General features: G+C 73.8%; 52 protein-coding genes and 6 pseudogenes (1 of these 58 only partly in view). 27 read left to right on the top strand and 31 right to left on the bottom strand.

Annotated features, from left to right (window positions below):
- Both AB0D10_RS31265 and AB0D10_RS31260 read right to left on the bottom strand, forming a co-directional pair.
- Window positions 1–8, bottom strand: the start of a protein-coding gene (locus AB0D10_RS31265; RefSeq protein ID WP_360262317.1) for a dsRBD fold-containing protein. 271 nt of this gene lie to the left of the window's left edge; the window shows 8 of its 279 coding nt (coding positions 1–8); the start codon lies at window positions 6–8; the stop codon falls past the left edge of the window.
- A 57-nt stretch (window positions 9–65) separates the two neighbouring features.
- Entirely contained in the window at window positions 66–557 is a 492-nt protein-coding gene (locus AB0D10_RS31260) for an Hsp20/alpha crystallin family protein (RefSeq protein WP_360262316.1), read from the bottom strand.
- 617 nt (window positions 558–1,174) lie between these two features.
- On the opposite strand from AB0D10_RS31260, the gene AB0D10_RS31255 reads away from it, so the two are divergent.
- From AB0D10_RS31255 to AB0D10_RS31230, 6 genes are all read left to right on the top strand, one after another.
- Window positions 1,175–2,155: a hypothetical protein gene (locus tag AB0D10_RS31255; RefSeq protein ID WP_360262315.1), complete on the top strand. Its 981-nt coding sequence runs from the start codon at window positions 1,175–1,177 to the stop codon at window positions 2,153–2,155.
- 452 nt (window positions 2,156–2,607) lie between these two features.
- Entirely contained in the window at window positions 2,608–3,753 is a 1,146-nt protein-coding gene (locus AB0D10_RS31250; protein WP_360262314.1) for a 4Fe-4S dicluster domain-containing protein, read from the top strand.
- The gene (locus AB0D10_RS31245) at window positions 3,753–4,559 is read left to right on the top strand and encodes an FAD/NAD(P)-binding protein (RefSeq protein WP_360262313.1); all 807 of its coding nucleotides are present in this window, start codon (window positions 3,753–3,755) and stop codon (window positions 4,557–4,559) included. The genes AB0D10_RS31250 and AB0D10_RS31245 overlap by 1 nt, the downstream gene beginning before the upstream one ends.
- Complete coding sequence (locus AB0D10_RS31240; protein WP_360262312.1) at window positions 4,556–5,350, top strand: oxidoreductase; 795 nt, start codon at window positions 4,556–4,558, stop codon at window positions 5,348–5,350. Before AB0D10_RS31245 ends, AB0D10_RS31240 begins: the two co-directional genes overlap by 4 nt.
- Window positions 5,347–6,642: a Ni/Fe hydrogenase subunit alpha gene (locus AB0D10_RS31235; RefSeq protein ID WP_360262311.1), complete on the top strand. Its 1,296-nt coding sequence runs from the start codon at window positions 5,347–5,349 to the stop codon at window positions 6,640–6,642. Before AB0D10_RS31240 ends, AB0D10_RS31235 begins: the two co-directional genes overlap by 4 nt.
- Window positions 6,639–7,160, top strand: a complete 522-nt coding sequence (locus AB0D10_RS31230) for a hydrogenase maturation protease (RefSeq protein ID WP_360262310.1) — start codon at window positions 6,639–6,641, stop codon at window positions 7,158–7,160. Before AB0D10_RS31235 ends, AB0D10_RS31230 begins: the two co-directional genes overlap by 4 nt.
- Window positions 7,161–7,230: 70 nt before the next feature.
- On the opposite strand, the gene AB0D10_RS31225 is transcribed toward AB0D10_RS31230, so the two are convergent.
- The 5 genes and pseudogenes from AB0D10_RS31225 to AB0D10_RS31205 all read right to left on the bottom strand — a co-directional run bounded on the left by AB0D10_RS31225 (window position 7,231) and on the right by AB0D10_RS31205 (window position 14,906).
- Complete coding sequence (locus AB0D10_RS31225; protein WP_360262309.1) at window positions 7,231–7,737, bottom strand: universal stress protein; 507 nt, start codon at window positions 7,735–7,737, stop codon at window positions 7,231–7,233.
- A 147-nt stretch (window positions 7,738–7,884) separates the two neighbouring features.
- A complete protein-coding gene (gene ppsA, locus AB0D10_RS31220) occupies window positions 7,885–10,248 on the bottom strand; it encodes a phosphoenolpyruvate synthase (RefSeq protein WP_360262308.1) in 2,364 nt (787 codons plus the stop codon).
- A 265-nt stretch (window positions 10,249–10,513) separates the two neighbouring features.
- Window positions 10,514–10,660 (bottom strand): annotated as a pseudogene (locus tag AB0D10_RS31215) (cation-translocating P-type ATPase C-terminal domain-containing protein); the annotation flags it as partial.
- A gap of 5 nt (window positions 10,661–10,665) precedes the next feature.
- Window positions 10,666–11,133, bottom strand: a complete 468-nt coding sequence (locus AB0D10_RS31210) for a cation-transporting P-type ATPase (protein WP_360262307.1) — start codon at window positions 11,131–11,133, stop codon at window positions 10,666–10,668.
- A gap of 197 nt (window positions 11,134–11,330) precedes the next feature.
- Window positions 11,331–14,906, bottom strand: coding sequence for a hydantoinase B/oxoprolinase family protein (locus AB0D10_RS31205; protein ID WP_360262306.1), 3,576 nt, complete (start codon window positions 14,904–14,906; stop codon window positions 11,331–11,333).
- A gap of 127 nt (window positions 14,907–15,033) precedes the next feature.
- On the opposite strand from AB0D10_RS31205, the gene AB0D10_RS31200 reads away from it, so the two are divergent.
- Complete coding sequence (locus tag AB0D10_RS31200) at window positions 15,034–16,188, top strand: NAD(P) transhydrogenase subunit alpha (RefSeq protein ID WP_360262305.1); 1,155 nt, start codon at window positions 15,034–15,036, stop codon at window positions 16,186–16,188.
- 4 nt (window positions 16,189–16,192) lie between these two features.
- On the opposite strand, the gene AB0D10_RS31195 is transcribed toward AB0D10_RS31200, so the two are convergent.
- The 6 genes from AB0D10_RS31195 to AB0D10_RS31170 form a co-directional block, all read right to left on the bottom strand.
- Window positions 16,193–16,819: a hypothetical protein gene (locus AB0D10_RS31195; RefSeq protein WP_360262304.1), complete on the bottom strand. Its 627-nt coding sequence runs from the start codon at window positions 16,817–16,819 to the stop codon at window positions 16,193–16,195.
- A gap of 397 nt (window positions 16,820–17,216) precedes the next feature.
- Window positions 17,217–17,750: a flavodoxin domain-containing protein gene (locus AB0D10_RS31190; protein WP_360262303.1), complete on the bottom strand. Its 534-nt coding sequence runs from the start codon at window positions 17,748–17,750 to the stop codon at window positions 17,217–17,219.
- A 91-nt stretch (window positions 17,751–17,841) separates the two neighbouring features.
- Window positions 17,842–18,714 (bottom strand): universal stress protein, encoded by an 873-nt coding sequence (locus tag AB0D10_RS31185; RefSeq protein ID WP_360262302.1) that lies wholly within the window; start codon window positions 18,712–18,714, stop codon window positions 17,842–17,844.
- Between the two features lie 81 nt (window positions 18,715–18,795).
- The gene (locus AB0D10_RS31180; RefSeq protein WP_360262301.1) at window positions 18,796–21,357 is read right to left on the bottom strand and encodes a cation-translocating P-type ATPase; all 2,562 of its coding nucleotides are present in this window, start codon (window positions 21,355–21,357) and stop codon (window positions 18,796–18,798) included.
- Between the two features lie 12 nt (window positions 21,358–21,369).
- Window positions 21,370–21,612: a DUF1918 domain-containing protein gene (locus tag AB0D10_RS31175; RefSeq protein ID WP_360262300.1), complete on the bottom strand. Its 243-nt coding sequence runs from the start codon at window positions 21,610–21,612 to the stop codon at window positions 21,370–21,372.
- A 334-nt stretch (window positions 21,613–21,946) separates the two neighbouring features.
- Window positions 21,947–23,536, bottom strand: coding sequence for an oleate hydratase (locus AB0D10_RS31170; protein WP_360262299.1), 1,590 nt, complete (start codon window positions 23,534–23,536; stop codon window positions 21,947–21,949).
- Between the two features lie 201 nt (window positions 23,537–23,737).
- On the opposite strand from AB0D10_RS31170, the pseudogene AB0D10_RS31165 reads away from it, so the two are divergent.
- Window positions 23,738–24,403 (top strand): annotated as a pseudogene (locus AB0D10_RS31165) (phosphoketolase); the annotation flags it as partial.
- A gap of 17 nt (window positions 24,404–24,420) precedes the next feature.
- Here the strand turns inward: AB0D10_RS31165 and AB0D10_RS31160 are convergent.
- Together AB0D10_RS31160 and AB0D10_RS31155 are read right to left on the bottom strand one after the other, a co-directional pair.
- Complete coding sequence (locus AB0D10_RS31160; protein ID WP_360262298.1) at window positions 24,421–24,558, bottom strand: hypothetical protein; 138 nt, start codon at window positions 24,556–24,558, stop codon at window positions 24,421–24,423.
- A 28-nt stretch (window positions 24,559–24,586) separates the two neighbouring features.
- Window positions 24,587–24,880, bottom strand: a pseudogene (locus tag AB0D10_RS31155) (MBL fold metallo-hydrolase); the annotation flags it as partial.
- A gap of 126 nt (window positions 24,881–25,006) precedes the next feature.
- Here AB0D10_RS31155 and AB0D10_RS31150 point away from each other — a divergent pair.
- From AB0D10_RS31150 to AB0D10_RS31110, 9 genes and pseudogenes are all read left to right on the top strand, one after another.
- Window positions 25,007–25,702 (top strand): CBS domain-containing protein, encoded by a 696-nt coding sequence (locus AB0D10_RS31150; protein ID WP_360262297.1) that lies wholly within the window; start codon window positions 25,007–25,009, stop codon window positions 25,700–25,702.
- A gap of 9 nt (window positions 25,703–25,711) precedes the next feature.
- On the top strand, window positions 25,712–26,314 hold the full coding sequence (locus AB0D10_RS31145; RefSeq protein WP_360262296.1) for a CBS domain-containing protein: 603 nt from the start codon (window positions 25,712–25,714) through the stop codon (window positions 26,312–26,314).
- Window positions 26,315–26,328: 14 nt separating this feature from the next.
- Window positions 26,329–26,727 (top strand): universal stress protein, encoded by a 399-nt coding sequence (locus AB0D10_RS31140; RefSeq protein ID WP_360262295.1) that lies wholly within the window; start codon window positions 26,329–26,331, stop codon window positions 26,725–26,727.
- A 132-nt stretch (window positions 26,728–26,859) separates the two neighbouring features.
- Window positions 26,860–27,234 (top strand): annotated as a pseudogene (locus AB0D10_RS31135) (AAA family ATPase); the annotation flags it as partial.
- A 346-nt stretch (window positions 27,235–27,580) separates the two neighbouring features.
- Complete coding sequence (locus tag AB0D10_RS31130; protein WP_360262294.1) at window positions 27,581–27,769, top strand: hypothetical protein; 189 nt, start codon at window positions 27,581–27,583, stop codon at window positions 27,767–27,769.
- Window positions 27,766–28,428, top strand: coding sequence for a cytochrome b N-terminal domain-containing protein (locus AB0D10_RS31125; RefSeq protein WP_360262293.1), 663 nt, complete (start codon window positions 27,766–27,768; stop codon window positions 28,426–28,428). The genes AB0D10_RS31130 and AB0D10_RS31125 overlap by 4 nt, the downstream gene beginning before the upstream one ends.
- A complete protein-coding gene (locus AB0D10_RS31120; protein ID WP_360262292.1) occupies window positions 28,425–29,390 on the top strand; it encodes a hypothetical protein in 966 nt (321 codons plus the stop codon). Before AB0D10_RS31125 ends, AB0D10_RS31120 begins: the two co-directional genes overlap by 4 nt.
- A gap of 117 nt (window positions 29,391–29,507) precedes the next feature.
- Window positions 29,508–30,190, top strand: a pseudogene (locus tag AB0D10_RS31115) (transposase); the annotation flags it as partial.
- Window positions 30,191–30,307: 117 nt separating this feature from the next.
- Window positions 30,308–30,475 carry a hypothetical protein gene (locus AB0D10_RS31110; RefSeq protein WP_360262291.1) on the top strand — a complete coding sequence of 56 codons (168 nt, stop codon included), beginning with the start codon at window positions 30,308–30,310 and terminating at the stop codon, window positions 30,473–30,475.
- Here the strand turns inward: AB0D10_RS31110 and AB0D10_RS31105 are convergent.
- From AB0D10_RS31105 to AB0D10_RS31095, 3 genes are all read right to left on the bottom strand, one after another.
- Window positions 30,459–33,407 (bottom strand): BTAD domain-containing putative transcriptional regulator, encoded by a 2,949-nt coding sequence (locus tag AB0D10_RS31105; RefSeq protein WP_360262290.1) that lies wholly within the window; start codon window positions 33,405–33,407, stop codon window positions 30,459–30,461. The two genes, AB0D10_RS31110 and AB0D10_RS31105, sit on opposite strands and share 17 nt — an antisense overlap.
- Window positions 33,408–33,559: 152 nt before the next feature.
- Complete coding sequence (locus AB0D10_RS31100) at window positions 33,560–34,516, bottom strand: WYL domain-containing protein (RefSeq protein WP_360262289.1); 957 nt, start codon at window positions 34,514–34,516, stop codon at window positions 33,560–33,562.
- Window positions 34,517–34,736: 220 nt separating this feature from the next.
- Window positions 34,737–35,270, bottom strand: coding sequence for a pyridoxamine 5'-phosphate oxidase family protein (locus AB0D10_RS31095; protein ID WP_360262288.1), 534 nt, complete (start codon window positions 35,268–35,270; stop codon window positions 34,737–34,739).
- A gap of 311 nt (window positions 35,271–35,581) precedes the next feature.
- On the opposite strand from AB0D10_RS31095, the gene AB0D10_RS31090 reads away from it, so the two are divergent.
- Window positions 35,582–36,325 (top strand): DUF4232 domain-containing protein, encoded by a 744-nt coding sequence (locus tag AB0D10_RS31090; protein WP_360262287.1) that lies wholly within the window; start codon window positions 35,582–35,584, stop codon window positions 36,323–36,325.
- A gap of 114 nt (window positions 36,326–36,439) precedes the next feature.
- Here AB0D10_RS31090 and AB0D10_RS31085 read toward each other — a convergent pair whose 3' ends face one another.
- The 3 genes from AB0D10_RS31085 to AB0D10_RS31075 all read right to left on the bottom strand — a co-directional run bounded on the left by AB0D10_RS31085 (window position 36,440) and on the right by AB0D10_RS31075 (window position 38,354).
- Window positions 36,440–36,937 carry a DUF5959 family protein gene (locus AB0D10_RS31085; RefSeq protein WP_360262286.1) on the bottom strand — a complete coding sequence of 166 codons (498 nt, stop codon included), beginning with the start codon at window positions 36,935–36,937 and terminating at the stop codon, window positions 36,440–36,442.
- A gap of 121 nt (window positions 36,938–37,058) precedes the next feature.
- Window positions 37,059–37,628, bottom strand: coding sequence for a S41 family peptidase (locus AB0D10_RS31080; RefSeq protein WP_360262285.1), 570 nt, complete (start codon window positions 37,626–37,628; stop codon window positions 37,059–37,061).
- 81 nt (window positions 37,629–37,709) lie between these two features.
- On the bottom strand, window positions 37,710–38,354 hold the full coding sequence (locus AB0D10_RS31075; protein WP_360262284.1) for a dihydrofolate reductase family protein: 645 nt from the start codon (window positions 38,352–38,354) through the stop codon (window positions 37,710–37,712).
- Between the two features lie 613 nt (window positions 38,355–38,967).
- On the opposite strand from AB0D10_RS31075, the gene AB0D10_RS31070 reads away from it, so the two are divergent.
- The 3 genes from AB0D10_RS31070 to AB0D10_RS31060 are packed head-to-tail and all read left to right on the top strand — an operon-like array spanning window position 38,968 to window position 42,441.
- Complete coding sequence (locus AB0D10_RS31070) at window positions 38,968–39,324, top strand: hypothetical protein (RefSeq protein WP_360262283.1); 357 nt, start codon at window positions 38,968–38,970, stop codon at window positions 39,322–39,324.
- Between the two features lie 24 nt (window positions 39,325–39,348).
- Complete coding sequence (locus AB0D10_RS31065; protein ID WP_360262282.1) at window positions 39,349–41,802, top strand: helix-turn-helix transcriptional regulator; 2,454 nt, start codon at window positions 39,349–39,351, stop codon at window positions 41,800–41,802.
- Between the two features lie 57 nt (window positions 41,803–41,859).
- Complete coding sequence (locus tag AB0D10_RS31060) at window positions 41,860–42,441, top strand: XRE family transcriptional regulator (RefSeq protein WP_360262281.1); 582 nt, start codon at window positions 41,860–41,862, stop codon at window positions 42,439–42,441.
- 80 nt (window positions 42,442–42,521) lie between these two features.
- Here AB0D10_RS31060 and AB0D10_RS31055 read toward each other — a convergent pair whose 3' ends face one another.
- A complete protein-coding gene (locus tag AB0D10_RS31055; RefSeq protein WP_360262280.1) occupies window positions 42,522–42,665 on the bottom strand; it encodes a hypothetical protein in 144 nt (47 codons plus the stop codon).
- A gap of 512 nt (window positions 42,666–43,177) precedes the next feature.
- Between AB0D10_RS31055 and AB0D10_RS31050 the strand changes: the two genes are divergently transcribed.
- On the top strand, window positions 43,178–43,738 hold the full coding sequence (locus AB0D10_RS31050; protein ID WP_360262279.1) for a hypothetical protein: 561 nt from the start codon (window positions 43,178–43,180) through the stop codon (window positions 43,736–43,738).
- A 53-nt stretch (window positions 43,739–43,791) separates the two neighbouring features.
- Here AB0D10_RS31050 and AB0D10_RS31045 read toward each other — a convergent pair whose 3' ends face one another.
- A complete protein-coding gene (locus tag AB0D10_RS31045; protein WP_360262278.1) occupies window positions 43,792–44,493 on the bottom strand; it encodes an alpha/beta fold hydrolase in 702 nt (233 codons plus the stop codon).
- 256 nt (window positions 44,494–44,749) lie between these two features.
- Between AB0D10_RS31045 and AB0D10_RS31040 the strand changes: the two genes are divergently transcribed.
- Window positions 44,750–45,151 (top strand): hypothetical protein, encoded by a 402-nt coding sequence (locus AB0D10_RS31040; RefSeq protein WP_360262277.1) that lies wholly within the window; start codon window positions 44,750–44,752, stop codon window positions 45,149–45,151.
- A gap of 109 nt (window positions 45,152–45,260) precedes the next feature.
- Here AB0D10_RS31040 and AB0D10_RS31035 read toward each other — a convergent pair whose 3' ends face one another.
- The gene (locus AB0D10_RS31035) at window positions 45,261–45,530 is read right to left on the bottom strand and encodes a hypothetical protein (protein WP_360262276.1); all 270 of its coding nucleotides are present in this window, start codon (window positions 45,528–45,530) and stop codon (window positions 45,261–45,263) included.
- Window positions 45,531–45,553: 23 nt separating this feature from the next.
- Window positions 45,554–46,171, bottom strand: a complete 618-nt coding sequence (locus tag AB0D10_RS31030) for a helix-turn-helix domain-containing protein (RefSeq protein WP_360262275.1) — start codon at window positions 46,169–46,171, stop codon at window positions 45,554–45,556.
- Window positions 46,172–46,326: 155 nt separating this feature from the next.
- Between AB0D10_RS31030 and AB0D10_RS31025 the strand changes: the two genes are divergently transcribed.
- The gene (locus AB0D10_RS31025) at window positions 46,327–47,778 is read left to right on the top strand and encodes an amidase (RefSeq protein ID WP_360262274.1); all 1,452 of its coding nucleotides are present in this window, start codon (window positions 46,327–46,329) and stop codon (window positions 47,776–47,778) included.
- Window positions 47,779–47,966: 188 nt separating this feature from the next.
- Here AB0D10_RS31025 and AB0D10_RS31020 read toward each other — a convergent pair whose 3' ends face one another.
- The 3 genes from AB0D10_RS31020 to AB0D10_RS31010 form a co-directional block, all read right to left on the bottom strand.
- Window positions 47,967–49,238, bottom strand: coding sequence for a GNAT family N-acetyltransferase (locus AB0D10_RS31020; protein WP_360262273.1), 1,272 nt, complete (start codon window positions 49,236–49,238; stop codon window positions 47,967–47,969).
- A 211-nt stretch (window positions 49,239–49,449) separates the two neighbouring features.
- Window positions 49,450–49,590, bottom strand: coding sequence for a hypothetical protein (locus AB0D10_RS31015; RefSeq protein WP_360262272.1), 141 nt, complete (start codon window positions 49,588–49,590; stop codon window positions 49,450–49,452).
- Window positions 49,560–49,796 (bottom strand): hypothetical protein, encoded by a 237-nt coding sequence (locus AB0D10_RS31010; RefSeq protein WP_360262271.1) that lies wholly within the window; start codon window positions 49,794–49,796, stop codon window positions 49,560–49,562. The genes AB0D10_RS31015 and AB0D10_RS31010 overlap by 31 nt, the downstream gene beginning before the upstream one ends.
- A gap of 272 nt (window positions 49,797–50,068) precedes the next feature.
- Between AB0D10_RS31010 and AB0D10_RS31005 the strand changes: the two genes are divergently transcribed.
- Window positions 50,069–51,049: an SDR family NAD(P)-dependent oxidoreductase gene (locus AB0D10_RS31005; RefSeq protein WP_360262270.1), complete on the top strand. Its 981-nt coding sequence runs from the start codon at window positions 50,069–50,071 to the stop codon at window positions 51,047–51,049.
- A 92-nt stretch (window positions 51,050–51,141) separates the two neighbouring features.
- On the opposite strand, the gene AB0D10_RS31000 is transcribed toward AB0D10_RS31005, so the two are convergent.
- The 3 genes from AB0D10_RS31000 to AB0D10_RS30990 all read right to left on the bottom strand — a co-directional run bounded on the left by AB0D10_RS31000 (window position 51,142) and on the right by AB0D10_RS30990 (window position 53,494).
- A complete protein-coding gene (locus AB0D10_RS31000) occupies window positions 51,142–51,624 on the bottom strand; it encodes a DUF6232 family protein (RefSeq protein WP_360262269.1) in 483 nt (160 codons plus the stop codon).
- A 375-nt stretch (window positions 51,625–51,999) separates the two neighbouring features.
- Entirely contained in the window at window positions 52,000–52,539 is a 540-nt protein-coding gene (locus AB0D10_RS30995; protein ID WP_360262268.1) for an MMPL family transporter, read from the bottom strand.
- Between the two features lie 379 nt (window positions 52,540–52,918).
- Entirely contained in the window at window positions 52,919–53,494 is a 576-nt protein-coding gene (locus tag AB0D10_RS30990) for a helix-turn-helix domain-containing protein (RefSeq protein ID WP_360262354.1), read from the bottom strand.
- A gap of 162 nt (window positions 53,495–53,656) precedes the next feature.
- Between AB0D10_RS30990 and AB0D10_RS30985 the strand changes: the two genes are divergently transcribed.
- Both AB0D10_RS30985 and AB0D10_RS30980 read left to right on the top strand, forming a co-directional pair.
- Window positions 53,657–54,946, top strand: coding sequence for an NAD(P)/FAD-dependent oxidoreductase (locus tag AB0D10_RS30985; protein ID WP_360262267.1), 1,290 nt, complete (start codon window positions 53,657–53,659; stop codon window positions 54,944–54,946).
- 14 nt (window positions 54,947–54,960) lie between these two features.
- Window positions 54,961–55,077, top strand: a pseudogene (locus AB0D10_RS30980) (MaoC family dehydratase); the annotation flags it as partial.

The following is a 55,077-nucleotide window of genomic DNA, read 5'->3' as shown; positions in this document are numbered from 1 at the left end:
GTGCTCATCGTCGGGCCTCCTGGGGGCGCCGGGCCGAGGCGGTGCTCCGGTCCGGGAGACGGGGATCAGCTGCCCCGGTTGATCTCGATCTTGCGTGCGGGCTTCGTGGCCTCACCCACGGGTGCGCGGACGGTCAGGACACCCTGGTCGTACGAGGCGGTGACGTCCTCGTCCCGGACGCCCGCAGGGAGGCGGACGCTGCGGGTGAAGGCGCCGTAGCGGAACTCGGAGCGCTGCAGGGCCAGGGTGTGCGACGGGATGCCCGAGGCGGACAGGTTTCCCCCCGCCGGATCGATCTCGATCCGCCCGGGTCGCGACGCGTGCGGGTGCTCGAACCCGGCGGGCCGGCGCAGCAACATCCCGGCGGGGTGCGGGGCCTCCGCCGCGGTGAGGAAGATCCAGACCTGGTCGCCCTCGTATGGCTCGCGGGCCGTGGCCGACACGATGCGACCGGTGCCCGGCAGGACGTCCGGAGCGTGGCGGGTCACCGAGAGGGTTTGCCCGGCGGTGATGCGCACCGGCCGCTGGACGGTGCTGCGGGAATCGTCGGTCAGCACGGTCGTGCCTCCGGAACTCAGGGCCCGGCCACATGGTTCGGGCCTCCACTACCAACAGACCACCTCCGGGCGCGGGGCAGCAGGGTCGTTCGGCCCTCCGCCGGGCCCCGGCGGCCAGCCGACCGGGACTCCCGGGGCCGGGCCGGCGCGGGCCCGGGGCGCCCGGGCAGCGCCGGGCGGGGGAGGCCGTGCGCGAGGGCCCTGCGCCTCCCGGTGGCGCTGCACCCTGTGCAGTGCTGTGGGGGCATCAGGAGGAGGAAGGGCGGGTTCGGTGACCATCTGGAAGAGGGCGGAGTTCCACATCGGTGACCGCGCTCGCGGCTACCGCGAACCGGTCCACGGCACGATCGGGAGTGTCGTGGTCGTGACTGCTCAGCCGGCCGCAGCCTGCGACTGGAGATCACCGGCGATCACCGCAACTACCTTGGACAGCGGCGCATCGGACTTCCGTCCCGAGCTGTCCACCGATACCCGTGTCCTCCGTGCACCAGGCCGCACGGCCGGTGAGTCCGGGGCCGATGGGCCCTCGTCGAGCGTCGCCGACGCGGCGGATCCTTGACTCACCGGCGTTCCCCGCCGGGAGCAGGGAGGGGGCCCGAAGCAGGGAGTGAATCGCCATGTCCACCGAAACCGCCCTCACCGCCGCCGACCTGCACCTGCTGGCGGAAGCCGGAGGCCGGGCACCCTCGCTGCACAACAGCCAGCCCTGGCGCTTCCGCCCCACCCCCGACATGCTCGGCCTGGAGGTCCACGCGGACCACAGCCGGGCCGTCCCGGCCGCCGACCCCGACGGCAGGGCGCTGCACATCTCGATCGGCGCAGCCGTGTTCAACCTGCGGGTGGCCGCCGCCCACCTCGGCCGCGAGGCCACCGTTCGGCTGCTGCCTGCGGGGGAAGGCGCGCAGCCGCGCGCCGTGCTCGACCTCTCCGCCCCGGCCCGCTCACCGCGACCCTTCGGCACCGACCTCTATCCGGCCATCGTCAAGCGCCACTCCAGTCGTCATGCGTTCACCAACCGTGACGTTCCCGAGGCGGTCGTCGCCGACCTGATCACGGCGGCCCGGGACGAAGGCGTCACGCTCACGGCGCTGGAGGAGCACGGTGTGCGGCAGGTGCTCGCGCTCACCTCCGAGGCTGAGGCCCGGATCGCCGCCGACGTCACCCGCGAGGCCGAGACGCGCCGCTGGCTGCGCCTCGAACCCTCCTGCGACGGCATCCCGCTCGCGGCCCTCGGCTCGCATGACCGCGACGCCCGTGTCCCGATGCGCAGCTTCACGGGCCACCCGCCGCACCACGTCACCCCGGCCGACCGGTTCGAGGCCCTGCCCCAACTCGCCACCCTCACCACCCGCTTCGACGGTCAGACCGACTGGCTGCGGACCGGGCAGGCGATGGAACGCGTCTGGCTGCTCGCCACCGTCCACGGCCTGCGCGCCTCTGTCCTGCACCAGGCCGTCGAGATCCCCGACACCCGCTGGCGTCTGCGCGACCCCGCCGAGGGCCCCGCCCACGTCCAGCTGGTCCTGCGCCTCGGCTACGGCACACCCGGAGCCGCCAGCCCGCGCCGCCCGGTGGAGGACGTCTTGGACCAGGGCTGACGGGGCCGTTCGGCGTGGCCCGCCGCGTTCGGCCGGGCCCCGGTGCCGTGGTGATCGTGCGAGGCCGCTGACCTCCTGTCTTCGCGACCGGGTCCCCGAAGCCCTCGGGAGGACAGCGGTTCGTGCGTGCGGCGGGCGCCGCGGGCCGGAGGTCGGGATCGGCTCCCTGGTCGGGCATTTCCCCGACTCCCTGAAGCAGGGAGCGGGCAGTCCGGCCGAGGGCCTGGATCCGGGCCTCCGGCATCCCGACGCGTTCGACCGTGCTCTCGACGTCGCCTCCACGGGGGTGAAGCAGCCGGCGAACGGAGAGCTGCCGGACCGTGGACCCGAGCCGGATGGCCCCCGGCCCGGGGCCGCCCGGCCCGTGCGGGATCCCGTGACCCGGCGGACAGTGGAACGTAGCGTGCCGCCCACCCTCGGGCGGTGCCGGAGACCTGCCCGAGGACGGCCCGATGGACACCACCACCGCACCCCTCGCGGAACTGGACGAACAGGGCCTCGCCGCGCTCGTCGACGTCCTGCGACAACGCGGGTACACCGTGGTCGGACCCACCGCGCGGGACGGCGCGATCGTGCTCGCCGAGCTTGCCTCGGCCGCGGAGCTGCCGCACGGCTGGGGCGTCGAGGCCGAGGCCGGCACCTACCGGCTGCGCCCGCGCGCGGACCGGGCGGCCTTCGCCCATTCGGCCGGGCCGCAGTCCTGGAAGACCTTCCTGCACCCGCCCCGGGCCCGGCTCTGGCAGGCCGACCGGTCCGAGGACGGAACCGTCACCGTCCGTGAGGGCGACGACCCGCCGCCCCGATACGCCTTCCTCGGCGTGCGCCCCTGCGACCTGCGCGCGATCGCCGTCCAGGACCGGGTGCTGACCGGCGGCGCGTACGTCGACCCGGTGTACGGACCGCGGCGGGCCGGCGCCTTCATCGTCGTGGCCGAGTGCACCGAGCCGAGCGCGGTCTGCTTCTGCGCCTCGATGGGCACCGGCCCGGGCCTGCCCGGGGGATCGTCGTACGATCTGGCGCTCACCGAGACGGCCGAAGCGGACGGGCTCCGCTACACGGTGCGCGCCGGCAGCCCCGAGGGCGAGGAGGTCCTCGGTGAACTCCCCACCCGCCCCACCGACGGGGAGCGCGCCCGTACGGCCGTCGCCGAGGCCGCCGGGCGGATGGGCCGCAGCATGGACCCCACCGACCTGCGCGCGCTGATGGCCGGCACGATGACCGCCGAGCGCTGGGACCAGGTCGCGAACCGCTGCCTGACCTGCGGCAACTGCACCATGGTCTGCCCCACCTGCTTCTGCACCACCACCGAGGAGGTCACCGACCTCACCGGCGACCACGCCGAGCGGTGGCGCCGCTGGGACTCCTGCTTCGACCTCGACTTCTCCCACCTGCACGGCACCGGACCGGTCCGCACCTCCGCCCGGAGCCGCTACCGCCAGTGGCTGACCCACAAACTCGGCACCTGGCACGACCAGTTCGGCTCCTCGGGCTGCGTCGGCTGCGGCCGTTGCATCGCCTGGTGCCCGGTCGGCATCGACATCACCGAGGAGGTCACCGCGCTGCGCGCCGAGGCCGCGTCCTCCGAGGAAGCACCGTGATGCACGCGACCACCCCCGTCCCGTACCGGGTCCTGGCCCGGAGACGCGAGAGCGCCGACACCGTCACCCTCGACCTCGCCCCGGTGGGCGCCCCGCTGCAACCGTTCCGGCCCGGGCAGTACGCCATGCTGTACGCCTTCGGCACCGGCGAGATCCCGCTCTCCACCAGCCGGATCGACGGAACCGCACTCGGTCACACCGTCCGCGCCGTCGGCAAGGTCAGCGAGGCGCTCTGCCGGGCCGAGGCCGGCGACTGGATCGGCACCAGAGGCCCGTACGGCACGGCCTGGCGGACCCCGCCGGCCGGCAGCGACGTGCTGATCGTCGCCGGCGGCATCGGGCTCGCCCCGCTGCGCCCGCTGATCGAGGAGGTCCTCGCCCGGGCCGAGGCGTACGGGAGGGTCTCGGTTCTCACCGGCTACCGCAACCCCGGCGATCAGCTGTTCCTCGACGACCTGCCGCGCTGGTGCTCCCTCGCGGACGTCCGGACCACGGTGGACCGGCCCGAGCCCGGCTGGCGCGGAGCCGTCGGACTCGTCACGGGCCTGCTGGACGGCACCGACTTCCGGCCCGGGCGCTGCGCCGCGTACCTGTGCGGCCCCGAGGTGATGATGCGCGCCACCGCCCGGGAACTGCTGTGCCGGGGCGTGCCCGCCGAGCGGATCCGGGTCTCGCTGGAACGCAACATGCGCTGTGCGACCGCCTGGTGCGGGCACTGCCAGCTCGGCCCCGTCCTCGTCTGCCGGGACGGCCCGGTCTTCGCGTGGGACCACGCCGACGACCTGCTGTCCCTCCCCGAGCGGTGAGCGCCGTGGCCCGCACCCCGCGCCTGGCGGTCTGGAAGTTCTCCTCCTGCGACGGCTGCCAGCTCACCCTCCTCGACTGCGAGGACGAACTCCTCGCGCTCGCCGGGCAGGTGGAGATCGGCTACTTCCTGGAGGCCTCCAGCCGCGAACTGCCGCCCCCCTACGACCTCTCCCTCGTCGAGGGCTCCATCGCCACCGCCGCCGACCTGGAACGCATCCGGCGGGTCCGCGAGCAGTCCCACCACCTGGTGACCATCGGCGCCTGCGCCACTGCGGGCGGCGTCCAGGCGCTGCGCAACCTGGCCGGCCTGCCCGAGTACCAGGCCGTCGTCTACGCCCGCCCCGAGTACATCGACAGCCTCGACCGCTCCACCCCGGTCTCCGCCCACGTGCCGGTCGACCTGGAACTGCGCGGCTGCCCGATCGACAAGCGGCAGCTGCTGGAGGTCGTCACCGCCTACCTGGCCGACCGCAAGCCGGACGTCCCCACCCACAGCGTCTGCTTCGAGTGCAAGCTGCGCGGCACCACCTGCGTCACCGTCGCCCACGGCACCCCGTGCCTGGGCCCCGTCACCCAGGCGGGTTGCGGCGCCATCTGTCCGGCGTACGGGCGCGGCTGCTACGGCTGCTTCGGCCCCATGGAGACGCCCAACACTCGCGCCCTGCTACCGCTGCTGCGCCGCGACGGAGTGACGGAGGCGGACGCCGCCCGGCTCTACCGCACCTTCAACGCCGAGGCCCCCGACTTTGCGGACGCGGCCCGGCAGGCAACCGAGGAGGAGGCCGGATGACCCACCGCACCGAGCGGCTGCTCACCGTCGGCGCGTTGGCCCGGGTCGAGGGCGAGGGTGCGCTGCACGTCTCCGTCCGCGACGGCGAGGTCGAGGACGTCAGGCTGCGGATCTACGAGCCCCCGCGCTACTTCGAGGCGCTGCTGCGCGGCCGCCGGTACACCGAACCGCCCGACCTCACCTCCCGGATCTGCGGGATCTGCCCGGTGGCGTACCAGATGAGCGCCTGCCGGGCGGTGGAGGACGCCTGCGGGGTCGCGGTGGACGGCCAACTCGGCAAGTTGAGAAGGCTGTTGTACTGCGGGGAGTGGATCGAGAGCCACACCCTGCACATCTACCTGCTGCACGCCCCCGACTTCCTGAACCTGCCGGACGTCCTTGCGCTGGCCCGCACCGACGCGGCCCTGCTCCAACGCGGGCTGCGGCTGAAGAAGGCGGGCAACGAGATCGTGGAGGTCCTCGGCGGGCGGGCGATCCACCCGGTGAACGTCCGGGTCGGTGGCTTCCACCGGCTGCCCACGAGAGACGAACTCGACCACCTGGCAACGGTGTTGGTGCAGGCCAGGGTCGACGTCGAGGAGACCCTCGGCTGGGTGGCCGGGTTCGAGTTCCCGTCGCTGACCATCCGGCACGAGTTCCTCGCACTCACCGAGCCCGACCGTTACGCCATCGAATCCGGTACGCCCACCGGCGCCCACGTCGGCCCGTTCGACGTGGCGGAGTTCGAACAGCACGTCCGCGAGCACCAGGTGCCGCACTCCACCGCCCTGCACGCCACGCTCGACGGCAGGCCCCACCTCACCGGGCCGCTCGCCCGCTGGAACCTCTCCGGCGAGCGCTTGCCCGCCGAGGTCCGCGCCCTCGCCACCGAGGCCGGGCTCGGCCCGCGCTGCGACAACCCCTTCCGTAGCATCCTGGTCCGCGCCGTCGAGGTTCTGTGGGCCGTCACCGAGGCGCAGCGGATCATCGAACAGTACGAACCGCCGTCCGGCCCGGCCCTGCCCGTCCCGCCGAGGGCCGGTACCGGGTACGGCGCCACCGAAGCGCCGCGCGGGCTGCTCTACCACCGGTACGACGTCGACGAGGACGGGCTGGTCCGACATGCCGTCATCGTCCCGCCGACCGCGCAGAACCAGACCGCGATCGAAACCGACCTGCGGGCCTTCATCCAGACCAGGCTGCACCTGGACGACGCCGAACTGACCCGGCAGTGCGAGCGGGCGATCCGCACCTACGATCCCTGCATCTCCTGCGCAGCGCACTTCCTCACCCTCGCCGTCGACCGCGGGTGACGGACGTGCATGCCGGGCGGATCGTCGTCATCGGAGTGGGAAACGAGTACCGTCACGACGACGGCGTCGCTGCAGCCGTCCTCGCGGAACTCTCGGCGGGGGGCCTGGCCGCCGACCGGCTCGCGCTCTGCGACGGTGAGCCCACCCGGCTGATGGAGCTGTGGGAGGGCGCGGACCTCGCCGTCGTCGTCGACGCGGTCCGCACGGGCCCGGGCGAACCGGGCCGCATCCACCTCCTCGCCGCCGACTCCGACCACGTGCTCGCCGACCCGCCGGCGGACGAGGGAAGGGCGGGCGGCACCCACAGCCTGGGCCTCGGACATGGAGTCGCACTGGCGGCGGTGCTCGACAGGCTGCCGCGCGAACTGAGGATCGTCGCGGTCGAGGGCGCCGACTTCTCCGTCGGGGAGGGCCTGAGCCGGGCCGTCGCCGAGGCGGTACCACGCGCCGCTGCCGAGGTCCGCCGCGCAGTGGACGAACATCGGCCGGAGGCGGGAAGAGGGGCGTGCGCGTTCTGAGGCCTCGGCGGTGCGCGGCGGGCGGCTGATGCGGTGGGTGCGGTCGGGCCCGAAGCCGTCGACCTGACGGTCAGCCGTCACGTCGTTCAGCAGCGCATGGACCAGATGAGCGATGGGGCGTCACGCCAGGCCTGGCTTGCATGGCGTGACCGCTGGCCTTGCAGGAGCGCCGTTGTGCGGTACTCCGTGGTGGTGGCGGTCGACGAGTGGCCAACAGGGCGGGGCCGCGACCGGATGGGTCACACAGGCAGCCCGTCGCAGTGGCCGGCCCATGTTGGTCATCCGTGCCGGGGCGGCGCACGCCGCCGAGCCGGTGGAGCCCGACGAGGGCCCTGATCCTTTCCATGGCCGGTGCCCCGCTGACGGCCGTGGTCAGTGCCTGGCGTGCGTTGTCCTCGAAGTCGAAGGACTGAAGACCGGGCGCGGGCCAGCCGTAGCCGACCGGGTACTGCCAGGCGATCACGGCGTCCACGACGGCCCTGGTGACTGCGGCGTACAGGACCGCCCAGTCCAGTGCGGTCCTGGACGCTGCGGAACCGTCCACTCCGACGACGACCCGGTCCGATCGTTCGGACATCCCGTTCATCATTCGCCTCCATGGACGTGTCGTCCTACGGCGCTGCCGGCGACAGGAGCGGACGACTGGTGGTCGGGGCGTTCCTGCCGGTGCGCCCCCTGACCCGGTCCCGTGCGGGCACGGACTGCTCGCTGGCCGGACGGTGGGTCAGCGGTTCTGTTCGGCCTTCGCCACCGCGTGCTTCACGGCGGCGAAGCTGTCCGGGGTGACGGAGATCGAGTCGATCCCGGCCTGGACGAGGAATCGGGTGAAGTCCGGGTCGTTGCTGGGACGTTGGCCGCAGAGGCCGACGTGGCGTCGGGCTGCGTGGGCGGTGGCGATCAGGGACTCGATGCCGCGGGTGACGGCCGGATTCCGCTCATCGAAGAGGTGGGCCAGCAGACCGGAGTCACGGTCGACGCCGAGGGTGAGCTGGGTGAGGTCGTTGCTGCCGATCGAGAAGCCGTCGAAACGCTCGGCGAACTGCTCGGCGAGCAGGATGTTGGCCGGAATCTCCGCCATCACGTACACCCGCAGGCCGTCGGTCCCCCGGGCGAGTCCGTTGTCGGCCATCACGGCCAGCACCCGGTCGGCCTCCTGCGGGGTGCGGCAGAACGGGATCATCACCACGACGTTGGTCAGCCCGAGCTCGTCGCGCGTCCGGCGCAGGGCCCGGCATTCCAGGGCGAAGCCCTCGCGGTAGCCCGGATCGTAGTAGCGGCTCGCTCCGCGCCAGCCGATCATCGGGTTGGCTTCGACCGGCTCGAAAGGGGCGCCACCGATGAGCCGGGCGTACTCGTTGGTCTTGAAGTCGCTGGTGCGCACCACGACCGGGTCCGGCCATCGGGAGGCTGCGATCCGGGCGACGCCGTGGGCGAGCCGGTCCACGAAGTACTCGGTCCGGTCCGGGTAGCCGTAGGTCAGCTCGTCAACGAGCCGCCGGTCCTCGGGCGACAGCCGCTCGGGGTGGACCAGCGCCATCGGGTGGACGCGGACCTGGTGGGCGACCACGAACTCGGTGCGGGCCAGACCGACACCGTCCGCGGGCAGCCGCCACCAGCGGAACGCGGCCCCGGGGTCGGCCAGGTTGAGCATCACCTTGGTCCGGGTGGTCGGTAGCGAGCCGAGGTCGGTCTCGGTCGCCTCGTACGGGACGAGTCCCGCGTAGACGTGGCCCTCCGCGCCTTCGGCGCAGGAGACGGTGACCTCCTGCCCGTCGGTGAGAACGGCGGTCGCCGAGCCGGTGCCGACCAGGGCCGGCACGCCCAGTTCGCGGCTGACGATCGCCGCGTGCGAGGTCCGGCCGCCGTGGTCGGTGACGATCGCGGAGGCCCGCTTCATCAGCGGTTCCCAGTCCGGGTCGGTGATTCCGGTCACCAGGACGGCGCCCTGCGGGAAGCGTTCCAGGCCGACCGGTTCGGCCAGTGCACACACCGACCCGGCGCCGATCGCCTCCCCCACGGCGATGCCGTCCACGAGCCGCTCACCGGCACCGGTCAGCCGGAAGCGGCGGAGTACCTCGCCGCGGCGCCGGGACTGCACGGTCTCCGGCCGGGCCTGGACGAGGAACAGCTGACCGGTGATGCCGTCCTTGGCCCACTCCAGGTCCATCGGACAGCCGTAGTGCTCCTCCACGGCCACCGCCCATTCGGCGAGGGTGCGGATGTCGCCCTCACCGAGCACCGGCCGGGACCGCTCCCGGGCGTCGGTGTCGACGGTCGTGGTCGAGCCGTTCTCGCCGTACACCGCCTTGCGGCGCTTCCCGCCCAGTTGTACCTGCACCACGGGATCCAGGTGGTGGTTCTTGAGGACGGGTTTGAACACCGTGTACTCGTCCGGGTCCACCTGGCCGCTCACCACCGTCTCGCCCAGCCCCCAGGCCGCGCTGATGACCACCACCCCGGGGAAGCCGGTCTCGGTGTCGAGGGTGAACGCCACGCCCGCGCCCGCGAGGTCGGAGCGCACCATCAGCTGCACGCCGACCGACAGCGCCAGGGAGAGGTGGTCGAAGCCCATCCGCTCCCGGTAGTCGATCGCCCGGTCGGTGAACAGCGAGGCGAAGCAGCGGTGGCAGGCATCCAGAAGGGCGGCGGAGCCCCGGACGTTCAGGAAGGTCTCCTGCTGGCCGGCGAAGCTCGCCTCCGGCAGGTCCTCGGCCGTGGCGCTGCTGCGCACGGCGACGTCGGGGTCCTTGCGTCCGGCTTCGCGGGCGAGGTGCTCGTAGGCCGCCACGACCTCGCGTCGGAGGGCGGGCGGCAGCGGGGTGGCCCGGACGGCGGACCGGATCGCGGCGCCGATCTCGGGCAGTGGTGCGCCTGCATGGAGCCGGCCGACCTGTTCGGCGATCCGCTCGTGCAGGCCGCCGGTGTCGAGGAGTTCGCGGTAGGCGTCCGCAGTGGTGGCGAAGCCGTTCGGCACCCGGACCCCTGTCGGGCCGAGGCCGTTGATCAGCTCGCCGAGCGAGGCGTTCTTGCCGCCCACCAAACCGACGTCCTCCCGGCCGAGCTCGCGGAAGGGGATGACACGGCGCATGGGTTCCTCCAGGGCGCGCTGGCAGGGTGGCCCGGTGGCGCCGGACGCGCCAGGGGTTCCGTCCCTGCCAATGTCCGCCCGGGTGGGGCGTCGCGCCGAGGGGCGGACGCCTTCGGAAGCCGGCCCGGTCGGTCCTCCCCGGAGGGCCGGTCGGCCCTCCGCGGCGGGCGTCGGTACCCCCAGGACTCGCCCAGCGGTGTTCACCGCTTCCGGTGAGGAAGAAGCCACCCATGACCAGCACGGCCGAGATCAGGCCGAGGAAGCCCCAGGCCCGGGCGAGCACGGCCGGCCGGATCACCTTCTCCGAGCGCGGCCGGGGCGGCCGGTCCATGAGGCCCGGTTCGGCACGCTCGCGACCGAGGGCGAGGGCCGGAAGGGTGTCGGTGCCCAGGTCGATGGCGAGGATCTGCATCACCGTCAGGGGCAGTGGCACGGCACCGCCGGCGAGTTGGCCGGCCGTCGTCGGTGCTCGCGGATCACCGTCGCCTCGTCGGGAAGGAAGCTCGCCAGGGCGTCCACCGCGCGTTCGGCCTGCCGCTCCTGCGCGAAGGCCAGGAGGGCGTTCAGCCCGATCACCGCGAGGATCGCGCCCGTCAGGTTCGGGGCACCACTGACGGCCGCCAAAGCGGCGGCGCAGGCCAGGAGCAGGGCGAGGGGGTGGGTGAACTGGCGCGCCAGCTCGCGCGGCCGGCGGCGGCCTTCGCGGCGTACGAGAGCATTGGGTCCGTACACGGTCAGTCGGCGGGCCGCCTCGCGCTCGCTCAGTCCGTCCGGCGAGGTGCGCAGATCGCGGAAGAGCAGGTCCAGGGGCTCGCGAGGTTCCGGAGCCGCTCCGTCGGCTGCGGACGGAGTGGCCGGAAGTTCGGCCCGGACGCTGCCGGCCATGGTCAGCCCCGTTCGCCCGTCCCGGAGACGTCGGCACCGGGTACGACGGCCAGGTGTGCGCCGGCAGGTGTCATCACGTCCTCCACCGGGTGGTCCTGTCGGTCTTCCTCCCACCTCAGGAAGGACGACCGACCGGGCAGCAGGGCCGACCGGCCCCCTCGCCGGTGCCGGTTCGCGCTTCGCGAGCCGGGGCGTGTCTACGGGCTGCGATAGCCGCCCCCGCCCGGGGTGCGGATTTCCAGGGCGTCGCCGGCCGCGACATCGGCGCTGCCGCAGCCGGGCAGGTCCTCGACGGTGCCGTCGGCGCGCAGAATGCGGTTGGCGCCGAGGGCGCCGGGGGAGCCGCCGTCGAGTCCGTACGGGGCGACGCGTCGGTGGCCGGAGAGCACGCTGACGGTCATGGGCTCGCGGAAGCGCAGTCGGCGCAGTGCGCCGTTGCCGCCGTGCCGGCGGCCGGCGCCGCCGCTGTCGGGGCGGACCGCGAACTCCTCGACGAGGACCGGGAGGCGCCACTCCAGGACCTCGGGGTCGGTGAGGCGGGAGTTGGTCATGTGGGTCTGGACGGCGTCCGCTCCGTCGAAGTCCGGGCCTGCGCCCGAGCCGGAGGCGATGGTTTCGTAGTACTGGTGCTCGGCGTTGCCGAAGGTGAGGTTGTTCATCGTGCCGGAGCCTTCGGCCTGTACGCCGAGGGCCGCGTAGAGCGCGCCGACGATGGCTTGCGAGGTTTCGACGTTGCCGGCGGCGACGGCGGCGGGGCACTCGGGGGCGAGCATCGAGCCGGGTGGGACGACGATCCGCAGGGGCCGCAGGCAGCCGTCGTTGAGCGGGATGTCGTCGTCGACGAGGGTGCGGAAGACGTACAGGACGGCGGCGGTGACGACGGCGGAGGGGGCGTTGAGATTGCTGTCGAGCTGGGGGGAGGTGCCGGTGAAGTCGATGGTGGCGCTGCGGTCCTGGCGGTCCACGCGCACGGAGACGGCGATCACGGCGCCGGAGTCGGTCTCGTAGCGGTAGGAGCCGTCGGTCAGGTCGGCGATGGCCCGGCGCACGGCCTGTTCGGCGTTGTCCTGGACGTGTCGCATGTAGGCCTGGACGACGGCGAGGCCGAAGTGGTCGATCATTGCGTCGACCTCGTGGACGCCCTTGCGGTTGGCGGCGATCTGGGCCCGCAGGTCGGCCAGGTTGGTGCTCGGGTCGCGGGACGGGTACCGGGCCTCGGTGAGCAGTCGGACGGTCTCCTCCTCGCGAAGCCGACCGTCCACCACCAGTGGCCAGTTGTCGAAGAGCACGCCCTCCTGGTGGATCTCGTGGCTGTCGGCGGGCATCGAGCCGGGGGCGGTGCCGCCGATCTCGGCGTGGTGGCCGCGGGAGGCGACGAAGAACAGGAGTTCGTGGCCGTCCGGGTCGAAGACCGGGGTGACCACGGTGATGTCGGGCAGGTGGGTGCCGCCGTGGTAGGGGTCGTTGACGGCGTACGTGTCGCCGGGGCGCAGCTGCGGGCCGCGCCGGCGGATCACCTCCTTGACGGTGGTGCCCATCGAGCCGAGGTGGACCGGGATGTGCGGGGCGTTGGCGACGAGGTTGCCGTCCGGGTCGAAGAGGGCGCAGGAGAAGTCCAGCCGTTCCTTGATGTTGACCGACTGGGCGGTGGACTCCAATCGGGCGCCCATCTGTTGGGCGATCGCCATGAAGAGGTTGTTGAAGACCTCCAGCAGAACGGGGTCGGCGGTGGTCGTGACGGCTCCCTCCGTGCGTGCCCCGACGTGGTCGACCAGGAGGTGCCCGGCGACGGTGACGGTCGCCTTCCAGCCGTCGTCCACGACGGTGGTGGCATTGGTCTCGGCGATCACGGCCGGGCCGTCCACGGTGTCGTCCGGTCGCATTGACTCGCGTTCCAGCAAGGGGACTCGGCGCCATTGTCCGCCGGTGTACAGGGACACGGTGGCGGGCTCCGAGGGCTCCGTGGGCTCTCCGGAGGTGGGGGAGAGCGCGTCGAGCTCCGGTTGCTCGGTGAGGCCGGTGCCCTCGACGGCGAGGGCCTCGACCACCAGCGGGCGGTCCATCAGGAAGGAGTAGGCGGCCCGGTGACGCTCCTCGAACTCGGCCTTCATGTCGGCCGGTTCGCCGAGCGGGACGCCGATCGTGGTGTCGGTCCCCTGGTAGCGCAGCCGGGCCCGGTGCGTCAGGCGGATCCGTTCCTCCGGGACACCCTGGTCGAGCAGTTCGCCGGTGGCGGCCTGTGCCAGTTCGTCGGCGCGGGCGCGTACGGAGGCCATCTCCTCCTCCGCCAGAGGCCTTTCGACGGCGTGCTCGCGCAGGACGGTGGTGTCGGCCAGGCCGATGCCGAGCGCGGACAGCACCCCGGCCATCGGGGGCACCAGCACCGTGCGGATGCCCAGCGCCTCGGCGACCGGGCAGGCGACCTGCCCGCCGGCGCCGCCGAAGGTGGTGAGCGCGTAGCGGGTGACGTCGTGGCCCTGTTGGACGGAGATCCGCTTGATCGCGTTGGCGATGTTGCCGACCGCGATCCGCAGGAACCCCTCGGCGGCCTCCTCGGCCGTTCGGTCGCCGATGGCCCCGGCCAGTTCGGCGAATCGACGTCGAGTCCGATCGAGGTCGAGCGGCTGGTCGCCGTCCGGGCCGAAGACGTGCGGGAAGTGTTCGGCCTGGACGCGGCCGAGCAGCAGGTTGGCGTCGGTGACGGTCAGCGGTCCGCCGTTCCGGTAGCAGGCGGGGCCGGGGTCGGCGCCGGCCGAGTCCGGTCCGACCCGCAGGCGTCCACCGTCGAATCGCAGCACCGAGCCGCCGCCCGCCGCGACGGTGTGGATGGCCAGCATGGGGGCCCGCAGCCGCACTCCGGCGACCTGGGTGGTCACCACCCGTTCGTACTCGCCCGCGAAGTGCGACACGTCCGTGGAGGTGCCGCCCATGTCGAAGCCGATCACACTGTTGTAGCCTGCCAGCCGAGACATCCGCACCATACCGACGATCCCGCCGGCCGGGCCGGAGAGGATGGCGTCCTTGCCCCGGAAGTGCCCGGCCTCGGCGAGACCTCCGTTGGACTGCATGAACATCAGCCGGACACCGGCCAGTTCGTCCGCCACCTGCCGGACGTAGCGGCGCAGGCCGGGATTGAGGTAGGCGTCGACCACGGCGGTGTCCCCGCGCGGCACCAACTTCATCAGCGGGCTCGCCTCACTGGACACCGACACCTGGTCGAAGCCGAGTCGCTCGGCGAGCCGCGCGATCTCCTGCTCGTGCGCGGGGTGCAGGTAGCTGTGCAGGCAGACCACGGCGGCGGAGCGGATGCCGTCGCGCAGACAGCCGCGCAGGTCCTCGGCGAGCCGGTCGAGGTCGGGCGGGCGCAGCACCTCGCCGTCGGCGGTGATCCGCTCGTCCGCTTCGACCACCCGGGCGTACAGCGGCTCGGGCAGAGTGATCTCGCGGGCGAAGATCTGCGGCCGGTTCTGGTAACCGATGCGCAGGGCGTCCGCGAAACCGCGGGTGATGACCAGGACAGTGGGCTCGCCGGTGCGTTCCAGAAGTGCGTTGGTGGCCACCGTGGTGCCCATCCGGACCGATTCGACGTCCGCTTCGAGATTCGCGTCGGGCGGCAGCAGGGCCCGGATTCCCGCCACCGCGGGATCGCGGTAGCGGGCCGGGTCGTGCGAGAGCAACTTGTGGGTCAGCAGCCGGCCGTCCGGCGCCAGCGCGACCACGTCGGTGAAGGTCCCGCCGCGGTCCACCCAGAACTGCCAGCCACGTGAGGCCATGACCGGTTCCCTCCGCCGAGCGGCGTGGCACGCCGTGCACGAGTGGCCCCGGCACGAGTATCCGACCGGGCGAACCAGCAGGGCAAACGGAACATACTGGTCCTGCCGGCTGACCTGGGAGGCAGCGATGACGATCACGACGGTGGGAGTACTGCGGGAGACGGCAGCCGGCGAGCGCCGGGTGGCCCTCGTACCCGACCTGGTGCCCGCCGTGGCCCGCCTCGGCACGACGGTCCTGATCGAGCCCGGCGCCGGCGCCCTGGCCGGACACCACGACGCCGCCTACCGCACCGCGGGGGCCGTGCTGGCCGGGCGCGCCGAGCTGCTGAGCCGCGCGGACGTGCTGCTCGGCATCCACCCGCCCAATGTCGACCCGGACCGCGACCTGCGCCCCGGGCAGGTGCTGGCCGCACTGCTGCAACCGCAGCGGATCCCGTACCTGGTCCGGAAGTGGGCGGACCGGGGCGTGACGGCGATCGGCCTCGACCTGGCGCCCGACCTACCCGCCGCGTACCCGCTGGACGCCGACGCCTCGCAGGCCAGGGTGGCCGGCTACCGGGCGGTGCTGCTCGCCGCCGGGCGGTTGGACCGTTGCCTGCCGCCCTGGGGTACGCCGGACGGGCTGTTCGACCCGGTCCGGGTACTGGTGGTCGGCGCGGGACACGCGGGCCTGCAGGCGATCGACACGGCCCGCCGCCTGGGTGCGCCGGTCGACGCGGTCGAGCTGCGGCGCCGCGAGCGTGCTGCGGTCTCCACCGTGGGCGCCGACCTGCTCGACCTGCCCGGGCTTCCCCCGGTGGCGGACGACCGGGAGCTTTGCGAGTCCCTCGACCACGAGCGTCCGGCGTGGATGGCCGGGCTCGCCGAGGCAGCTGGTCGGTACGACGTCGTGGTCTCGGCCCTCGCTCTGCCGGGCCGGATGCCGTCGGTCCTGCTCCCCACGGCGACGGTCGCGCGGCTGCGGCCCGGTACGGTGCTCGTGGACCTGGCGGTCGGCCCGGAGGGCGGCAGCATCGAGGGAGTCGTGCCGGACACCACGACACTGGTGGGCGACGGGGTGACGGTGATCGGCGCCGGGGAACTCGCCGCCCAGGCACCCACGACCGCCTCCCGTGTGTACGCCCACAACGTGCTGGCCCTGCTCGAACGTCTGACGGGCGCCGGTTCGCCCGCAGCAGACCCGGTCCTCGGCCCGATGCTGGTGACCCACCGCGGTGCCGTACGCCACGAGCCGACCAGTCTGCTGCTCATGAAGGCGACCGCCCTCGCCGGACTCCCGTGAGGCCTCAGACGCCGACGTGCGAGAACAGCGTGGCGTGGCGGGCGATCGCCCCGGCCCGGTCGGCGCACTGCTGGTAGCAGCAGGACAGCAGCACGAGGTCGGTGACGTCGACCGGATCCGCCTCTTCCTCGCGGAACCCCTCGTCGTGGAGCAACAGCTCGTACAACAGTCGCTGCCGCTGTCCGACCTCGTGCAGCGAGGTCAGCACATCGGCGACGCCCTCGGGTGTCCCGGACTCCAGGACGTCGGCGGACCGGGCGACCAGGTCCAGAGCGGCCACGGCGAGCCCCTGAACCGGAGCCCGGAGCCGCTCGCGGAACGGCTCCCGTTCCTGGCGCGCCCACGCCGCCTCCAGCAGGCGCTCGGCCAGCCGCCCGAGCGCCTCCACCTCGCACCCCACGTGGACGCCCAGGACGACCCCGGCCCTCCCGCCGGGCGCCTCGGCGGCATCCTCCTCGATTCGGGCCAGCAGCTCCGCCAGAGCCTTCTCCGCAGCCGGAATCCCGTCCCCGCCGTCGGCCGGTCCGGTCAGTACGGCCGTCGTGCCGGCCAGAGCGGTGTGCGCGAGCCGCACCAGCCCGGCCAGCTCGCCGACCAGGGTGCGGTACTTGCTGTCTCCGCCGTCGGACATGCCGCTCACTCCGTCCTGCAGTCCTTCGACCAGTCTCGCCCCGTCGCCGGTCCGCCGTCTCGGCCACGTGGCCTCGACTGATGTCCGCGCCACGTGGTGACCCCGTTCGCCGGGGAGTCGCGCACGGTGCTCGGCGACCGGACTGGCAGCCACCTCGACGTCGGTCGCACGGAACCGGGGCTGTCCGGAGCACCTACCGCCGTGGTGGCGCTCCCGGACGAGTAGGCGCGCGCCGCGGCGAGGTCAGCCCGCCGGTGCTGCCTGCCCTGCAGGAGAAGTCCGAACGGCGAGGCCTGCGAAGGCTGTTCGGTCGCTGATCGCGCCCAGGCGGTGTGAGGGGAGACCCAGGAGCAGGCCCGAAGGTGAGCCGTCGCCGGCAGCCGGCTCTCCTACCCGTTCAGACCAGCCCGGCGCCCCAGGCGCGGGCGCGGTCGAGTTCGCCGGCGCGCAGCGGGCCGTCGTTCCCCTCCACGATGAAGCCCTCGGGTTCGGCGACCACGTCGTAGTGGTGGTGGGAGAGCCGGTGGGCGATGCCGTTGGCGGCTCCGCCGGCCCGGGGCATGTCGACCCGGGTGTCGAACGCGGCGGCGTAGGTACCGGATTCGGTCTCCGGAAGATCGCGGAACCAGGCCCGCAGGCCCGGACCCTCGACTGTCTCCCGTGCTTCGGCGGCGGCCTCCTCGCGGCCCTCCTTGTGTCCTTCGGCAGTGGCGGCCATCCGGCGGCTCAGCCCGGAGGACATGCCGTGCATGTGCGTCGGTCCGCCGACCACCAGCAGGTCCGCGGAACGGGTGACGTCCGCGCTGACCTCGGCGACCGGGAGGCAGTCGACGGCCGCTCCGGGGTCGGCCTCGTGGACGCCCTCGGCGATCGCCTCGGCGATCTCCCGGGTGTTGCCGTACATGCTCTCGTACACGATCACGGTGTGCATGGTCTCCACCTTCCGTCATCTTCAGTCTTGCCCCGGAATTCCAATGCTCCGCTGGGCCGGTCGGCCCGGACCGGGGCGCCGGTCGGTCCCGTCAGCCGTGCGGGACGATCACGACCGGGCAGTGCGCGCGGTGCAGCAGTCCGTGCGGGACGGAGCCGAGCCGCATGCCGGTGAAGCCGCCGCCGCCCCGGCGGCCGACGACCACGGCGAGGGCGTGCTCGGAGGCCCGGGCGAGCTCCTCGACCGGGTGGCCACGCACCAGCTCGTGGGTCATGGACAGGTCCGGGTGGGGTTCGCGGCGCCCGGCGGTGGTCTCGAAGAGCATCCTGCGGAGGGCCTGTTCCGCGGCCGACTCGTCGAGGTGGACGACCGGTTGGCGCTGCCAGACCGACACGACGCGCAGGGCGGCGCGCCGTTCGGCGGCGAGGTCCACGGCGAAGTCGACCGCTGCCGTCGAGGCCGCGCTCCCGTCCACACCGACGACCACGTACGGCGGGTCCTGGGTGGTGTGCTCGGGGTCGCGGACCACGACGACCGGGCAGTGCGCCCGGGCGCTCACCGGGACGGCCACCGAGTAGGTGCTCAGCGCCTCCGCGGCCCGGCTCAGTCGGCGGGAGCCGAGGACGACGAGCGCGGCGTGACGGGATTCGCGGCACAGCGCCGGCGCCGGGACCTCCTCGGCCACGAAGGTGGTCACGGCCAGTTCGGGGTGCCGTTCCCGGGCGAAGACGGCGGTCCGGTCGAGTTCCCGGTCGGCCCGCTCGCGAAGCGCCTTGTGGTACCGGCCCTCGTCGAAGGGCCGGAACTCGCGGAACATCGGTGGGACGGCGTGCACCAGGCGCAGCGACAGACCCCGGCGGTCGGCCTCGTCGGCGGCCCAGGCGGCGGTCATCCGGCCGGTGCCGTCGGCGTCGACTCCGAGAACGACCGGGCGGCCGGGGCCGTCGGAACTCGCGGATGTCATGGCGTCCTCCTCGGTTCGGCAACGTCGGTTCGGCAAGTCGTCACCTCGTACAGGTCGGTGACCAGGGCGTTCGACATGGCGTCAGATCCCTTGCCTGCGCAGCCGGGCCACCGCGAACCCGACGAACCCGGCGGCCGCGGGTGCGGCGAGGTCGCTCCAGGACAGCGGCGTGGTGTCCAGCAGGTCGCGCAGGAACGGCAGGTAGAGGGCGGCCGCCGCGAGCGCGGCGGAGGCGAGCACGGCCAGCGGGAGGAAGAGGTTCGCGCGGGTCAGCAGCCGTTCGCGCAGACCGAGGACGACGCCGAGCTGGGCGGCCAGCAGGGCGAGGAACAGGACGGTCTGCCAGGGGCGTTCGCCGTTGCGGGCCCAGATCCCGGCAGCGAGGGAGGCCGCCGCGACGACGAGGCCGAGCAGCAGCACCCACTGCCACACGCCGGAGCCGAGGATGTGCTGGTGCGGTGGGCGCGGGGGCCGGGTCATCGCACCGGGGGAGACCGGCTCCGCTCCCATGGCGACCCCGGTGAGGCCGTGGGTGAGCAGGTTGATCCAGAGGATCTGGCCTGCCCGCAGCGGCAGCGCGAGGCCGAACAGCGGCCCGGCCAGCATCACCAGGATTTCGGCCGCGCCGCCGGCCAGCCCGAAGACCAGGAAGCGGCGGATGTTGTCGTAGACGCGGCGGCCCTCCTCCACCGCGCCGACCACGGTGGCGAGTTCGTCGTCGGCCAGCACCAGGTCGGCGGCCTGGCGGGCGACCTCCGTGCCGCGTCGGCCCATGGCCACGCCGATGTCCGCCTGCCGCAGGGCCGGCCCGTCGTTGACGCCGTCGCCGGTCATGGCTGTGACGGCGCCCCGGGCGCGCCAGGCTTCGACGATGTCGAGTTTCTGGCGGGGATCGGTGCGGGCGAAGATCCGTGCCCGGGTGAGGTCGGTGACCGCACCGGTGGCGATGGCCTGCCCGGTCACGACGACCTCCGGCCCGGCGCTCGGTTCGAGCAGGCCGATCCGGACGGCGAGGGCCCGGGCAGTGGCGGGGTGGTCGCCGGTGACCAGGACGGGAAGGATGCCGGCGCGCCGGCATGCGGCCAGGGTGGTGCTCGCCGAAGGCTTGGGCGGGTCGGCCAGTGCGGTCAGCCCGAGCAGCCGCAGACCGTGCTCGGCCTCCTCGGGAGGGTCCGGCAGGTGGTCGAGTCGCCGCTCGGCCACGGCGAGCACCCGATGCCCCTCGGCGGCGAGCCCGGCGGCCGCGCGACGGGCCCGCTCCAGCAGCTCCGGGGGATCGGCCAGGACCGCGGGGTCGAGGACGGCCTCGGGCGCGCCCTTGAGGCACACCCGCAGGCTGCTGCCGGGCCCGCGGTGGACGGTGCTCATCCGCTTGCGGCTGCTGTCAAAGGGCGCCTCGGTGACCCGGGGGAGGGCGGCCCGCAGCCGCTCGTGGTCCAGGCCTGCCTTGCCGGCGGCCGTCAGCAGGGCAGCCTCGGTGGGATCGCCGAGTGCGCCCCAGCTGCCGTCCCCGTGGGCCGGAGGACGCAGGTCGGCGTCATTACAGAGCGCGGCAGCGGTGAGCAGGCTCCTCACTTCGTCCTCGGCGGTCAGGTCGTGCCTGATCCCACCGTCGAGCCCGATCCCGCCGGACGGTCCGTACCCGAGGCCGGTCACGGTGGCCGTGGCGTGCGGTGTCCAGAGGCGCTCGACGACCATGCGGCCCTCGGTGAGGGTGCCGGTCTTGTCCGTCGCCAGCACGGTGACCGAACCGAGCGTCTCGACGGCCGGGAGCCGCCGGACCACGGCGTGGCGGGAGGCCATCCGCCTCGCGCCCAGAGCGAGGGCGAGCGTGACCACTGCGGGTAGCGACTCCGGTACGGCGGCGACCGCCAGGCTGATGGCCGTCACCCCCATCTCGCCGGGAGGCTGGTTGCGGAGCAGACCGAGGAGGAACACCAGGGCACAGAGGCCGACCGCGACGGCCGCCAGGACGCGGCCCAGGTCGGCCAGCCGCCGCTGCAGCGGCGTGGGTTCGGGGCGGGGGCGCAGCAGCGCGGCGATTCGGCCGAGCGCGCTGTCCGGGCCGGTGGCGGTGACCACGGCCAGGGCCCGGCCCCGCAGGACGACCATCCCTGCCCGAAGCACGTCCTCACCGGAGGCTCCCCCGGCTGACTTGTTCACCGGCAGGGACTCACCGGTCAGCATCGCCTCGTCGAGCAGGAGCGCCGCCGCCTCGGTGAGCCGGGCATCTGCCGGCACGATGTCCCCTTCGGAAAGGGCTATGACGTCTCCCCGGACGACCTCGGTCGACGGCACCTTGCGCTGCGCTCCGTCGCGCACCACCCGCGCGGCCGGGGCGGAGAGCCGGGAGAGCGCGGCGACGGCACTCTCCGCCCGGACCTCCTGGACCACGCCCACGGTGGTGTTGATCACGATCACCAGCGCGATGACGATCGCGTCCGGGTGGTCGCCGATCGCCAGCGTCAGCGCGACGGCCGCCAGCAGCACGGTGATCAGGGGGTCGCGGAGCTGGGCCGCCACCCGGGCCCACAGCGGCACCCGGCGGTCGGCCGAGACCTCGTTCCGGCCGTGCTCGGCGAGCAGCCGCGCGGCCTCGGCCGTGGTGAGCCCACGCGTGGCGGCGTGGGCGGCGACGGTCACGGCGGTGGCCCGTCAATCGGCGAAGAGGTGCGGCCGGGGCGGCACGGTCGCGGCGCCCCGGGGATGGTGCTCGAAGTGGTGGATCCTGGCGTCCGGCCCGGGGAAGTACTCCGTCACCCGGCCGTCCTCCGACCAGCGCACGTCGTACGGCGGACTGCCGTCCGGACGGTGCAGGCCGACGATCTCACCGTCTCTACGGGCCGCACCCGGCCGGGTGCCCTGAACGATGATGCGGTCTCCCACGGCGGCTCTCATGACATCCTCCCTGGCGCGGTGCCGGGACCGGGGCCCGGCCGCCGCACCTCTTCCCATGGCACCACCGAACCCGTGTCCCGGCAGGGGCCGGACGGTCCCGGTACTGGGCCCGTCCGGCCCCTGCGACGGGAGGTCGACAGGTGATCCGCCGGACACGGGCGCGGTGCGGGGCCGTGTTGTACAGGGGTGGGCGGGATGAAGGATTCAGCCACCACGCAGAGCAACCTCGCTCCGCGCGCCTCTCTACGTCGGCACGCCCGCCGGGCCACCGGCTGTGATCACAACCCGCTCTGCCGCCCGCTCGACCGGGCCTACAGCCGCCTGGTGATCGGGCTCAGCCGAAGGCGGTCCTCAGGGCCTGGAACGCCGTCTTCGGATCGAGCAGGGCGTGGTGGACCGGCGGGACGGGTTCGTCGAGGCCGAGCAGCCGGTAGACGGCGTGCATGGCGCCGCGCACCGAGTACTCGACGGTGAACACCACGTCCTCGGGGATCTCCACGTACTGCCCGAGGAAGGCGAAGTTGCGGGCGCCGTGCGGGATCACCAGCGGACGGTCGCTGACGTCGCGCCGGGCGAACTGGCTGGTGATGTAGGGCATCATCACCGTGGTCACGGTGGTGGTCGCGCGGACCTCGTCGGCGATGTCGTCGAAACCGAGCTGGCCGAGGAGCTCGTCCAGGACCTCCCGGCCGGTCGACCCCGCCATGGCCTTGCCGGTGTGCTCACCCGGGGTGTCGATGAACAGCCCGTAACCCCACAGGGTGAACACGTCCTCGGGCTGGCCGTCGAAGTGCGGCGGGCGGGGAACGACGATCGACATCAGCCAGGGTGAGTCCTTGAAGGTCATGAGAGCGCCGGTACCGGGGGCGTTGCCGCTGAACTCCTCGATCCGCTTGAGCAGGGCGGGGCTGCGCATCGTCAGGGTGAAGGACTCCCAGGCGGCTTCGGCGATGTTGCCGTTGAAGACGGCGGGCCGGCCGAGGCCGGGGGCCTTGCGGGAGAGCGTCTCCCACAGGGCCCAGCCACCGTCGCGCTTGTCCCGCACCAGCTCGGGCACGGTGTCGTCACCGCCGAAGGCGGCGTCCGCGGTCATCGAGCCGAGCGTGATCAGCGTCAGGTCCGACTCGGCGAGTTCGATGCTCCCCGGACGGCCGTCGCGGACCAGGTGAAGGCGCCGGGCACGGCGGATCCCGTCGTTCTCGGTGAAGTCCACGTCGGTGACCCGTACGCCGTGCTCGAACCGCACGCCGCGCTCGACCAGCCACCGGGTGAGCGGACGGACGATCGAGTCGTACTGGTTGAGCCGCGTGCGGCGGACCCCGGAGAGGGTGTGGATGCGCGGGAACTCCTGGACGAAGCGCAGGAGGTAGCGCTTGAGCTCGATCGCGCTGTGCCAGTTCTGGAACGCGAACGTGGTACGCCACATCGCCCAGAAGTTCGTGGCGAAGAAGTGCTCGGAGAAGAAGTCGTCGATCCGGCGGGCGCCGATCACCGACTCTGGCAGCGCCAGCAGCCGGGCCAGTTCGATCCGGTCGCGGGTGTCCAGGCCGAGCTGGGAGGCGTCGAGGACGCGGTGGTCCCGGTCGATCAGCCTGGCCTTCGCATCCGTCGGCCACTCCTGGTTGAAGTCGAGGATCTCCTGGCGCACGGTGATGTCCGGGTCGTCCAGGCTGGGGATCGTCTCCAGCAGGTTCCACAGGCAGGTGTAGGCCTCCTCCTCCAGCATCCGCCCGCCCCGGGTGACGTAGCCCCGCTCGGCCGCGCCGTGTCCGTCGAGCGAGCCGCCCGCGAGCGGGAGCTCCTCCAGGACGTGGATGTTCGTGCCGGGGACGTCGCCGTCCCGGATCAGGAAGGCGGCGGCGGCCAGCGAGGCGATCCCGCCTCCCACCAGGTAGGCCCGGGTCTCTCTGGTGCTGTCGATCATGTTCCGTCCAGGTCTCGGAGAACTGCGTCGTACGGCGCGCCTGCACCGATCGGCAGGCTCCGCCAGCCTCCGTCCTCGGCCGGCGCCGGCCCAGGGCCGGGCAGCCCGGCAACGCAGGGCCACAGGTCCCGTCCGTCCGGTCCCGGCGTGCCCCGACCGACCCTGTGCGCCATCGCGTCCCGGCGGTGCCGATGGGGCAGAGCGCGGCTGCCGGGTGTCGACGCCCTGCTGCGCGGCTACGGGCACGAACCCCTGTACGTGTCCGGGCAGGACCCGCTTGCGGTCCACCAGGCCATGGCGGCCGCCATGGACACCGCGGTGGAGAGGATCGCCGCGATCCAGCGGGCCGCCCGGGACGACGGCGCCACCGGGCGACCCGCCTGGCCGGTGATCGTTCTGCGCACCCCCAAGGGCTGGACCGGCCCGGCCCAGGTCGACGGCGTCCCCGTCGAGGGCACCTGGCGCGCCCACCAGGTGCCGCTGGACCAGGTCCGCGACAACCCCGCCCACCTGGCCCGACTGGAATCCTGGCTGCGGTCCTACCGGCCCGAGGAACTGTTCGACACCGTCGGCCGCCCGGTACCCAAGGTGCTCAGCCGCGTCCCCGACGGCACCCGCCGCCTGGGTGCCAACCCGCACACCAACGGCGGCCTCCTGCTACGGGACCTGCCGCTGCCTTCCCTGGAGCGTTACGCCGTCCCCGTGGACAAGCCCGGCACCACGCTGCACGAGCCCACCCGGATCCTCGGCGATCTCCTCGAACACGTGATGGCCGACACCGCCGAACGCCGGGACTTCCGCCTCGTCGGACCCGACGAGACCGCCTCCAACCGCCTCCAGGCCGTCTACGCTGCCACCGGCAAGGCCGGTGTACGTGTTGTCGTTCAGGCCGGCCTGGCCTCCCAGGGGTAGGCGTCGTGATACTCATCGTCGGGGCCGAGCACGCCGCGGATCGACCAACGGTCCCGGGCCGGGTCGTGGTCGGCGGCGGAGGACCAGAAGCGTGCGATCTCCAGCAGCATCGGAGTCCAGGCTCAGGGACTGACCTCAGCCGCAGTGGTCGAGGTGGGCGTGGGTGAGCACGACGGCCCGTACGTCGGCGGGGTCGAGGGGCAGCCGGCGACGGTTGAGGCGGCGCAGTTCGGCCAGGCCCTGGAACAGGCCGCAGTCGATCATCAGCCGAGCGTGGTCGGTCTCGACAAGGAATTTGCTGCCGGTGACGGTGCCCACGCCGCCCAGGAAGGTCAGCAGGCCCGGCCTGGGGCGTGAGCGGGTCGCGCCGGTGTCGGTGGTCGGGGTGTCCGTCGTCCTGGCCGCCTCCCGTGGTGTGCGGGTCCCTTTCATCGTCCTGCCGACCGGTCGCACCGGCCTGGGCCGGACCGGCCCGGTGTCAGGGACCGTACGGCCCTGTTCGAGGGCGCCGCCCGGACGGACAGTGAAGGCGGGACCACTGGAGGAGGAGTGAGGACGATGCAGCACCGCAACGTCAACGACGTGATGACTCACGAGGTCGTCACCGCCCGGCCGGACACGCCGGTCAAGGAGGTTGCGGCGCTGTTCCACCGCAACGACATCACCGCCATCCCGGTCATCGACGACCAGGGCCGTCCTTTGGGCCTGGTGTCCGAGGCCGACCTGATCCGCAAGGAGGCCGTCCTGCCGGATCCGGAGGGCCGTTACCCGGGCCGGTGGCTCGACGGGAAGGACCGTGCCCGTGCCGAGGCCGAGACGGCCGGCGGGCTGATGACCAGTCCTGCCGTCACCGCCCGTCCGGGCTGGTCGGTGCCCGAGGCGGCGCGCGCCATGGACAAGCACAAGGTCAAGCGCCTGCCCGTGGTCGACGAGGCCGGCCGCCTGGTCGGCATTGTCAGCCGCCGTGACCTCCTGCAGGTGTTCCTGCGGCACGACGCCGCCATCCGCGACGAGATCAACCACGACGTGCTCGGACAGACCCTCTGGCTCACCCCCGGATTCGTCGAGGTCACGGTGCACAACGGCGTGGTCACGCTGAACGGACGGCTGCCGCGACGCAGCCTGATCCCGATCGCCGAACGGCTCTGCCGGGCGGTCGACGGTGTGGTCGCCGTCCATGTCACCCTCGACTGGGCCGAGGACGACACCGGACCGAGGGTGGAACACCCGCGCGCGTACCGCGCGGCGTCGTAGGAGGCCGTGATGACCGGCACACCGAGCACCGTCGCCGACGTCATGACCCACGCCGTGGTGGCCGTCGGCCGGGACGCCGACTTCCGTGAAGTCGCCGACACCCTGCAGCGCTGGCGGGTCAGTGCCGTCCCCGTCCTGACCGGTGACGGCCGGGTGATCGGGGTGGTCTCCGAGGCCGACCTGCTGGTCGCCCGGGACCGCGACGGCGAGCGCGCCGACGCCCTGACGGCCGGGCGGATGATGTCCGTGCCGGCGGTCACCGTGCACCCCGGCAGCCCGCTCAACGAGGCCGCCCGGGCGATGGCCCGCGGCCACCTCAAACGTCTTCCGGTGGTGGACGAGGAGGACTACCTGGTCGGCATCGTCAGCCGCGGTGACCTGCTGAAGGTCCACCTCGGGGACGACCGCGAACTCGCCGACCGAGTCCGCTTCGAACTCGTCGCCACCGTCGGGCCGAGCGCTGCCGTGGACACCGACATCCGCTCCGAGAACGGGCGGATCACGCTGACCGGCGGCCTGCAGGACACTGTCTCTGCCGACATCCTGGAGCACTTGGTCCGCTCCGTGCCCGGTGTCGTGGGTGTCGAGCTGCGGCTCGCCGCGCCGGCCTGACCGGGGAGGGCCCCGTGGCCGCGCTCGTGCTCGCCGCCGTCGACGGTTCGCCGGGGAGTCTCGTTGCCGCCCGCTGGGCCGCCGACGAGGCCCTCCGACGTGGTCTGACGCTGCGACTGGTGCACGCCTGGCCCTGGCCGCAACACGCGACACCCGGACTGCCCGGCGTCAGCGAGGTCCGCGGCCGGGCGGTCGACATGCCGGCGGACGCCGCCCAGCGGGTACGAGCGGATCACCCCGGGTTGACGGTGGACACAGCCCTGATGGACGGGCACGCGCCCGCCGGGATCATGGCCGCGGCGGCATCGGCCGAGCTGCTGGTGCTCGGCCGCACCGGGCGCCGCTTGGGCCCGGTCAGCAGAGCGGTGATCCACGGCGTGCGGTGCCCGGTCGTCGTCGTGCCGCACGGTTGACGCGACGCCCGGCGGCGTCGACGAGCAGAATCGGTGGTGCCACCGCCCGCTCGGCCCACGGAGAAGGAGGCCATGGACACGCCCCGGCCCGTACGCGTCTTCCTGCTGGACGACCACGAGGTGGTGCGGCGGACGGGCAAGACCACCGTCGCCCGGCTGTACGGCTCGCTGCTCGCGGCCTTGGGCGTCCTCGCCTGCGGGCAGGTCGTCGAGGTCTCCCGCGCGGGCCTGGTCGGCGCGTTCACCGGGTAGACCGCGGCCCTGACCGCCGAGGCCTTCGAACGGGCCCGCGGCGGCCTGCTGTTCATCGACGAGGCGTACGCCCTGGTCCGCCCGGCCGGCTCGGGGCCCGACTCCGGGCAGGAGGCGATCGACACCCTCGTGAAGCTGATGGAGGACCACCGCGACGTGGTCGTCGTCATCGTGGCCGGCTACACCGACGAGATGCAGTCCTTCCTCGCCGCCAACCCCGGCCTCGCCTCCCGGTTCTCCGCCACCGTCGAGTTCCCCGCCTACGGCCGTCGGCAGGTGACGGACTCGCGAGGGCCGTCACCACTACGGCCGACGGGCTCGATCGAGCCTCCGTCGTCCGACACCGACCCGGGCCATTGCCCGTCCGCTACGTCACTTCCTTCGCCCGGAAGCGGGCAGGTCGCTCGGCTCCTCGGGTGAAGCCCGGTGGCGCCTTGTCCGTAGCGGAGCGCCGACACGCGACACTGCCGTGGGCGCCATGCCGAAGGCCTGGCGAAGCCTCACCCGCGGTAGGCCCCCCCTTCGGCCGGTGTCGCCGCGCTGCCGGCCCTGAGGTGTCACGACCCAGTCACTTCCATCTGATCAAGGAGGTCGGGGACCCATGGCCGACTCCGGATACGACGTCACACGCACACTGGCCGCGCCGATCGACCTCGACGGCACCGGGCACTACATCCACTGGGGCGTGGTGCAGATCTCCGTCTCCAACCTGGTGGTGATCGCCCTGATGATCACGGTCTTCGTGCTCGCGCTGCTGCTGCCCTTCCCGCACGGACGGCGCCGCGGATGAGCACCGACGCGCAGACTCCCGGGCACGGTTGGACGGCCGCGGTACGCCGTCGGCTGGTCGCGGCGCTGCCGCCGGAGAAGCTGCTTCCCGACAGCCAGCCGGCCTTCATGGCCTCGTGGGTGTACGTCTTCGGCGTCCTCACGGTCTCCTCCCTGGCAGTGGTGCTGGTCAGCGGGGGCCTGCTGGCCTTGAAGGGGCCCGCGTGGTGGCACGTCTCCGCGGTCGGGAAGTACGTCAACAGCCTGCATCTGTGGAGCGTCGAGCTGTTCATGTTCGTCCTGGTGCTCCACCTGTGGGCAAAGTTCTTCATGGCCGCCTGGCGCGGCCGACGTGCCCTGACCTGGATGACCGGCGTGGTCGCGTTCCTCACCTCCATCGGCACGGCCCTCTCCGGCTACGTGGTGCAGCAGAACTTCGACTCGCAGTGGATCTCGGACCAGGCCAAGGACGGCATGAACGCGGTCGGCATCGGCGCGTTCTGGAACGTCCTCGACTTCGGCCAGATGCTGATGTGGCACACCGTGCTGTTCCCCGTCGTGATCTGCCTGCTCAGCGGATGGCACGTGATGCTGGTCCGGCTGCGCGGCATCGTGCCGCCCATCGACGCCCCGACACCCGGCACCGACCAGGTCCCGCCCGGGCAGGAGGAGCGAGCGTGACCCGCAGAACCCGCCGGACCGAAACGCCGGAGTCGTCGGCGTTCCCGACCCGGCCCTACGACCTGATCAAAGAGGCCACCGTCGCGTTGGTCCTGGTCGCCCTGCTGACCGCGGGCCTCGCCGCGCTGTTCTCCTCCCCCGACGAGCAGCCCGTCGCCCTCGGCTCGTGGTCGCGCGCCGACTCGGCCGACTTCACCGCCACCGCCGTGTCCGAGCTCGGCGGCACCAGCACCACCGCTCGGTACGGCCCACCGTACAACCACACAGCGGGAGCCGGACAGAAGATCGGCCCAGTCGGCCTGCAGAGCCTCGCGGGCGTGCGCATCCCGATCGACACCGCCGAGGACTTCGTCCTCCAGCCGCTGCGCCGGGCTCCCGAGCCGGCCCCCGTCACCGACGCCCTCGCGGGCTGGAACGCCGCATCCCCAGACCGGCAACAAGCCTGGACCTCCGCATACTCCGACGCGCTCGGCACGGCCCCGGACGGCGACCCTGCGCAGGTGGCCCCCGGCGACTACGGCCCGGTCCCGGTTCTGACCGCCCGGCTGCTCGAGCTGGCGCAGTCGGGCGCACTCGACGGCGAACTCCTCACCGAGGGAGGCCAGTTCTATCAGACCGACTACACCCGCCCGCTGCTCTTCCTAGGCGACGGCAGCTACTTCGAGGGTCTCGCCCGAAGCCGTCACCTGGCCGGCGACCAGTGGGGCATGATGAACGAGACCGGTAACTATCCCGGCCAGCCCTGGCTCTGGCTCTACACCTTCTGGTACCAGATCGAGCCGTTCAAGAGCTCCGACAACGCTGACGCCCTGGTCTGGGGGCTGATGGCCCTGCTGAGCCTGATCCTGATCCTGATCCCCTTCATCCCCGGGATCAGGTCGATCCCGCGCTGGACCCGGGTACACCGGCTCATCTGGCGCGACTACTACCGCACCCAGCAGTCGCCCCGCCGACCCGGTTAGGTTCGGCCGCAGCCGTTCACCCGGTCACGCGAGCCGGGTGCCACACCGTTCGCCATCGTGTCGTTGCGACCGTTGGACGACCGACCTGCTGCACCTCTGGCGTGGAGGGCGCCTGCGCTGATCGCGCCGTTGGAGCGGAAGAACCGGTGGACGCTCGCGGAGCGCGCGGGTGAGGGGCATCCGATCGGGATGCAGCGTCTGCTGGGTGAGGCGGACTGGGACGCGGACGGTGTCCGTGACGATGTGCGGGACTTCGTCGTGGAGACCATCGGTGCCGAGGACGGGATCCTGATCGGCGACGACACCGGCTTCCGCGCGGCGTCGGGTATGTGCCGGCCACCAGGGTCAACGCCACTGTCATCACGACCGGGTGGCGTGAGGTTCGGGTCGACGAACTGGTCGCCGACCTGCCGCGGCAGGCGTGGAAACGTCTGTCCGGCGGCAAGGGCTCGCACGGCGAGCGGGTCTACGACTGGGCCAGGGCGGCGATCGGCCCGATGTGGGAGGACGGTGTCGAGCACTGGGTCCTGGCCCGCCGCTCGGTCAGCGACCCGACCGAGATCGCCTACTACGTCTGCTGTGGCCCCCTCGCCACCCGCCTGAAAGACCTGGTCAAGGTCGCCGCGGCGAGGTGGGCGATCGAGGAGTCGTTCCAGGTCGCGAAGAACGAGTGCGGCCTGGACCACTACCAGGTCCGCCGCTACGACGCCTGGTACCGGCACATCACCCCGTCCATGACCGCCCTCGCCGCGCTGACCGCGATCCGCGCCCACGAGCTGGAGAAAGGGGCTGCCGATTAGGACAAAACGACCTGATCCCGCTGTCCGTCGCGGAGATCCGCGGCCTCATCGGCCTGCTCCTCCAGCCGCGCCACCTCACTCCGGTGCATCATCTGCGCTGGTCATGGTGGCGTTGACGTGATGTACACCGTCGACGACCCCAAGAAGCGGGCGGCCGGGTTCAAGCTCTCGGACGGCATGGAGGTCCCGGAGGAGCTCGCCCCGCGGTTCAAGTTCGCGCGGCAGAAGTCGAAGCTCGATGGCACCATCCGCGGGTCGTACTTCGTCATCAGGAACGAGTACTGAGCCCCGGAGGCCCGGCCGGGGACGGCGGGCCGGGCCGTTGCCCGGGGCCGCCGCGGGAGGGCACGGTGAGGCCGCGGTCGAGCTGCTCCGCGCGGGGGGCGTCGCCGTGCGCCGCGTAGAGTTCGGCGGCGGCGCGGAGGTGGTCGGCGGCCCGGGCGGGGCGGCCGTCCGTCGTGAGGAAGTCGGCGAACCGCTGGTGGACGAGGGCGTGCAGGCGGACGTTGCCGGTCGAGCGGCAGCGCTGCAGGGCGTCGCGCCAGGCGAACTCGGCGCTCTGCGCGGAGCCGAGGGCCTGGTGGGCCAGGGCTTCGCTGACCAGGGCCCAGATGGCGGCGTTGGCGCCGGGCCGGCCCGGGAGCAGCGCGTGGGTCTGCCGGGCGTGGGCGAGGGCGGCGGCCGGGTCGCCGAGGGTGAGTTTGATGGCGGCGGCGTTGCTGAGGACCGTGGCGGCGTGCTCCCGCAGCCCGGTGCGCCGGATGAGGGCCAGGGCGGCGGCGGCGATCCGGTCCGCCCCGGCCGGATCCCCGGACAGGGCGGTCATCGACGCACGGACCGAGAGCGCGTGGATGTGGAGGTCGCCGTCCTCGGGGGTGGTGCGGTCGGCGGCCCGGACGGCGAGCGGCAGCGCCTCGGCGACGTAGCCGGCGGAACCGAGCGCGCAGGAGGTGGCGGCCTCCATGGCGGCCAGGCCCTCCCGGCCGCCGTCGAGCCGGGCGGCATGCAGACCGGCCCGCAGACAGGAGAGCCGGTCGGCGACCCGGTCCGCGCCGTAGTACAGGGTCGCGGTCACCTTGGCCAGCCGCCAGGCGCGTTCGTGGTCGCCCCGGGCGGTGGCGGTGGTGACGAGGTCGCGCAGCACGGGCTCCTCGGCGCGGCACCAGTCGAGCGTGGCGCGGGTGTCGGGCAGGGGCGGGAGCGCGTACGCCTCGGCCCCGGGCGGCAGGTACGGCCGGTGGTGCGGGTTGGTGCGGCGGACCGCGTGGCCGCCGGCGGCGAGTTCGTAGTCGGCGAGCCGGGCGAAGGCGGTGCTCCGGAGGTCGGCGGGCAGCCGGGCGAAGAGCTCGGCCCCGTAGGCCCGGACGAGGTCGTGGCGGCCGTACCGGCCGGGCGACGGCTCGGTGAGCAGGTGGTGCGCGGCGAGGGCGCCGAGCGCCTGCCGGGCGCTCCGGGTGTCGGTTGCACCGGTGTCGGTGGTTCGGGTGTCGGTGGTTCGGGTGTCGGCGGCGAGGAGGGCGGCGGCCGCGTACACGTCGACGGTGGTCCCGGGATGCGCCGTCAGCAGGGCGAGGAGGCGACGGGCGGGCGTGGGCAGCAGACGGCAGGTGTGGGAGAGTACGGCCCGTACGCTCAGTGCTCCCCGAACGGCCCCGAGGGCGCCCAGCCGGGCCTGCTCGTCCGACAACTCGGCGACCAGGGAGGACAGTTGCCAGCCCGGGCGGGCGGCGAGACGAGCGGTGGCGAGCTGCAGGGCGAGCGGGAGGCGGTCGCACAGGTCGACGAGCAGGGCGGCCGCGGCCGGCTCGGCCGCCACCCGTTCGGCCGTCAGGCGGTGCTCCAGCAGGCGGAGCGCGTCCGCGGCGGGCAGCGCGTCGATCCGGAGCAGGAAGGCGCCGTCCGTGACGACCAGCTCCTCCAGGCTGTTGCGGCTGGTGACGATGGTCAGGCACCCGGCACCGGCGGGCCGCAGCTCGGCGACGTCGGCCGCCGTGCGGACGTTGTCGAGGACCACCAGCAGCCGGCGGTGCCGGGTCCGCTCGCGGAACAGGGCGGCGCGGGCCGCGAGCCCCTCCGGGACGGCCTGTTCGGGCAGGCCGAGGGCGGTCAGGAAGCGGCCGAGGACCTGCGCCGGGTCGGCCGGGCCCGCCGGGTCGAAGCCGCGCAGGTCGGCGAAGAGCCGGCCGTCGGGGAAGAGGCCGCTGTCGGGGAGGTCCGCCGTGACGCGGTGGGCCCAGTGCAGCACGGTCGCGCTCTTGCCGACCCCGGCGGGCCCGACCACTGCGGCGATCCCACCGTCGTTCGCGCCGGTGCCGCAGCGGCGGTCGAGCCACTGCGTCTCGGCGGCCCGGCCGACGAAGCCGTCCGGAGCGCCGGGGAAGGGGGTGACGGGGAGTGGGCCGACCGCCGGGGCGGACGGTTCGCCGTCACCTTCGCCCCCGCCCCCGCCACGGCCGTCGGCCGTCGGTACCTCGGCCAAAGCGGCCCGGAGCTCCGGCCCCGCCGCGAGGCCGAGCGCCTCGTCGAGGCGGGCGACCGCCTGCCGGTAGGCGTGCCGGGCGTCCTCGGCGCGCCCGCTCTGCAGCAGGCAGCGGACCAGCAGGGCCGCGGTGGGCTCGCGCAGCCCGTCCGCGCGCACGCTCTGCTCCAGCGCGGGAACGGCCGCGTGCCCGCGGCCGAGGCGCAGCAGCCGTCCGGCCCAGGCGGTGAGCAGCCCGGTGCGGGTGTCGTCGAGCCGCGCGGCGAGGTCGGCGCCGAGCGGGGTGGCGGGCAGGCCGGTGAGGGCGGTGCCGCGCCACAGCCGCAGGGCCCGTTCGAGGAGCGCGGCGGCCGTGGCGTCGTCCTCGGTGCCGGTGGCGCGTGCGGCCAGGGCTTCGGCCTGCCCGACGTCCACGGCCTCGGTGTGCCCGGTGAGCCGGTAGCCGCAGGTGCGGGTGGCGATGGCGAACTCCGAACCGTCCAGCAGCCGTCGGAGGGCGGCGATGTGCCCCTGTAGCGCGGCTCTCGCCCGGGCGGGCGGGCGGTCGGCCCACAGCAGTTCGGCCAGCTGCCCGACCGGGACGGTGCGGTTGGACTCCAGGGCGAGCAGCGCGAGGACGGCACGGCGCTGCGCCCCGCCCACGTGCCGGACGGGTGCGACGTGCGGCCCGGGGCCTCCGCGGCCGTCCGTCCCGGCGTCCGGTCCCACCTCGACCGGGCCGAGCAGTCGTATCTCCATGTGGCGTGTCCCCCGTGGTGTCCCCGTTGTCGTCCGGAGGGCCGAACGGACCGCCGGGAAGTTTACCGACGAGTAGGTCCGGTGCGGGCCCGTCCGGGGAGGGGCACCGCCTGTGCGCCCGGGTGCCGGCCGGTCAGGATCGGGACGGCCGGTCAGGCATAGAGGGCGGCGGCGCGGCGGGTCGCCTCGGCCAGACGGGCCCGGAGTTCGGGCGGCTGCAGGACCTCGGCCTCCGGGCCGAGGCGGAGGAGTTCGACGTAGCCGATGTCCCAGCTCTCGACCGGCAGGGTCACGGTGACCCAGCCGTCGGTGTCCGGGGGGCCCGCGGTGGCCAGGGCGTCGGAGGCGGCGGTCGGTTCCAGCAGGACGGCGAGGTTCGCCACGGCGAGCGGGCTGAGCCGGACCACCGCCCGCTCCCGCAGCACGGAGCGGGCGAACTCCCGTGCCGCCGCGGCCCAGTAGCCGGCGAGGTCGAACTCCGGGTCGCGTTCGAACCGTTCGTCGCCGGCCTCGGCCGTCTCGAAGCGGTCGACGCGGTACGAGCCGACCCGGCCGGACGGGCCGCGCGCCGCCACGTACCACTGCCCGGCCTTCAGGACCAGTCCGTACGGCTCCAGCCGCCGCTCCCGGGTGCCGCCGCGCGCCGCGTAACGGGCATGGAGGATGCGGTCTTCCCAGACGGCGCGCGACACCTCGGCGAGCAGCGGCGGGGGCTCGGCGTCGCGGAACCAGGCCGGTGCGTCGAGGTGGAAGCGCCGGGTGGCGGCCGCGGGGGCGTCGCCCAGGGCGGCGGCGACCTTCAGCCGGGCGGCGAGGGCGTGCCCGGCCAGGCCCATGTCGCGCAGCGGGCCCGGGAGTCCGGCCAGGTGCAGGACTTCGGCTTCGGCGCGTTCGAGACCGGTGAGGCGGGTGCGGTAGCCGTCGACGAGCCGGTAGCCGCCGCCGCGGCCGCGTTCGGCGTACACCGGCACCCCGGCCTCGATCAGCGCGGCGACGTCCCGCTGCACGGTGCGTTCGGAGACCTCCAGCTCGGCGGCGAGTTCCGTGGCGGTCATCGTCCGCCGGGCCTGGAGGAGCAACAGCAGCGCGATGGCCCGGCTCGCCCGCACGTCGCCCCTCCGTCCCGTCGCCTGCCGTACCTGCCACGGCTGCTGCACGGATGACGCCGGCAGTACCCGCTCGCCCCCATTCTCGCCATGGGCTCAGTGCCGCGGGGGAGCGGGCCGAGGCGTCCGTCGGTCCCGGTAGTGGTGGCGGCGGACGCCTCGGCATCGTGCCCGTCGGCCCGTGCGCGCCGGACCGGCACGGGCCCGCCCGGTGCGGGCGCGGTCATGCCCCGTCCGCCGTCCCGCCGAGCGCGGCGGGGTCGGGGGCGAACGCGGCCATCCAGTGCGGATGCAGCCGGTAGAAGACCACGCCGTCGTCCCAGTCGAAGGCGTCGTCGCCGTAGAAGTCCCGGAAGTACGCGAGCAGGTCCGGCCAGTCGGGGGCCGGCCGGCCGTGGTGGGGGTTGAGCACCTCGACGGTGCCGTGGGTGAACACGCCCAGGTCCTCCCCGCGCAGGTGCGCGGCGCTGACGGCCGGCCGGGCGGCGAGGTGCCGGGCCTTCGCGGCGTCGCGCGCGGTGCCGAAGTGCCACGTCCCGTGCAGGAAGTGGCCGTCCACGCCGCTGACCCGCGGCTCGCCCTTCGCCGTCACGGTGGACAGCGCGAGGGTGCACATGCCGGTGAGCACGCCGGTGAGCCGGCCGGCGGTGAGGGTGCGCTCGCTGCTGATGATCGACCGCAGGTGCGCCGTGGAGCGGGAGAGCGAGGTGTCGAGGAGGACTTGGAGGCGGTGGAGCTCGGCGGGTGTTTCGCGCATGGGGGTCGTCCTTGTCTGTGCGTCGTCCCGGCCGGCGTCACCACGACGCGACCGGAACCCCACGGTCCCCGGGAAACCCGACACCTCCTGTCGTCTTTTTCCCGGGCGTCGTCCACGCCCTGTCGTGGAACGGACAATTCCGCAGTCCAGGGGCGCGCCGTGTCAACCGTGTCGCACCCGATCGAATGTCACAGTCCCATCCCTGTCATGTCCTGACGACTGTGACGCCACGCGTGCAGCCAAATGCCTTCGGGCGGACGTCCTTTGGACTGTCCGAGCACGTCAGCACGAACCGTCACCGGGGAGCCACCATGTTCGTCCGCAACCGTCGCCCGCTGCTCGCCTCCGTCGTCCTCGTCGTCGGGGCGGGGCTCGCGCTGACCGCCTGCGGGCCCGACAACACCGACACGGCCGGCGGCCCGAAGCCCTCCGCGACCACCGCGGCGGCCGTCACGCCCTCGACGGCGGGCGGCCCGGCCTCCGGTGCTCCCGCGGCGAGCGCGCCGGCCACCGGAGGTGCCTCGCACACTGCCACGAAGGCCGCGTCGGCACCGCCCGCCGCGAGCCCGTCCGGCGGCACCCGGCCCAGTGGCGGGGGTGCCGGCTCCGACGCCCGCCCGTGCGACATCGAGAACCTCACGGTCCAGGCGACGGCCCGCTCCGGGGCCCCGAGCCAGTGGGTGATCGAGGTGCACAACACCGGTGCGAGTGCCTGCAGCCTCAGCTCGACCCCGGGGGTCGACCTGGGCAACTCCGGCTCCCGGGACCGGAGCAACAACCTCAAGCCGATCCTCGCCAGCGGCACGCTGCGGTACCCGGTCGCGGCGGGCCAGAAGGCCTACGTGGTGCTCGACCTCGACCCGAGCGGCGCCACCACCGGCACCACCCCGGGCATCGACGAGTTCAACGTGCTGGTCGACGACGAGGGCATGCCCCTCGCGGGCACCAAGAACTTCCCCCTGCCCAGTGGCGCCCACGTCCTGAACCCGCAGATGGGCGTCTACCGCCCCACCGTGGCCGAGGCGGTCACCTCCGAGGCGTCCGCCGGCAAGTAGCCCCGGACGCGGTCGAGCGGCGCGGCCCAGTGCTCCCGGGCCGCGCGCCGCTCACCGGTTCCGAGCCGCGCGCCGTTCACCGGCCGCGGCGGCTTTCATCGGTCACGGCGGCCCTCACCCGCCGCGGTTCCTCACCGGCCGCGGTTCCTCACCGGCCGCGTGGCCTTCGCCGGTCACGGTGGCCGTCCCCGGGACGTCGCCCGGCCAGGTCCGCCGGAGCCTTTCCAGCCGGTCGCGGTGTTCGTCCGCCCAGTCCTCCGGGGGCCGGATCCACAGCATCGTGGTGAGCCGGTCGGGATCGTCGATCGTCACGGCCAGCGAGCGGTCCTCCTGCGGCTGGAGGGCCATGCTCAGCCCGCGGTCCCCGCCGATGACCGCGCCCCTGCCGGCGGCGAGGCCGTCGAGCGCGTCCTGCCAGGCGTCGAGGTCCCGCCGGTCGAGGTGGAACTCCAGCCGGGCGTCGAGGAAGTCGGTGTGCGCCAGCACCTCGGCCCTGAGGACCTCGTGGCCGGTCGGCCCACTCGGCCGGAAGGGGCCGGTGACGCGCACGGTGCAGTGGTCGCCGTCTGCGTCCTCCAGGTGGATCAGGTCCACCGCGTCCGCATCGGACACCGTCGGCCTCGCTCTCTCGTGTCGGTCCGGCGGGCATCCTCTCGCATCGCCGTCCGACCGGAACCGGCGCCCCGATCCGCTGCCCCCGGTCTGCTGCCTTCGGTCCGCAGGGAGTCGGGGGTCACAGCCGGGTGTCCGACGGCGCGGGAGGGGTCTGCGCCCGGCCGAGCCGGGCCACGTCGGCCAGGGCCGCCCGGTGGGCCACCTCATGGGCGCGGGCCGGGTTTGTCTCGGTGTCCGGGATGACGCCGGTGCCCTCCCGGTTGGTGCCCGACACCGGGTTGACCGAGCGGGCGGTCGGGATGGTGGCCTCCAGGTGCGGGTGGAGCGTGAAGCCCCGCCGGGGGTTGGCGCCGCCGCCGGACGCCTCGCCGACCACCACGGCGTGGCCGCGCTGCTGGAGGTCGTACGCGAGCGCCTTGCCGCCCGAGAAGGTGGCCTTGCTGATCAGCACGTAGAGCGGCTTGCTGCCGCCGAACCGCGGGCCGGGCACCAGCGCGGGGCTCCAGAACTGCTGTTCGGTGCCCTCCTCGCGGTCGTGGAGGGTGGTGAGGTGCGTGGGCTCGTCGAAGAAGTGGCCGCAGACGTGGGCGGTCGTGTACGGGTGGCCGCCGACGCAGGCGCGCAGGTCGAGGATCAGCGCCTCGGCCCGGGCGACCGGGGTGACGCGCTCTACGAACAGGCCGGACACGGCGGACAGGCCGGCGGAGGCGGCTGACCGCCCCGGGCGCGGCCGGCCGTCAGAACCGTGACCCACCGGGTGCGGGCAGGTTCAGCCGTCCTGCCCGAGGCCGCGGTCGGGCGCGCTCATGTCGCCGGTCGCGGGCGTGCCCTCGGCGAGCCCGTAGCGCAGGAACACCGTGCCCTTGGGGCCGGCCGTCGGGGGCTGGAGGAGCGTGACGTTCGTGGGCACCGCGCCGTCCTCGAACACCTTCTTCCCGACGCCCAGCACGATCGGGTGCACCCACAGGTCGAGCCGGTCGAACAGCCTCTCCCGCAGGAGGGTCTGCACCAGGTTCAGGCTGCCGACGACCTTCACGTGCTCGTGCCGGTCCCGGACCTCCCGCACCGCGGCCGCCAGGTCCGGGCCGAGCAGGGCGGACCCGGCCCACGGCAGCGCGGGCGTGCCGCGGGAGGCCACGTACTTCGGGATCCGGTTGAACAGCTCGGCGAACCCGCCGTCCTGTCCACCCTCCTGGTGCGGCCAGTACGCGGCGAAGATGTCGTACGTCCGCCGGCCGAGCAGAAGGGCGTCCGCGCCCTCGTACGCGGCGACGATCCGCGCCCCGGTGGCCTCGTCCAGCAACGGCGCCTGCCAGCCGCCGAACGGGAACCCGACCGGATCCTCGTCGGGGCCGCCGGGCGCCTGCCCGACCAGGTCGAGGGTGGTGAACAGCTCGATGTCGATGAGGCCCATGGCTCCGCTCCCTTGCGTCGGTCGTCTCCGACAAGAGATAGACCCGCGACGGCCCCCGAGCCCGACGCCACGACGGTGTCGGGCCGCATCGGGCCGCATCGGGCCGCATCGGGCCGAACACGACGACCATCCGACCCCGCCGTGGAACCGGCCGGCAGGTGATCGCCCACCCCTCGGGCACCGCCCTCAGGAATCCGAACTCCGGGCAGGACACTCCCAGTCGGCCGCGTCGATCGCACGGCCGGCCGTGTCACCGAGGTGGAAGCAATGGCCGTGGGCCCACACCGTCACCGAATCCCGCCGGTGGTCGACCTGGAAGGGCTCGTCCCCACGCTGCGTCCCCGGCCAGGAACCGTCCTCCGCGGGCGAGTGGATGACGACGACGCAGGTCTGCCCCGGCAGGATCCGGTACTGATCCGTCCACGGCTCCACGGTCGGCTCCAGCGGCGCCTCACCGTCGTTCCTGACCGGCAACCGCGCGGTTCCGACCCGGCAGCCCGGGTGGCGAGGACCAGCCGGGGTGGCGAGGACGGGCGGCGTAGCCCCGAGACTTCATGAGACTCGACTAGAGAGAATTCTCTAAGGCAGAACGTGTCTTTGCTAACCTCCTCTCATGGCGTCCTACGGCGAAGACCTGGAACGGGTCGACAAGGAGCTCCTGGAGGCCGAGCGGGAGCGAGACCTCCTCGGCGTGCGGATCGAGGGCCTCAAGGCCCAGCGCGAGGCGCTGCGCAAGCTGACCGAGGCACCGCTCGTCCAGGGGGACGAGATCCGGGACCTGACCAAGGCGGACGCCATGGTGAAGATCCTCCAGGCGTCGACCAGGCCGCTGACGCTCGGCGAGATCGCCCGCGCCATGACCGCCGCGGGCAGGAAGACCAACAGCAACGGCGCCTCGGTGTACATCGACGCCCTGTTGAAGGCCGGACGCGTCGTACGGGTCCAGCGCGGCCAGTACCGCGCGGCCTGACGGCGGATGACGGAGGGAAGGGACATGACCGCAACCCCCCCGAACGGCTTCGAGGCGATCGACGCCCTGCTCGGCACCGGGCCCCGCCGCCCGGTGCCGCTGCCCGCACCGGGCGAACGGGCACGGCTGCGCACCGAGTACGGGCTGAGCAAGACCGAGACCGCGAAGGCCCTCGGCATCAGCGTCGGCACCTTCACCGCGTGGGAGAGCGGACAGCGCGACCCGCAGGGCGAGGGGCGGGCCGCGTACGCGAAGCTGCTGGAGGGCATCGTCGCCCGGCTTGCCCCGGCGGCACTGGCCGAGGCGGCGGAACCGGCGGAACCTGCGGAGGCCCCCCGGGCGGTGGCCGCTCCGCCGGAGCCTGCGACGGCTCCGGCCGTGGCTCCGACTCAAACCCCTGCTCCTGCTCCGGCCCCGATGCCGATGCTGGACCAGAACCCGGACGGGTCGCTGGTGATGGCACCGGCGGCGCCGTGCGTGCAGTGCGGGCAGCCCTCGGTCTACCGGGCGCAAGGACACCCGATGCACCTGGGCGGGTTCTGCCGTCCCGGTGCCGTCCCGGTTGCCGAGCCCGCCGCTCCGGAGTCCCCGGCCGCGTCAGGGGTTCCCGCAAGGCCGGTCGCTTCGGTCGCTTCAGTCGCTGCGCCCCGCCAGGCCACCCCGTCCGCTGCCCCCGCAGCCGCGCCGCGCCGCGCGGCCCCCGCGCGCCCGGGTGCCACGCCGTCCCGGGCGCGCAAGGCCCCGCCGGCGGCGTCGAAGGCTCCGGCCAGGACCGATGCCCCGTCCGACTGGGAGGCTGCCGCGGCCGCGCGGTTCCCTGCCGGCCCGCTCGCCGTGCTCGACGTCGCCCCGTCCGGGAAGGCCCTGGTCGCCTACCTCGCCGACGGCGGCGAGGCCGCCACCGCCCCGGCCGGGCGCACCCTCGCCGACGTCGTGGAGTGGGCGCTGGAGACCAGGCTCGGCTCGCCCCGCCTGCACCGCCACGGCAAGGACGGCGATGCCCTGGTGGTCCTCACCGACGCCGCGCTCGCCGAACTCGGCCTGCCCCCGCTGGGGCGCGACGAGAAGAAGGAGTACGTGCCGCGCCTCGGCCGGCTCCCGAAGACCCACAAGGCCGTCAAGCAGATCGAGAAGGCCGGCTGGCTGCTCACCCAGCGCGGCCTCGGCCCGTGGGCGCGGATCTACCGCACCCCCGAGGACGGCCGCCGCCAGTGCGTCCAGCTCTGCATCCCCGCCTGGGGCGCCCTCACCTCCGGCGGCTGGCAGCTCCCCGACGGCCTCGACACCCCCGGCCTGGCCCGCCTCCTCGGCACCTACGCCACCCGCGTCCTCACCCCGCGCGGCTCCACCGCCGTCTCCGGCCTCGAACTCGTCACCGCGCTGCGCCCGCCCACCCGCGCGGTGCGCACCGAGGGCGGCTGGACCTCCGGGCCGGTCGAGGGCTCCCGTACGAGGGCGTTCGACCCGGCGCCACCGGAAGTGCCGGACGTGCACCCGCTCGCCCAGGGCCGGGAGCCCGGCGGGGAACTGGTGACCGAGGCGTGGGACTGGCACCGCCCGCTCACCGACCGCGAGGCGGCGGCGCCGTACGCGGTCGGCCTCGACGTCAACATGGCGTTCCTCGCCGCCGCCGGTCGCCTCACCCTGCCGCTGTCCGGGCCCGTGCACGAACGCGACCCCGCCTTCGACAAGAAGATCCCCGGCTCCTGGCTGGTCGACCTCTCCCACATCGACACCGACCCGCTGCTCCCCAGCCCCTTCACCCCGGACGGCTCCCGGCCGACCGGCCCCGCCTGGTACACCACCGTCAAGGTCGCCTACGCCCTCGAACTCGGCGGCCCGGTCCGCCCGTCGGAAGGCTGGCTGCGCCACGAACACGGCCCGTACCTCGACCCGTGGCACAAGCACCTGCGCCGGGCCTACGTCGACACGATGGCCGCCCTCGGTGTCCCGCTCGACCTGGCCGACACCGACCCGTTCGCGTTCCTCGACGCCATGGCCGCCGTCAAGGCCACCGGCGACCCGGCCGAACTCGCCGTGCTCACCGCCATCAAGGCCACCGCCAAGGGCACCATCGGCAAGCTGCGCGAGCGCCCCCGCGGCCACGGCTACAAGCCCGGCGAGCGCTGGCCCGCCCTGGAACGCCCCACCTGGGACCCGCTGATGCGCGCCCTGGTCATCGACACCGCCACCGTCAACCTCCACCGCAAGCTCCGCAGGACGGCCGCCGACACCGGCCTGCACGCCATCGCCGTCCTCTCCGACTGCGCCGTCTACGCCTCCCCCGGCCCCGACGCCCCGGACGTCCTCACCACCCCCGACGGCACCCTCACCACCGCGCTGCGCCTCGGCGTCAGCCCCGGCCTGGTGAAGTTCGAGGGCTCCCGCCCGATGGCCGAGATCGCCGAACTGATCGCCGACGGCGCCAACCCGGCCAGGCACATCAAGGCCGGCGGGGTCGTCTCCGCCGACGAGTGACCGCCGCCCCCATGACGAGAGTCCGCCCCGGCGGGGGCGAGGAAGGAACGATGCCCCATGAGCCGTGAGATCGACGAGGGCCTGGAGCGCGCCGAGCGCACCCGCCCCATCCCGGTGCACCTGAACACCCGGGTGCGCTTCCTGCTGGACAAGGTCGCCAGGAACGACACCAAACGCCTCGCCGAGGCCGCCGGCGTCTCGGTGCGCACCGCGCAGCGTTGGGCGCACGCCCTCAAGGCCGTGGCCGAGGGCGAGCTGACCGGTGACATCCCGATGACGAAGGCCAACGCGGCGAAGGTCGAGCGGGCGGTCCGGGCCGCCTGGCAGCCGCGGGTGCGGCAGCGGGTGCGCCGCGACGCCGAGCGGAACGGCTTCATGCTGCACGTCCAGGCGACCTTCGGCTACAGCGCCGCCGGCGGCTCGACCGACGACCCGCGCGAACGCATGATCACCCAGAAGATGCCCGGCGCGGTCGCCCAGCGCCTCTACGCGGCCCGCGACGCCGGCGCCCCCCAGGCCCAGCAGGAGGCGATCCTCGCCCAGGCCCTCGGCGAGCACTACTTCAAGGACGGCGGCCGCCGCGCCACCGGCCTCGACGTCGAACTCAACGACATCGCCTGGCTGGACGTCGAGCTGTAGCACCACGCCTTGGCGGCCCTGCGGCGACGCCCTCGGGAGCCCTTGAACGACCGTCGGGGGTGCCTGCCCGGAGAGGGCCGTCAGGGCCGTCCTTCCCCGGCCCGGAGCAGGCGGTCCAGGAACTCGATCAGTCCCGTCTCCGAACGCCGCAGCCGCTCGCGTTGCTCGGGGGGAAGGGAGGCGAGGGCGTCGACCAGAACCCGCTTCCGCGGGACGTGGACCATGTTTCCGGAGTGGATCCTGCACGTCGAGCACCAGTTGAGCCCGACGCAGCGCTCGTACAGCGAGGACTCGGGCGGATGAAACCGGTACCGGTACGAGCGGACGGGTGTCCCGCATGCGGCGCAGACCCGGCGTTCACCGTCCGGTACGGACCAGCCGCTTGCGGCCCTGCGCCAGCGCTGCCGCCCGTCCGGTGCTCTTCACGTCGTCATGCCCGGCATTCTGTCCCACCCGAGCCGTCCGGCCCAACCGGTCAGGCAAGGGCCCGGTCCGGTGCGTCCACGGGCCAGGAACGCGGGAGCCCCGGCAGGACGGCCGAGGAGACCGCGCGACGAAGCCGCCGGCGATCCGCCGGCGATCCGCCGGGGCCCCTGTCCCGGTCCCGTCCGTCACGACGAGAGGCGGTGAGCCCCGCCGGCCTGCGCCGACCGGGCCGGCCGGACCAGGCCACCGGAGCGGGGACAACCGGTTCCACCTATCCTTTCCTGGCTCGGACGCACAGAAGGGACGGCGGATGAACACGCTCGTGGACGAGACCGTCGTGGAGGAACTCCAGACCGGGGGAGACGAGGCGATCCGCCTGTACGTCGCAGCCTGCGTCGAACGGACGGCTCCGCTGTTCGTCGGCCTGCGGGCGGGCGAGGCGGGCCGGGAAGCCGACGTGGACCTCTACGCGGCGGCCGTCGGCGACCTCTGGCGGACCGACCACCCGCTCCCCGACGCCGTCGAGCGCGCACGCCTGCTGGAGCGGTTCCCCGAACTGCGGCCCACCGAGGAGGCGAGCACCGGCGTCGTCGGCAGCTACACGTCCCTGGCCGGCCTCGTCCTGCGGTACGCCCTCCTGGCCAACGCCTCCGGGAGCGCCGACCGCGCGGTGTCGTGCGGCCACGCGGCGCTCGCCGCGACGGACGTGCTGGACCGGAACCTGGGGGGTGCCGCCTTCCGGGCCGAGGAACACCTGCTCCAGGCCCGCTCGGTGTCCGGTGACGCCGCGGGCGTGTGGGACGCGAGCGTCAGCGCCGGGCGGGAGCGACTTCGGGCGGCGCTGGGCAGCACCGCAGGCGGCACGCGCTGACACAGACGTGCGGGCTCAGCCCGCCCGAACGCACGGCCCCACGGACCAGCCGGCTACGCGGGCTCCGTGCGCAGTAGTGCGTCCGCCAGTTCCCGGGGGCGGCTGAGGGCGGCGAGGTGACCGCCGGGGATCTCCTCGACCTCCAGACCAAGCCGTTCACGGACGATCCTGCGCTGGAACTCCAGCGGGAAGAAGCGGTCGTCCCGCCCCTGGAGGAACCGGGTCGGCACCTCGGGCCAGTGCGTGAGCGGCCACGGCTGCGCGAACAGCGCGGAGGGCGGCGGCGTGCCGCCGACGGAGAGCGCCTCCTCGGTCACCTCGGCCGGGACGTCGTGGAAGAAGTCGGTCCGCAGGTCGAACTCGGGATCGGGGCCGCGCCCGGTGGCGGCCGCGTGGTCGGACCGGGCCGCGGCCTGTCCGGTGTTCTCCCACCACTGTCCGGCGGTCTCTCCGGGCGCCGGGACCATGGCGTTGAGCAGCACCAGCTCGGCGACGGGCACCGGCAGCCGCCCGCACACCAGCGGCGCCGAGAAGCCCGCGAGCGACTGCGCCACCAGCACCAGCGGCTCGGCGGGGCCGCCGCGCCGCTCCACCGCCGAGACGACGGCCTGCGCGATCTCCTCCAGCCCCGCGGCATCGTCGCCCGGCAGGTCCATCGTGACCACGTCGTGCCCCCGGGAGCGGAGTTCGGGCACCAGCCGGTGCCAGAACCAGGCCCGGCCGTCGGCGCCGGGAACGAGTGTGAAGGTCGCCATCGTCGTCCTCCTCCTGCGGGTCGCCGCCCACCTGTCGCTACCTCGCCCCGACGCTATCGGGCGGCACTGACATTCCGTCGTCGGTCGTCACGGCGCGCCGTGGCCCGGCCCGGTACGGCCCTGACCGGCGTGGCATGGCATGGCCCGGCACGTCGGGGCGCCGGCACGTCGGGGCGCCGGGGCGGGCCGGGGTCGCGATGGGTGACGATCCGTCAGAGCCATTCCGTCCGGGCGGGATCAGCCACATCCTGGACGCATGCGGGGGAAGCGGTGGATGCCGTGGGTGCGGCGCGTGGCGCAGGCCGCGGACAGTGACCTCGTCCAGGCGTGCTCGTACGGCGCACTCACCCTGGCGCTGGACCTGTGGCTGCTGTCCCGCTTCAGGGGCGACCTGCGCGGCGTCGCGGCCGCGCTCGGGGCCCTGGTCGCGGTCGGCGGGCTGGTCGGCCTCGGTCTCGGCCTCGCGATCGGGCGCTGGAACGCGCACCACCGGCGGGCCGCGGCGTCCGTGCCCCGCCCCGGAGTTCGCCTGGTGCGGTGCGTGCTGACGGGAACCCTCTACATCCACCTCGCCCTGCCGGTCGCCGTCCTGGTCGACATCGTCCTGCACCCGGACCACCTCGTCGGCTACCTCGGTGGGACCCTCGACAGGGTCTGAAGCACCGGCCGGCGCCCGTCGGGGCGTTCCGGCCGGCGGGTGCGAGGCCGGGCCGTCCGCGTGGGGTGGCGACCACCCCGCCGTTGCGCTGCGCGGTCCGGGGGTGCTGTCAGGCTTCGGCCTGTTCGGGTTCCTCTGCTTCTGCGGGGATGGTCCAGCGCAGCTGGGTGGTGGTGTCGCACGGTTCCAGGGTGACCGCGTAGACCTGGTTCCAGGCTCGTTCGCCGTGGTGGCGCATGGAGTGGTCGCCCGGGTCCCGGCCGAGGTGCAGGGTCCGGCATCCGTCGATCTCCATGTGCCCGGGGAGCAGGGGGTGGGTGCGGTCGGCCCGGAGTCGCAGACCGTCGTGCCCCACTCGCGAACCACGGTGCTCCGTCATACCCGTCACACCTGTCACTCCCGTCACGGCGCGGAGTCTGCGGCCGAGCGGCGGTCGAGCACGGCCTCGACGATCCGCATCAGCCGCTCGCCCGCGTGGTCGATGCTGCCGTTCTGCGCGCTCACCTGGGCCCCTTCGAGGAGGAAGGTGATCTCGGCGGCGGCCTCGTCCGGGTCGGCCAGTCGGGCGCGGGCGCACTGGTCGGTGAGCCGGCGTGCCTGGCCGGCCTTGTGGGCTTCGATCAGCTGACGCGCCGGGTGGTCGCGGTCGGGCAGTTCGGCGATGGAGTTGATGAACGGGCAGCCGCGGTGGGAGATCGCGGGGAGTCCGTCGGCGATGAAGCGGGCCATCCCCAGGATCTGGGCCCGGGGGTCGTCGGGGTGCGCGGTCTCCAGCCGGTCGAAGGCGGCGGTGTAGTCGGCCGCGACGATCCGGAGCCATTCCTCGACCAGCGCGTCCTTGGTCGCGAAATGGCGGTACAGCGCCATTTTGGTGGTCTCGGCCCGGTCGGCGATCGCCTGGACGCCGACCGCCTTGATTCCCTCGCGTGAGAAGAGCTCCTCCGCCGCGTCGAGGATCCGTTCCCGGGGCGGCAGTTTGGCCACCCTGCTCTGCCGGCCGGCTCTCTCGGTGCTCACCATCCCGCCCTCCATCGGTCCCTCCGGTGCGTCCGGTGGGGCGGCGCGCCGCCCGCTCGCAATGCTACGGTACCGCCCAGTCCCGAACGATACCGATCGGTCTCATGCAAGACCGTTCGGTATCGTCAGCCCGTGTCGATGCTCCCGAACGGACGAAGATGAAGCTCTCCGAGTACGTGACCCACGACGGCGTCGGCCTGGCCGAGCTGGTCGCCCGCGGCGAAGTGACGCCCGCGGAACTCGCCTCCACCGTCCGGCTGGCGTCCGACGCCGTGAACCCGCAGATCAACGCCGTCGTCGAGACCTGGCCCGCACAGGACGCACCGGCCCCGGGCAGCACGCCACTGGCCGGCGTGCCGTTCCTGATCAAGGACCTCGCCGTCGCGATGGCCGGACAGCGGACCGAGCTGGGCAGCCGGCTCGCCGCCGGAAACGTCGCCACGTCCGACTCCTCGCTCATGGCGCGTTTCCGCCGCGCCGGGCTGGTGACGCTCGGACGCACGGCGACCCCCGAGTTCGCCTACAGCACCACCACGGAAGGCGTCCTGTACGGCGCCACCCGCAACCCCTGGGACCCGACCCGGAGCCCCGGCGGCTCCAGCGGCGGCTCCGGAGCCGCCGTCGCCGCCGGCATCGTCCCGCTCGCCCACGCCACCGACGCGGCCGGCTCCATCCGCGTCCCGGCCGCCGCCAACGGCCTGTTCGGGCTGAAGCCGACCCGCGGCCGGATCTCCATGGGCCCCGACGCGGACGAGGTCTTCAACGGGCTCGCCGTCCACGGTGCCCTCAGCCGTTCGGTCCGCGACAGTGCCGCGCTCCTGGACCTCGTCCACGGCCCCGAGGCCGGCGACCCCTACGCCGCCGGGCGGCCGGAACGGCCCTACGCGCAGGAGGTCACCCGCTCCCCGGGCAGCCTCAGGATCGGGCTCCTCACCCGGCCCTGGGGCGGCCGGACCGTGGACGGCACGATCATCGACGCCACCCTCCGCTCCGCGCGGCTCGCCGAGTCCCTCGGGCACCGGGTCGAGGAGGTCCGGGTCGACCTCGGCGTCAGCTGGGAGGACTTCGTCCTGGCCAACGCGCGCCTGTGGACCACCAACCTGGTGACGTGGATCGACGGCTTCGCCGCGGCTTTCGGACGACCCGTCGACTCCACCACCCTCGAACCCGAGGCACTGGCCGCCTACGCCTACGGACGGCGCGTCAGTGGGGCCGAGTTCGTCCACGCGCTCGCGACGCGCAACGGCGTCGCCCGAGCGCTCGGCCGGTACTTCACCGGCCACGACCTGCTGCTCACCCCGACCCTGCCCGAACTGCCCGTGCCCCTGGGCACGTACGCCGACGGTGCCGAGGAGGCCGACGGCCTCGGCTGGCTCCGGCAGGTCTTCCACCGCTCGCCCTTCACCGCCCCGTTCAACGTCGCGGGCACCCCCGCCATGTCCGTTCCGCTGGAGGCCGACCCCGCCACCGGACTGCCGGTCGGCATCCAGTTCGCCGCCGGGTACGGGCGGGAGGACGTCCTCTTCCGCCTCGCCGGACAGCTGGAACAGGCCGCCCCCTGGGCGCAGCGGACCCCCAGCGTGTGGGCCGGCCGTCACGACCGCGGCTGACCGCGCTCCCGCTGCCCCGCCGCCCGAGGGCCCGGGGCCGGGCCGCCGCAAGGCCGCACCGCCGGAGGGCCCGGCACCGCCGGGGGCGGTCGGCATCGACGGGGGCAGTCGGCGCCGGAGCGGTTGCGCGCGCCGGGATTCAGCCGGGCAGCCGGACCGACGGGCGTCCGGCCCCGGCCGCCGTGCCGTCACAGCCGGGCGTGGGAGCCGATGTCGGCGCGGAACGCCTCGACCATGGCGGCCGTCACCGTCGGGCGGCTGGCGCCGATCGCCGCGAGGTGGTCCGCAGTGGTCGCCCCGGGCACGGCGTCGTCGCGCTCGAACGCGGTCTGCGCCGCCAGCCGTGCGGCGTGCTCGATGTCGGCGGGGGAGAAGCGCTCGCTCGCGGCGACCAGCGCCGGGACGTCCACGTCGAGGCGGTCGGTGGCGAGCGCGTGGCGCGACCAGATCGCGGCGCGGGCGTCCGGGTCGGGGGTGCCGATCGGGATGACGTAGTCGAACCGGCCGGTGCGCAGGAACGCCGGGTCGAGCGAGCGGACGGAGTTGGTCGCGCAGACCAGCAGCCGGCCGTCCCGCTCGCGGAAGCCGGGGATCAGCTTGAGCAGCTCGTTGGTCACCCCGTGCATCGCCCCCGTCGGGCCCGCTTCGCCGCGGACGGGGGCGATCTCCTCCACCTCGTCGATGAAGACCAGGACCCGCTCCAGCTCGCCGATCCGCGCGAACGCGCTGCGCAGCGCGGCGGCGAGGTTGCCCTCGTCGGCGAGGCGGGACGGCAGCAGTTCGACGAACGGCCAGCCCAGGCGGGAAGCGATGGCCCGGGCGAAGGTGGTCTTGCCGGTGCCGGGAGGCCCGAACAGGGTGATCGCGCGCGGTGGCCGTACGCCGTGCCGGGCCGCGCGCTCGGGTTCCGCGAGCGGCAGCACGACCCGCCGTTCGATCAGTTCCTTCTCGGCGGTCATCCCGGCGACCTGGTCCCACAGGTCTCCGCTCAGGACGCGCCCGCCGAGTTCGTCGAGGGTGCCGGCCAGGGGGCCGGCGGCGGGCTCGGTCTTCTCGAAGTACGCGGCGGCGGGCCGTCGTTGGTAGCCGGCGTTGCGCAGCCCGTCGCCGAGCAGTTCCTCCTCCGGCAGCACGTAGGCGATCCGCCGCACGCGGGCCTCGACCAGCCGCCGCTCCAGTTCGCGCAGCAGTGCGCTGGCCAGCCCGCGCCCGCGCCAGGCCGGCGCGATCGCGACCCGCATCACCCACGCCCGCTCGCCCGCCCCCGCGACCTGGGCGAGCGCCGCCCCGATCGGTGTGCCGTCGTGCACGGCGACGACGGCGGGCTGGCGTGCGGTCAGCGCGGCGATGCACTCGGCGAGCGAGAACACGGACTCCTGTCCGAGGCCGGCGGTGCTGTCGATCAGGTGGACGACAGCGGCCAGGTCGTCCTCGCGGTAGTCATGGATCAGCCAGTTCACGTGCGTCGCTCCCGGAGGTCGCCGGTCGTGGGGTTCCGGTGAATCCAGGGGCGCGGGGCCGGACCGGTCGCGCGCCGTTCAGGACAACGCGCCGTGGACGAACCGTACGCGGCAGCGGGTTGCGCGGTCGCGCGCCCGATGGCGTACGGCACCGGGCCCCGACCACACGGTCGGGGCCCGGTGCGGTACGCGGGGTGCGCGGGCGGCGGGGTCAGTAGATCCCGCCGTAGTAGCTGCCGATCGCCCGCTGGTAGTCGGGGTCGTCGGTGTGCTGCTCCCGTACGTACTCGGGCGAGTTCTTCACCTCGTCCTTCGTCCGGTTCACCCACACCGTCCGCTTCTCGCTGTCCACGCGCCGGATCGTGCCGGCCGGGAGCAGCACCTCGCGGCCGAAGATCCACGGCCGGTGTCGACCACGATGTGCGCGGAGTCGACCTCCGCGGTGTGCCGGTCGACCTTGCCGATGTGGCCGTCCTCGGCCTCGACCCGGTAGCCCGTCAGATCCGTGCCCGGGGTGTAGCCCTCGGCGTTGCCGTAGCCCCACAGTCCGCTGGTCACAACTGCCTCCTCGTCGAACGGGGTTCCGTCTTCGTGGTACGGCTGTCGGCTGCCCCGGTCCGGCCGGAGCATGCCACCCGGGACGGCACTTTCCGACCGGAGCGCCGTCGTGGCGGCTCCGGCGCCGCCGCCGGGGCCGGAGCGCTGACAGCCGTTCGACAGGGCCGACAGCGGTCTGTCGGCGGCATGCCGGTGGCCGCCGGAACCGTGGGTGCCGAGCCGTCCGGCGAATCGTCGCGGCGGCCGTCACCAGCAAGGGAGTCCCGATCAGCATGTCGTCCGCAGCCGCACCCGCACCCTCCTCCCCGCCCTGGAACGTCCGGCGCCTGCCGCGGGCCGACGGCAGAGTCTTCCTGGTCACCGGCGGCAACGCCGGCATCGGGTACTTCGTCGCGGAGCAGTTGTCGGCGACCGGGGCGACCGTCGTCCTCGGGAGCCGGAACCCCGCGAAGGCCGCGGACGCCGTGGCGTCGATCCGCGCCCGTGTCGCCGGCGCCCGGGTGCGGGCCGCGCGGCTGGACCTCGCCGACCTCCCGTCGCTGCGAACCGCCGCGGAAGCACTGGAGGTGGAACGCCTCGACGCGGTGGTCCACAACGCCGGCGTCGCGCTCGACGATCCGCCGCGCGAGGAGACCGGGGACGGCCACGAGCTGATGTTCGGCACGAACCACCTCGGGCACTTCGCGCTGACCCGGTGGCTGATGCCGCTGCTGTCGGCCGCGCCGGCGGCCCGCGTCGTGACCACGGGCAGTTTCGCGGCGAAGTCCGAGCGGCTCGACCTGGACGACCTGCAGTCCCGCGGGGACTACCGGCCCAAGCGCACCTACGGGCGTTCAAAGCTGGCCCAGATGTACTTCGGCCTCGAACTCGACCGCCGCCTGCGCGCCGTCGGCAGTACCGTGGCGAGCGTGGTGGTCCATCCCGGCGGCGCACTGGACTCCCTCACCCCGTCCCGGCCGCCGGTGCACGTGCGGACGGCCGGCGCACGGCTGGGCGCGACACCCGCGGCCCTGCTCGTCCAGGGCAAGCACGCCGGTGCGTGGCCCGCGGTCCGGGCGGTGCTCGACCCGGCCGTGCGCGGGGGCCAGCTGTGGGGACCGCGGGTCCTCGGCCTGCGCGGCGAACCCCGGCGCGAACGGCTGTGGCAGCACCTCGCCGACACCACCGTCGCGGCACGGCTGTGGGACGCGAGCCGTGACCTGACCGGCGTCGACCCGGCCGATCCCGCCGGCGTCCGCGGCCTTCCCGGGTAGCCCCGGACGGTCGGACGGTCCGGGCTACCCCGGACGGTCCCGGCGCGGGGCGGCGCGGGGCGGCGCGGGGCGGCGTTCCCAGCAGGCCGTTGCTACGCGACCTTGCCGGTGCTGCCGGCACCGTACTGGGTGATCCGGTCCCCGATGTGCACGCTCTCCACCGTGACCCGGAACTCCGCCTGGGGGTTCTCGATGGCCTCGTTGATCAGGTCCGACAGCTGCCGGACCTGGGCGGCGTCCCGGCTCGCGACGGCGGTGTCCGCCGAGCTGGACGTCTCGATGACCAGCTGGTGCAGGACGGGCGCCCGCAGCCCCTTCACGAGCACGGCCACGAGCACGGCGAGGCCGAGGACGAGCACCAGGCCGCTGAAGGAGTCGCTGAAGTTCTTGGCGATCAGGACGACGACCGGCAGGGCGACGACCCCGCCGAGGAAGCCCTTGACGGGCGCGAAGCGGTTCGGGACCACCTCGCGCATGCGGGTGCGGGCGATGTTCCTCAGCGGGTAGGAGTCGTCGCCCACCCTGAGCACGCGGTTGCTGACGCTGACGTCGACGGTGTTGCTCTTGCCGGCCACCTGGGCCCCCAGTCGTGAGTGGCCTCGCCGGGTGCGAGGGAGCGGCACGATAACAACGGGCGGCTGCTCCGGGCGAAATGATCTGTACCGGAATTGACGCCCGGTCATTTCAGCTGACCACAGCTCCCGTCGGGTCCCGTATCCCGGTCCCGCCGTCGGGTTCCGTTCGTTCACCGACCGTGTCCGCTCCTCCACCGGCCGGTGCCCGCCGGAAACCGGGGAGCGCCGGAAACGGGGAACGCTGGAAACCGGGGAGCGCCGGAAACGGGGGACGCTGGAAACCGGGGAGGGCCGGAAACGGGGAACGCTGGAAACCGGGGAGGGCCGGAGGCGCCGGGTCCGGCAGGATGGCCCGATGCTCTCCTCCTGCCGCGCTCAGCGGTCCCTCCCGCGCCGCACCGCGCGCACGGGCCTCGTGCGGCCGCCCCGGGCCGCCGCCACGGCCGCCGTCCCCGGCGCTGTCGCCGCCGGGTGCCCGGCTGCCGAAGGTCCGCCCAGGAGGACGCCGATGCCGACGATGACCCCGATCCGGGTGAGGGTGATCAGCGCCAGGACGCCGAGGACGGCGAACACGGCGGCCAGCAGGATGCCGGCGCTGGTGATGACGCCGCCGGTGGAGGCGAGAGCGCGTCGTACGGCGGTGCGGGTGTCGTGGCCGGCGACGGTGTCCTCGCGGGTGCGGGCGATCAGGAAGATGTTGTAGTCGACGCCGAGGGCGACGAGGAACAGGAAGGACAGCAGGGGGACGTTGGTGTCCAGGGCCGGGAAGTCGTAGACGGTGCGGAACAGCAGCCAACTCGCGCCGAGGGCGGCGAAGTAGGAGGCGATGACGGTCGCGACGAGCAGCAGGGGCGCGACGAGGGCGCGCAGGAGGGCGACGAGGACGAGCAGGACGATGGTGAGGACGAGCGGCACGACGACGCGGGTGTGTGGGCGTTGGCCTGCGCGGTGTCGTAGGCCTCGGCGGTCGCTCCGCCGACCGCGGCGTCGGCGCCGGGGAGGGCTGCCACGCGGTCCCGCAGGGCCCGGACGGCGCGGTCGGAGTCGGCGGTTCCGGGGGCCGCGGTCAGGACGACGTCGGCGCGGGCGTACCGGTCGGTGCGGGCGGTGGTCGTGACGGAGGCGACGCCGGGGACCAGGCGGGCCGCGTCGGCGACGGCCTCGCCCGTGGCGGCCGTGGAGACGAGGGTCAGCGGGGCGGCGGCTCCGGCGGGCCGCGGGATGGCACGGTCCGTGCGGGACGGTGCGGTGTTCCCCGGCGCGGCGGTGCCGACGGACGGGCGGGCGGCCGGGGTCAGCCGGTGCGCGTGCCGGGCCAGCCGTGGTCGAGCAGGTCGAAGACCCGGGCGAGGGCGGCGTCGGGGTCCTGCGCGCCGCGGGCGAGGACGGGCGCCTCCAGGGCGAAGTGGGCCAGTGCCCGGCAGCCCGGGTCGTCGGCGGCCAGTCCGGCGTCGTCGGCGATCGCCGCGGCCAGGGCGTGCTCGTGCCGCAGCCACATCCGGCGGGCGTACTCGCGCAGTGCGGGGGTGGTGTCGATCAGGCGGAGGAAGTCGTCGAACCGGGGGTCGGCGTGGACCTGCCGGGAGTGTGTGCCGAGCAGCATCCGGTGCAGGGCCTGCGGGACGGTCAGGTCGGCGGGGCGCTCGCGGACCGCCGCGACCAGGGCCGCCTCGCGGTCCACGTCCTGGTCGAAGACCAGGGCTTCCTTGCCGTCGGGGAAGTGCTTGAAGAGCGTCGTCACCGAGACGTCGGCCGCGTCGGCGATCTCCCGCACCCCGACGTCGTCGTAGCCCCGTTCGGTGAACAGCCGCAGTGCCGCGTCCGCGAGGGACTGGCGGGTGGCTGCCTTCTTGCGCTCTCGGCGCCCCATCTCGCTCACCGGGCCACCCTATCGCGTTCGTGGATCGAATCATAAAGTTGAGCTGTTACGCTTTTTTAGCGGTTGCACCCAGCGGGTGTCGCCGTGACCCATGCGCGACCCGTTCGCGACCCCGTTCGCGAACCGCGCCACCCGACCGAGGGGAAGATCCCGATGACGAACAGCACACCCCGGATCTGCGTAGTCGGCGGCGGGCCCGCCGGCCTGACCTGCGCCCGCGTCCTGCAAGGACACGGCATCGAGGTCACCGTGTACGACGCCGACGACGCCGTGGACTCCCGCGACCCCGGCGGCACGCTCGACCTGCACGCCGACTCCGGACAGATCGCCCTCGCGGACGCCGGGCTGCTCGACGCCTTCACGGCACGGGCCCGGCCGGAGGGGCAGGCCAAGACCCGCCGCGACCACCACGGCACGGTGCTGGCGGAGTTCACCCCGCGCCCCGGCGACGAGGCCGCGCCCGAGATCGACCGCGGCCGGCTGCGCCGCCTGCTCTTCGACCACCTGCGGCCCGGCACCGTCCGCTGGGGCCACCGGCTCGTCCGCGTGACCCCGCTCGGTCGCGGCGCGCATCGCCTGGAGTTCGCGGGCGGCACCACCGTGGAGGCCGACCTGGTGATCGGCGCCGACGGGGCCTGGTCGAAGGTCCGCCCCCTGGTCAGCGCCGCCGTCCCGCAGCACCTCGGGGTCTGCTTCCTGGACGCCCGCTACGACGACGTCGACTCCCGCCACCCCGACGTTGCCGGGATCGTCGGCGCCGGCCACATGTTCGCCAACGACAACGACGGCCGCGCCGTGATCCTTCAGCGCAACGGCGACGGTGTGGTCCGCGGCTACCTCGCGTTCCGCGCCGCACCGGACTGGCACGTCGGGGCCGGCGTCGACCTCACCGACCGGGAGAGCATCCGCGCCCACCTGGCGCGGGAGTTCGGCCACTGGTCGGCCGCCATGCGTGCGCTGATCGTCCGCAACGACGGCGACTACGTGCCGAGGTCCTTCTCCGCGCTGCCCGCCCCGCTCACCTGGGACCACGTCCCCGGGATCACCCTGATCGGTGACGCGGCCCACCTGATGGCGCCCTTCGGCGGGCACGGCGCCAACCTCGCGATGCTGGACGGCGCGGAGCTCGCGCACGCCGTCAGCCGGGCGGTCGGCCCGGACCCGGCGGCCGGTCCCGACGCGGCGATCGGGCTCGACGCGGCGGTGGCCCGCTACGAGTCGGACATGTTCGTCCGCTCCGGAGCACTCGCCGTGAGTGCGAATGAGGCCCTGGTGCGCTTCTTCGCCACCACCGACGAGCCGGACCTGCCGCCGGACCAGGAACAGGAGCACCGGGACTACCTCGCCCGGGCACAGGCCTACCGGCAGGAGCGGGCCCGGCGGGCGGGGGAGACGGGGGAGACGGGGGAGATGGGGGAGACGGGGGAGCGTACCGGCGCCTGAGGATCCCGGCGCAGGCACCGCCGTCCGCCCGGTCGACGTTCGTGGTCACCTACAGTGCGGCCGGCCAGGTCGTGGGGGACCCGGAGCTGGGCCTGGACTTCAGCCGGGTCGTCCACGGCGACCAGAAGTTC

The sequence above is a fragment of the Kitasatospora sp. NPDC048545 genome (genome assembly GCF_040651155.1).
Lineage (GTDB): Bacteria > Actinomycetota > Actinomycetes > Streptomycetales > Streptomycetaceae > Kitasatospora.
This window is presented reverse-complemented; position numbering and strand designations above follow the sequence as displayed.

Bases quoted from the DNA above. Each gene is read 5' to 3' on its own strand.
- AB0D10_RS31255 (WP_360262315.1), top strand. From the start codon at position 1,175: ATGTCCACCGAAACCGCCCTCACCGCCGCCGACCTGCACCTGCTGGCG.
- AB0D10_RS31250 (WP_360262314.1), top strand. From the start codon at position 2,608: ATGGACACCACCACCGCACCCCTCGCGGAACTGGACGAACAGGGCCTC.
- AB0D10_RS31245 (WP_360262313.1), top strand. From the start codon at position 3,753: ATGCACGCGACCACCCCCGTCCCGTACCGGGTCCTGGCCCGGAGACGC.
- AB0D10_RS31235 (WP_360262311.1), top strand. From the start codon at position 5,347: ATGACCCACCGCACCGAGCGGCTGCTCACCGTCGGCGCGTTGGCCCGG.
- AB0D10_RS31225 (WP_360262309.1), bottom strand. From the start codon at position 7,737: ATGTCCGAACGATCGGACCGGGTCGTCGTCGGAGTGGACGGTTCCGCA.
- ppsA (WP_360262308.1), bottom strand. From the start codon at position 10,248: ATGCGCCGTGTCATCCCCTTCCGCGAGCTCGGCCGGGAGGACGTCGGT.
- AB0D10_RS31210 (WP_360262307.1), bottom strand. From the start codon at position 11,133: ATGGCCGGCAGCGTCCGGGCCGAACTTCCGGCCACTCCGTCCGCAGCC.
- AB0D10_RS31205 (WP_360262306.1), bottom strand. From the start codon at position 14,906: ATGGCCTCACGTGGCTGGCAGTTCTGGGTGGACCGCGGCGGGACCTTC.
- AB0D10_RS31200 (WP_360262305.1), top strand. From the start codon at position 15,034: ATGACGATCACGACGGTGGGAGTACTGCGGGAGACGGCAGCCGGCGAG.
- AB0D10_RS31195 (WP_360262304.1), bottom strand. From the start codon at position 16,819: ATGTCCGACGGCGGAGACAGCAAGTACCGCACCCTGGTCGGCGAGCTG.
- AB0D10_RS31190 (WP_360262303.1), bottom strand. From the start codon at position 17,750: ATGCACACCGTGATCGTGTACGAGAGCATGTACGGCAACACCCGGGAG.
- AB0D10_RS31185 (WP_360262302.1), bottom strand. From the start codon at position 18,714: ATGACATCCGCGAGTTCCGACGGCCCCGGCCGCCCGGTCGTTCTCGGA.
- AB0D10_RS31175 (WP_360262300.1), bottom strand. From the start codon at position 21,612: ATGAGAGCCGCCGTGGGAGACCGCATCATCGTTCAGGGCACCCGGCCG.
- AB0D10_RS31170 (WP_360262299.1), bottom strand. From the start codon at position 23,536: ATGATCGACAGCACCAGAGAGACCCGGGCCTACCTGGTGGGAGGCGGG.
- AB0D10_RS31160 (WP_360262298.1), bottom strand. From the start codon at position 24,558: ATGCTGCTGGAGATCGCACGCTTCTGGTCCTCCGCCGCCGACCACGAC.
- AB0D10_RS31150 (WP_360262297.1), top strand. From the start codon at position 25,007: ATGCAGCACCGCAACGTCAACGACGTGATGACTCACGAGGTCGTCACC.
- AB0D10_RS31145 (WP_360262296.1), top strand. From the start codon at position 25,712: ATGACCGGCACACCGAGCACCGTCGCCGACGTCATGACCCACGCCGTG.
- AB0D10_RS31130 (WP_360262294.1), top strand. From the start codon at position 27,581: ATGGCCGACTCCGGATACGACGTCACACGCACACTGGCCGCGCCGATC.
- AB0D10_RS31125 (WP_360262293.1), top strand. From the start codon at position 27,766: ATGAGCACCGACGCGCAGACTCCCGGGCACGGTTGGACGGCCGCGGTA.
- AB0D10_RS31105 (WP_360262290.1), bottom strand. From the start codon at position 33,407: ATGGAGATACGACTGCTCGGCCCGGTCGAGGTGGGACCGGACGCCGGG.
- AB0D10_RS31095 (WP_360262288.1), bottom strand. From the start codon at position 35,270: ATGCGCGAAACACCCGCCGAGCTCCACCGCCTCCAAGTCCTCCTCGAC.
- AB0D10_RS31090 (WP_360262287.1), top strand. From the start codon at position 35,582: ATGTTCGTCCGCAACCGTCGCCCGCTGCTCGCCTCCGTCGTCCTCGTC.
- AB0D10_RS31075 (WP_360262284.1), bottom strand. From the start codon at position 38,354: ATGGGCCTCATCGACATCGAGCTGTTCACCACCCTCGACCTGGTCGGG.
- AB0D10_RS31070 (WP_360262283.1), top strand. From the start codon at position 38,968: ATGGCGTCCTACGGCGAAGACCTGGAACGGGTCGACAAGGAGCTCCTG.
- AB0D10_RS31065 (WP_360262282.1), top strand. From the start codon at position 39,349: ATGACCGCAACCCCCCCGAACGGCTTCGAGGCGATCGACGCCCTGCTC.
- AB0D10_RS31060 (WP_360262281.1), top strand. From the start codon at position 41,860: ATGAGCCGTGAGATCGACGAGGGCCTGGAGCGCGCCGAGCGCACCCGC.
- AB0D10_RS31055 (WP_360262280.1), bottom strand. From the start codon at position 42,665: ATGGTCCACGTCCCGCGGAAGCGGGTTCTGGTCGACGCCCTCGCCTCC.
- AB0D10_RS31050 (WP_360262279.1), top strand. From the start codon at position 43,178: ATGAACACGCTCGTGGACGAGACCGTCGTGGAGGAACTCCAGACCGGG.
- AB0D10_RS31045 (WP_360262278.1), bottom strand. From the start codon at position 44,493: ATGGCGACCTTCACACTCGTTCCCGGCGCCGACGGCCGGGCCTGGTTC.
- AB0D10_RS31040 (WP_360262277.1), top strand. From the start codon at position 44,750: ATGCGGGGGAAGCGGTGGATGCCGTGGGTGCGGCGCGTGGCGCAGGCC.
- AB0D10_RS31035 (WP_360262276.1), bottom strand. From the start codon at position 45,530: ATGACGGAGCACCGTGGTTCGCGAGTGGGGCACGACGGTCTGCGACTC.
- AB0D10_RS31030 (WP_360262275.1), bottom strand. From the start codon at position 46,171: ATGGTGAGCACCGAGAGAGCCGGCCGGCAGAGCAGGGTGGCCAAACTG.
- AB0D10_RS31025 (WP_360262274.1), top strand. From the start codon at position 46,327: ATGAAGCTCTCCGAGTACGTGACCCACGACGGCGTCGGCCTGGCCGAG.
- AB0D10_RS31005 (WP_360262270.1), top strand. From the start codon at position 50,069: ATGTCGTCCGCAGCCGCACCCGCACCCTCCTCCCCGCCCTGGAACGTC.
- AB0D10_RS30990 (WP_360262354.1), bottom strand. From the start codon at position 53,494: ATGGGGCGCCGAGAGCGCAAGAAGGCAGCCACCCGCCAGTCCCTCGCG.
- AB0D10_RS30985 (WP_360262267.1), top strand. From the start codon at position 53,657: ATGACGAACAGCACACCCCGGATCTGCGTAGTCGGCGGCGGGCCCGCC.